At 72.7% G+C, this 56,813-nt stretch carries 52 protein-coding genes and 1 tRNA gene (2 of these 53 running past the window's edge); 27 read left to right on the top strand and 26 right to left on the bottom strand.

From position 1 onward, the window contains the following. The 4 genes from DEJ20_RS11165 to DEJ20_RS11150 form a co-directional block, all read right to left on the bottom strand. Positions 1-677, bottom strand: the 5' portion of a protein-coding gene (locus tag DEJ20_RS11165) for a sensor histidine kinase (protein WP_111024826.1). 481 nt of this gene lie to the left of the window's left edge; 677 of the gene's 1,158 nt are visible here — the first part of the coding sequence; its start codon is at positions 675-677; its stop codon lies off the left edge, out of view. Positions 678-810: 133 nt separating this feature from the next. Further along, positions 811-2,013, bottom strand: a complete 1,203-nt coding sequence (metX, locus tag DEJ20_RS11160) for a homoserine O-acetyltransferase MetX (protein ID WP_111236568.1) — start codon at positions 2,011-2,013, stop codon at positions 811-813. 294 nt (positions 2,014-2,307) lie between these two features. Next, entirely contained in the window at positions 2,308-3,639 is a 1,332-nt protein-coding gene (locus DEJ20_RS11155; RefSeq protein ID WP_111235114.1) for a bifunctional o-acetylhomoserine/o-acetylserine sulfhydrylase, read from the bottom strand. Positions 3,640-4,003: 364 nt separating this feature from the next. After that, complete coding sequence (locus DEJ20_RS11150) at positions 4,004-5,092, bottom strand: acyltransferase family protein (protein ID WP_111235113.1); 1,089 nt, start codon at positions 5,090-5,092, stop codon at positions 4,004-4,006. Between the two features lie 123 nt (positions 5,093-5,215). On the opposite strand from DEJ20_RS11150, the gene DEJ20_RS11145 reads away from it, so the two are divergent. From DEJ20_RS11145 to DEJ20_RS11125, 5 genes are all read left to right on the top strand, one after another. Continuing rightward, positions 5,216-5,989, top strand: coding sequence for an SDR family oxidoreductase (locus tag DEJ20_RS11145; RefSeq protein WP_111235112.1), 774 nt, complete (start codon positions 5,216-5,218; stop codon positions 5,987-5,989). Between the two features lie 104 nt (positions 5,990-6,093). Next, the gene (locus DEJ20_RS11140) at positions 6,094-6,621 is read left to right on the top strand and encodes a phosphoribosyltransferase (protein WP_051596753.1); all 528 of its coding nucleotides are present in this window, start codon (positions 6,094-6,096) and stop codon (positions 6,619-6,621) included. Then, on the top strand, positions 6,618-7,337 hold the full coding sequence (locus tag DEJ20_RS11135) for a Type 1 glutamine amidotransferase-like domain-containing protein (protein WP_111056349.1): 720 nt from the start codon (positions 6,618-6,620) through the stop codon (positions 7,335-7,337). Before DEJ20_RS11140 ends, DEJ20_RS11135 begins: the two co-directional genes overlap by 4 nt. Before the next feature lie 5 nt (positions 7,338-7,342). Next, the gene (locus DEJ20_RS11130) at positions 7,343-8,026 is read left to right on the top strand and encodes a uracil-DNA glycosylase (protein ID WP_111235111.1); all 684 of its coding nucleotides are present in this window, start codon (positions 7,343-7,345) and stop codon (positions 8,024-8,026) included. A gap of 9 nt (positions 8,027-8,035) precedes the next feature. Next, positions 8,036-8,641 (top strand): GNAT family N-acetyltransferase, encoded by a 606-nt coding sequence (locus tag DEJ20_RS11125; RefSeq protein WP_027465815.1) that lies wholly within the window; start codon positions 8,036-8,038, stop codon positions 8,639-8,641. A gap of 106 nt (positions 8,642-8,747) precedes the next feature. Here the strand turns inward: DEJ20_RS11125 and DEJ20_RS11120 are convergent, their stop codons facing one another. Then, positions 8,748-9,446: a FadR/GntR family transcriptional regulator gene (locus DEJ20_RS11120; protein WP_071404579.1), complete on the bottom strand. Its 699-nt coding sequence runs from the start codon at positions 9,444-9,446 to the stop codon at positions 8,748-8,750. A gap of 207 nt (positions 9,447-9,653) precedes the next feature. Between DEJ20_RS11120 and DEJ20_RS11115 the strand changes: the two genes are divergently transcribed. Genes DEJ20_RS11115 through DEJ20_RS11105 form a run of 3 tightly spaced genes read left to right on the top strand, consistent with a single transcriptional unit; the run spans position 9,654 to position 13,078 of the window. Then, positions 9,654-11,210 carry a GntP family permease gene (locus DEJ20_RS11115; RefSeq protein ID WP_071404580.1) on the top strand — a complete coding sequence of 519 codons (1,557 nt, stop codon included), beginning with the start codon at positions 9,654-9,656 and terminating at the stop codon, positions 11,208-11,210. Further along, entirely contained in the window at positions 11,207-11,770 is a 564-nt protein-coding gene (locus tag DEJ20_RS11110) for a gluconokinase (RefSeq protein WP_111235110.1), read from the top strand. Before DEJ20_RS11115 ends, DEJ20_RS11110 begins: the two co-directional genes overlap by 4 nt. A gap of 27 nt (positions 11,771-11,797) precedes the next feature. After that, positions 11,798-13,078 carry a cytochrome P450 gene (locus DEJ20_RS11105; protein WP_111235109.1) on the top strand — a complete coding sequence of 427 codons (1,281 nt, stop codon included), beginning with the start codon at positions 11,798-11,800 and terminating at the stop codon, positions 13,076-13,078. A gap of 51 nt (positions 13,079-13,129) precedes the next feature. On the opposite strand, the gene DEJ20_RS11100 is transcribed toward DEJ20_RS11105, so the two are convergent. Next, positions 13,130-14,047, bottom strand: a complete 918-nt coding sequence (locus DEJ20_RS11100) for a L,D-transpeptidase (protein WP_111235108.1) — start codon at positions 14,045-14,047, stop codon at positions 13,130-13,132. A 44-nt stretch (positions 14,048-14,091) separates the two neighbouring features. After that, on the bottom strand, positions 14,092-15,765 hold the full coding sequence (locus tag DEJ20_RS11095; RefSeq protein ID WP_111235107.1) for an ABC-F family ATP-binding cassette domain-containing protein: 1,674 nt from the start codon (positions 15,763-15,765) through the stop codon (positions 14,092-14,094). On the opposite strand from DEJ20_RS11095, the gene DEJ20_RS11090 reads away from it, so the two are divergent. Further along, positions 15,764-16,234: an HIT family protein gene (locus DEJ20_RS11090; RefSeq protein WP_284183327.1), complete on the top strand. Its 471-nt coding sequence runs from the start codon at positions 15,764-15,766 to the stop codon at positions 16,232-16,234. The genes DEJ20_RS11095 and DEJ20_RS11090 overlap by 2 nt on opposite strands. Before the next feature lie 26 nt (positions 16,235-16,260). Here DEJ20_RS11090 and DEJ20_RS11085 read toward each other — a convergent pair whose 3' ends face one another. Beyond that, on the bottom strand, positions 16,261-16,560 hold the full coding sequence (locus DEJ20_RS11085) for a hypothetical protein (RefSeq protein WP_258377142.1): 300 nt from the start codon (positions 16,558-16,560) through the stop codon (positions 16,261-16,263). Positions 16,561-16,600: 40 nt separating this feature from the next. Between DEJ20_RS11085 and DEJ20_RS11080 the strand changes: the two genes are divergently transcribed. Then, positions 16,601-18,046, top strand: coding sequence for an amidase (locus tag DEJ20_RS11080; protein WP_111235104.1), 1,446 nt, complete (start codon positions 16,601-16,603; stop codon positions 18,044-18,046). A gap of 187 nt (positions 18,047-18,233) precedes the next feature. Here the strand turns inward: DEJ20_RS11080 and DEJ20_RS11075 are convergent, their stop codons facing one another. The 6 genes from DEJ20_RS11075 to DEJ20_RS11050 are packed head-to-tail and all read right to left on the bottom strand — an operon-like array spanning position 18,234 to position 24,323. Next, complete coding sequence (locus tag DEJ20_RS11075; protein ID WP_502866597.1) at positions 18,234-19,022, bottom strand: ABC transporter ATP-binding protein; 789 nt, start codon at positions 19,020-19,022, stop codon at positions 18,234-18,236. Beyond that, positions 19,013-19,867: an ABC transporter ATP-binding protein gene (locus DEJ20_RS11070; RefSeq protein ID WP_258377141.1), complete on the bottom strand. Its 855-nt coding sequence runs from the start codon at positions 19,865-19,867 to the stop codon at positions 19,013-19,015. Before DEJ20_RS11070 ends, DEJ20_RS11075 begins: the two co-directional genes overlap by 10 nt. Further along, positions 19,864-20,775 (bottom strand): ABC transporter permease, encoded by a 912-nt coding sequence (locus DEJ20_RS11065; protein WP_111235102.1) that lies wholly within the window; start codon positions 20,773-20,775, stop codon positions 19,864-19,866. The genes DEJ20_RS11070 and DEJ20_RS11065 overlap by 4 nt, the downstream gene beginning before the upstream one ends. Further along, positions 20,772-21,725, bottom strand: a complete 954-nt coding sequence (locus tag DEJ20_RS11060; RefSeq protein ID WP_111101358.1) for an ABC transporter permease — start codon at positions 21,723-21,725, stop codon at positions 20,772-20,774. The genes DEJ20_RS11065 and DEJ20_RS11060 overlap by 4 nt, the downstream gene beginning before the upstream one ends. 46 nt (positions 21,726-21,771) lie before the next feature. After that, positions 21,772-23,316 (bottom strand): ABC transporter substrate-binding protein, encoded by a 1,545-nt coding sequence (locus DEJ20_RS11055; protein ID WP_111235101.1) that lies wholly within the window; start codon positions 23,314-23,316, stop codon positions 21,772-21,774. Beyond that, positions 23,313-24,323 carry an alpha/beta fold hydrolase gene (locus tag DEJ20_RS11050; protein WP_181431520.1) on the bottom strand — a complete coding sequence of 337 codons (1,011 nt, stop codon included), beginning with the start codon at positions 24,321-24,323 and terminating at the stop codon, positions 23,313-23,315. Before DEJ20_RS11050 ends, DEJ20_RS11055 begins: the two co-directional genes overlap by 4 nt. Positions 24,324-24,389: 66 nt before the next feature. Between DEJ20_RS11050 and DEJ20_RS11045 the strand changes: the two genes are divergently transcribed. Then, the gene (locus DEJ20_RS11045; RefSeq protein WP_258377140.1) at positions 24,390-25,289 is read left to right on the top strand and encodes a siderophore-interacting protein; all 900 of its coding nucleotides are present in this window, start codon (positions 24,390-24,392) and stop codon (positions 25,287-25,289) included. Then, a complete protein-coding gene (locus DEJ20_RS11040) occupies positions 25,289-26,107 on the top strand; it encodes an ABC transporter ATP-binding protein (RefSeq protein WP_111235098.1) in 819 nt (272 codons plus the stop codon). Before DEJ20_RS11045 ends, DEJ20_RS11040 begins: the two co-directional genes overlap by 1 nt. Positions 26,108-26,730: 623 nt before the next feature. Here DEJ20_RS11040 and DEJ20_RS11035 read toward each other — a convergent pair. The 5 genes from DEJ20_RS11035 to DEJ20_RS11015 form a co-directional block, all read right to left on the bottom strand. Continuing rightward, the gene (locus tag DEJ20_RS11035; RefSeq protein WP_175330772.1) at positions 26,731-27,087 is read right to left on the bottom strand and encodes a Fe-S oxidoreductase; all 357 of its coding nucleotides are present in this window, start codon (positions 27,085-27,087) and stop codon (positions 26,731-26,733) included. Positions 27,088-27,089: 2 nt separating this feature from the next. Then, positions 27,090-28,493, bottom strand: a complete 1,404-nt coding sequence (locus DEJ20_RS11030; RefSeq protein WP_027465800.1) for a dihydrolipoyl dehydrogenase family protein — start codon at positions 28,491-28,493, stop codon at positions 27,090-27,092. A gap of 55 nt (positions 28,494-28,548) precedes the next feature. Then, the gene (locus DEJ20_RS11025) at positions 28,549-29,370 is read right to left on the bottom strand and encodes an arginase family protein (protein WP_111235097.1); all 822 of its coding nucleotides are present in this window, start codon (positions 29,368-29,370) and stop codon (positions 28,549-28,551) included. 44 nt (positions 29,371-29,414) lie between these two features. Continuing rightward, positions 29,415-30,140 carry a PspA/IM30 family protein gene (locus DEJ20_RS11020; RefSeq protein ID WP_110859024.1) on the bottom strand — a complete coding sequence of 242 codons (726 nt, stop codon included), beginning with the start codon at positions 30,138-30,140 and terminating at the stop codon, positions 29,415-29,417. 107 nt (positions 30,141-30,247) lie between these two features. Then, positions 30,248-32,170, bottom strand: a complete 1,923-nt coding sequence (locus tag DEJ20_RS11015; protein WP_284183326.1) for a TPM domain-containing protein — start codon at positions 32,168-32,170, stop codon at positions 30,248-30,250. Between the two features lie 284 nt (positions 32,171-32,454). Between DEJ20_RS11015 and DEJ20_RS11010 the strand changes: the two genes are divergently transcribed. Further along, positions 32,455-32,658: a hypothetical protein gene (locus tag DEJ20_RS11010; RefSeq protein ID WP_110895554.1), complete on the top strand. Its 204-nt coding sequence runs from the start codon at positions 32,455-32,457 to the stop codon at positions 32,656-32,658. A gap of 51 nt (positions 32,659-32,709) precedes the next feature. Next, on the top strand, positions 32,710-33,285 hold the full coding sequence (locus DEJ20_RS11005; protein WP_181431518.1) for a 4'-phosphopantetheinyl transferase family protein: 576 nt from the start codon (positions 32,710-32,712) through the stop codon (positions 33,283-33,285). Here DEJ20_RS11005 and map read toward each other — a convergent pair. Beyond that, complete coding sequence (gene map / locus DEJ20_RS11000) at positions 33,269-34,036, bottom strand: type I methionyl aminopeptidase (protein ID WP_111235172.1); 768 nt, start codon at positions 34,034-34,036, stop codon at positions 33,269-33,271. The two genes, DEJ20_RS11005 and map, sit on opposite strands and share 17 nt — an antisense overlap. Positions 34,037-34,068: 32 nt before the next feature. Here map and DEJ20_RS10995 point away from each other — a divergent pair, with 32 nt between their 5' ends. Beyond that, positions 34,069-34,338 (top strand): helix-turn-helix domain-containing protein, encoded by a 270-nt coding sequence (locus DEJ20_RS10995; RefSeq protein ID WP_027465796.1) that lies wholly within the window; start codon positions 34,069-34,071, stop codon positions 34,336-34,338. Here DEJ20_RS10995 and DEJ20_RS10990 read toward each other — a convergent pair. The 5 genes from DEJ20_RS10990 to DEJ20_RS10970 all read right to left on the bottom strand — a co-directional run bounded on the left by DEJ20_RS10990 (position 34,335) and on the right by DEJ20_RS10970 (position 41,729). Continuing rightward, a complete protein-coding gene (locus DEJ20_RS10990; protein ID WP_258377139.1) occupies positions 34,335-35,663 on the bottom strand; it encodes a M1 family metallopeptidase in 1,329 nt (442 codons plus the stop codon). The genes DEJ20_RS10995 and DEJ20_RS10990 overlap by 4 nt on opposite strands. 14 nt (positions 35,664-35,677) lie before the next feature. Next, on the bottom strand, positions 35,678-39,574 hold the full coding sequence (locus tag DEJ20_RS10985; protein ID WP_111235094.1) for a Pls/PosA family non-ribosomal peptide synthetase: 3,897 nt from the start codon (positions 39,572-39,574) through the stop codon (positions 35,678-35,680). Between the two features lie 44 nt (positions 39,575-39,618). Next, positions 39,619-40,680 (bottom strand): Gfo/Idh/MocA family protein, encoded by a 1,062-nt coding sequence (locus tag DEJ20_RS10980; protein WP_258377138.1) that lies wholly within the window; start codon positions 40,678-40,680, stop codon positions 39,619-39,621. Positions 40,681-40,844: 164 nt separating this feature from the next. Continuing rightward, positions 40,845-40,916, bottom strand: a tRNA-Arg gene (locus DEJ20_RS10975). A 237-nt stretch (positions 40,917-41,153) separates the two neighbouring features. Further along, positions 41,154-41,729: a hypothetical protein gene (locus DEJ20_RS10970; protein WP_111235093.1), complete on the bottom strand. Its 576-nt coding sequence runs from the start codon at positions 41,727-41,729 to the stop codon at positions 41,154-41,156. Between the two features lie 59 nt (positions 41,730-41,788). Between DEJ20_RS10970 and argS the strand changes: the two genes are divergently transcribed. From argS to prmC, 9 genes are all read left to right on the top strand, one after another. After that, complete coding sequence (argS, locus tag DEJ20_RS10965; protein ID WP_056068838.1) at positions 41,789-43,459, top strand: arginine--tRNA ligase; 1,671 nt, start codon at positions 41,789-41,791, stop codon at positions 43,457-43,459. A gap of 154 nt (positions 43,460-43,613) precedes the next feature. Then, positions 43,614-44,369: an LmeA family phospholipid-binding protein gene (locus DEJ20_RS10960; protein WP_146245408.1), complete on the top strand. Its 756-nt coding sequence runs from the start codon at positions 43,614-43,616 to the stop codon at positions 44,367-44,369. Between the two features lie 58 nt (positions 44,370-44,427). Beyond that, complete coding sequence (lysA, locus tag DEJ20_RS10955; RefSeq protein WP_111235092.1) at positions 44,428-45,849, top strand: diaminopimelate decarboxylase; 1,422 nt, start codon at positions 44,428-44,430, stop codon at positions 45,847-45,849. 65 nt (positions 45,850-45,914) lie between these two features. Further along, positions 45,915-47,222 (top strand): homoserine dehydrogenase, encoded by a 1,308-nt coding sequence (locus DEJ20_RS10950; RefSeq protein WP_027465790.1) that lies wholly within the window; start codon positions 45,915-45,917, stop codon positions 47,220-47,222. Positions 47,223-47,309: 87 nt separating this feature from the next. Further along, positions 47,310-48,389 (top strand): threonine synthase, encoded by a 1,080-nt coding sequence (thrC, locus tag DEJ20_RS10945; protein WP_027465789.1) that lies wholly within the window; start codon positions 47,310-47,312, stop codon positions 48,387-48,389. Between the two features lie 32 nt (positions 48,390-48,421). Then, complete coding sequence (thrB, locus tag DEJ20_RS10940; RefSeq protein ID WP_181242960.1) at positions 48,422-49,405, top strand: homoserine kinase; 984 nt, start codon at positions 48,422-48,424, stop codon at positions 49,403-49,405. A gap of 181 nt (positions 49,406-49,586) precedes the next feature. After that, the gene (gene rho, locus DEJ20_RS10935) at positions 49,587-51,914 is read left to right on the top strand and encodes a transcription termination factor Rho (RefSeq protein ID WP_111235091.1); all 2,328 of its coding nucleotides are present in this window, start codon (positions 49,587-49,589) and stop codon (positions 51,912-51,914) included. A gap of 3 nt (positions 51,915-51,917) precedes the next feature. Continuing rightward, entirely contained in the window at positions 51,918-53,000 is a 1,083-nt protein-coding gene (prfA, locus tag DEJ20_RS10930) for a peptide chain release factor 1 (protein ID WP_017885756.1), read from the top strand. A 25-nt stretch (positions 53,001-53,025) separates the two neighbouring features. Beyond that, positions 53,026-53,901: a peptide chain release factor N(5)-glutamine methyltransferase gene (prmC, locus tag DEJ20_RS10925; RefSeq protein ID WP_111235169.1), complete on the top strand. Its 876-nt coding sequence runs from the start codon at positions 53,026-53,028 to the stop codon at positions 53,899-53,901. 313 nt (positions 53,902-54,214) lie between these two features. Here prmC and DEJ20_RS10920 read toward each other — a convergent pair whose 3' ends face one another. After that, positions 54,215-54,868: an HAD family hydrolase gene (locus DEJ20_RS10920; protein ID WP_181431517.1), complete on the bottom strand. Its 654-nt coding sequence runs from the start codon at positions 54,866-54,868 to the stop codon at positions 54,215-54,217. 37 nt (positions 54,869-54,905) lie between these two features. Here DEJ20_RS10920 and DEJ20_RS10915 point away from each other — a divergent pair, with 37 nt between their 5' ends. The 3 genes in view from DEJ20_RS10915 to DEJ20_RS10905 are tightly spaced (each overlapping or abutting the next) and all read left to right on the top strand, a layout consistent with a single transcriptional unit that may run on beyond the window. Further along, on the top strand, positions 54,906-55,580 hold the full coding sequence (locus DEJ20_RS10915; protein WP_027465784.1) for an L-threonylcarbamoyladenylate synthase: 675 nt from the start codon (positions 54,906-54,908) through the stop codon (positions 55,578-55,580). After that, a complete protein-coding gene (locus DEJ20_RS10910; RefSeq protein WP_027465783.1) occupies positions 55,577-56,803 on the top strand; it encodes an MraY family glycosyltransferase in 1,227 nt (408 codons plus the stop codon). The genes DEJ20_RS10915 and DEJ20_RS10910 overlap by 4 nt, the downstream gene beginning before the upstream one ends. After that, on the top strand, positions 56,800-56,813 hold the 5' end (the start) of the coding sequence (locus tag DEJ20_RS10905) for a Cg1360 family ATP-synthase-associated protein (RefSeq protein ID WP_258377137.1). It continues 478 nt past the right edge of the window; only the first 14 of its 492 coding nucleotides appear in the window; it begins with the start codon at positions 56,800-56,802; its stop codon lies beyond the right edge, outside the window. The genes DEJ20_RS10910 and DEJ20_RS10905 overlap by 4 nt, the downstream gene beginning before the upstream one ends.

Here is a 56,813-nt window from a genome sequence, read left to right as displayed (position 1 = left end):
TCGCGCATCGCCTGCTCGGAGACGCCGACGCCGGAGTGCGCCAGCAACGTCAGGGTCGCGAGCACGGTGTCGTGCAGCAGGCGGGCACCCTGGCGGCGCTGCGCCTCGGTCTCGCTGGCCTGCCGTTCGGCACGGTGGGCGGTGCCGATGCTGTAGATGCGGCGGGCGACGCGGGGGATGCTGCGCGAGATCCAGATCGCCACGACGGCCATCAGGATCCACCCGAGCAGTGCGCCGCTGACCGGGGTCGACAGGAGCGAGCCCGAGCCCCAGACCATGAGCACCACCACGGCGCCGCCCCCGGCGATGGTGATGCCGAGACCGACCGGGTGCCCGCGCTGTGCCATCAGCGGTGCCGAGAGCCCGCCGGCGGCCAGGGGCATGACGGCGCTGGCGACGAGGGGCCGCGCCGAGTCGTCGACGCCGGTGAAGAGCAGCACCATCGTGGCGAGGCCGGCGACGACGATGGCGGCGGTCCACCACACTTCACCGCCACGGCCGAAGCACACGAGCGCGGTGATCATCGCGGCGATGCAGAGGAGTGCGCCGATGAGGGGCAGCGTGGGCACGGCGGCGGCGGAGAGGATGCCCACGACGCTGACGAGCGCGCAGACGATGCCCACGACACGGGTCGCCGACCGCAGCAAGCGGTCGCGTTCCTGTGCGATGAAGTCCATCGATGTCCTGGTTGGTGACGATCTGGGTGGTGCGGGAAACCGAGCGTCGGTCAGTGCCGGGCTCCACGCCATCATTCCACGCGCGCCACCCGTTGGGGGGTCTTCGGCGCGCCGCGGTGGCGGCAGGCCCCTGTCAGGACTCGAGCAACCGCCGCAGGTGCGCCCCGACCTGCTCGTGCTCGATGAGGAACCCGTCGTGTCCGAACTCGCTCTCGATCACCGCTGCGGTGTCCCCGTCGAGCGCGTCCGGCACGCCCGCGGCGATCCGGTGCTGGTCCTCGACGGGGAACAGCCGGTCGCTCGAGATCCCCACCACCAGGGTCCGCGCGGTCACCAGCCCGAGGGCGGCCGACACCCCGCCGCGCCCGGCGCCGACGTCGTGCGAGTCCATCGCGTACGTCAGCGTGACGTAGCTCGAGGCGTCGAACCGCCGCGTGAACTTGTTGCCGTGGAAGTCGAGGTAGCTCTCCACCGAGAACCGGCCGTCGTCGCCGAGCGGGGAGACGTCGCTCTGCCAGGACCGCGCAAAGCGGCTGTTCAGCTCGTCCGACGCGCGGTACGTCATGAGCGCCATCCGCCGGGCCAGCGACAGTCCCCGGTGCGGTCCCTCGCCGACATCGGCCTCGAAGTAGTCGCCGCCGGCGAACGCCGGGTCCATCTGGATCGCCGCCCGCTGCAGCGAGTTCGCCGCGATCTGGTCGGCGGTGGTCTGCGCCGTCGACGCCAGGACCGCCAGCCGCTGCACGCGATCCGGGTGCGAGACCGCGAACTCGAGGGCGTGCATGCCGCCCATCGACCCGCCCACGACGGCCGCGAAGGTCTCGATGCCGAGCCGGTCGGCGAGCTGCGCCTGCACCTCGACCTGGTCGCGCACCGTCACGAACGGGAACCGCGAGCCCCACTCCGCGCCCGTCGGCGACACCGACGACGGCCCGGTGGTGCCCTGGCAGCCGCCGAGCATGTTCGGCGCGATCACGAACCACCGGTCGGTGTCGATCGCCCGCCCGGGCCCGACGACGTCACCCCACCAGCCGGCGGTGCGGTGGCCCGGGCCGGGGGCGCCCGCGACGTGCGAGTCCCCGGTCAGTGCGTGCAGGACGAGCACCGCGTTGTCGCGGGCGGCGTTGAGCGTGCCCCACGTCTCGTACGCCACGCGCACGGACGGCAGGCGGCCGCCGCGCACCCACTGCTCGCCGAGGGACTCGAAGTGGCGTGCACCCGGGTGGTCACCGGGACGCCAGGCACCGGTCACGGGCGGCTTGCCGAGGGTGCCGAGTTCGGTGCCGGGCACCAGGGTGGACGGCACGGAGTCCTCGGGGGTCGTCTGCCAGTCCATCGTGCGTCCAGTCTGCCGGGAGGCGCGGGTCGCCGCCGCCGTGTTACGTCACGCCGGTGCGTGGCCGGGTGTCCGGGCCGCGCTCGGGTCGGGCGCGTCGGGCCGGTTGGGCGGGTTGGGCGGGTTGGGCGGGTTGGGCGGGTTGGGCGGGTTGGGCGGGTTGGGCGGGTTGGGCGGGTTGGGCGGGTTGGGCGGGTTGGACCGACGCAGAACGACAGGGTCGATGTCGTACGACGTCGACCCTGTCGTTCTGCGTCGGCAGGCAGCCAGGGAGGCAGGCAGGCCGCGCGGGCCCTACGCGCGCTGGCTCTCCTGCGCGATCGCCCGGGCCGCGGCGAGGCCGGCCTCGAGGTCGGCCTTCAGGTCGGCGATGTTCTCGATGCCGACCGACAGGCGCACCAGGCCGGGCGTGACCCCGGTGGTGAGCTGCTGCTCGGGGGTGAGCTGCGAGTGCGTGGTCGACGCCGGGTGGATGACGAGCGAGCGGACGTCACCGATGTTCGCCAGGTGCGAGAACAGCTGCAGGTTGTCGACGAACGCCTTGCCCGCGGTCACCCCGCCCTTGAGCTCGAACGACAGCACGGCGCCGACGCCCTTCGGCGCGTACCGGTTCGCGGCGGCGTACCAGGGGGACGTCGGCAGCCCGGCGTAGGCGACGGTGGCGACGTCGGGGTGCTGGTCGAGCCACTCCGCGATATCCTGCGCGTTGGACACGTGCCGCTCGATGCGGAGCGACAGGGTCTCGATGCCCTGCAGCAGCGCGAAGGCCGTGTCCGCCGAGTTCGACGCACCGAGGTCGCGGAGCAGCTGCACCCGGGCCTTCACGATGTAGGCGAGCTCGTTGCCGACCGCCTCGGCGAAGACCGCGCCGTGGTACGACGGGTCGGGCGTGTTGAACTCCGGGAACCGGTCGGCGTGCTGCGACCAGGCGAACTTCCCGCCGTCGACGATGATCCCGCCGATGACCGTGCCGTGGCCACCGAGGAACTTCGTGGCCGAGTGCACCACGATGTCGGCACCGTGCTCGAACGGACGGATCAGGTACGGCGTCGCGATCGTGTTGTCGACGATCAGCGGGACGCCGGACTCGTGGGCGACGTCGCTGACGCCCGTGATGTCGAGGACGTTGATCTTCGGGTTGCCGATGGTCTCGGCGAAGAACAGCTTCGTGTTCGGGCGGACCGCGCGGCGCCACTCCTCGAGGTCGTCCTGGTCCTCGACGAACGTCGTCTCGATGCCGAGCTTCGCCAGCGTGTACTTGAACAGGTTGTACGTGCCGCCGTAGATCGACGACGACGACACGATGTGGTCACCCGCCCCCGCGATGTTCAGCACCGCGTAGGTCTCGGCAGCCTGGCCGGACGCGACGAGCAGGGCCCCGGAGCCGCCCTCGAGCGCGGCGATCCGCTGCTCGACGACGTCGTTCGTCGGGTTCATGATCCGGGAGTAGATGTTGCCCGGCTTGGCGAGCGCGAACAGGTCGCGCGCTTCGTCCGAGTTCGCGAAGACGTACGAGGTCGTCTTGTAGATCGGCGTCGCTCGGGCGCCCGTGGTCGGGTCCGGCTGCGCGCCGGCGTGGACCTGGGTGGTCTCGAACTGCCACTGCGCGGCGTCGTGCTCGGTCATCTTGGTGCTCCTGTCCGGTGCGGCTGGTCGTCGGGTCGCCTTGCGCTCGGCCTGGAGGCGCGGCGCGGCTGTGCGTCGGCTGTCACGGTACGCAGGTGGCCGGGCCCGCACCACCGCGCCGCCTCGGGACGTAACGCACCCGCCCGGCCCGCCCCGCGCCTCCCGTCCGGAGGCGCGACCCTGGGTCGCACTGTGCGAGGCCACCTGTGGTGCGAGGTTGCGGACTCGGTGCGAGCCTGCGCCCCCTGCACCACGGACGGAACCTCGCACCGTTCGTGGACGGCCCTCGCACGGTGCGGGGTGGCACCGCGACGTCGCGCGCTGCCGACTGAGCGCAGCGAAGACGACTGCTTGCGCGGAGATGTCACTTGTCGCGGCGGAACAGCCAGTCGACCTTCGGCTCGAGCAGCCACCGCATCCCGCGCCGCACGAAGGGCTGCGCCAGGAAGAGGCTGACGGCACACGCGATGACGACCATGAGGAGCACGAACGGCCAGGCCGAGTGCTCGCCGGCCAGGACACCGGACTCCCGGATCGGGTAGAGCACGAACGTGTGGAGGAGGTAGACGTACATCGTCGCGGCGCCGAACTGGGTGATCCAGATGTTCCGACGGGGGATGAGCACCAGGAACGACGCCGTCAGCAGGGTCGCGAGCAGCATCAGGCCGAAGCGCACCGCACCCGCCCACCAGGCGTCCTCACCGAGCCCCGAGTAGGAGTCGTCGTAGAAGAACCAGTGGTGCAGGTCGAACTCCTTGAACTGCGGGATCCAGACCGCGCAGGACACCGCCCACGCGGCGAACACCACGACGGCGGCGATCCGCACCCGGACGACGGTGCGGCGTGACGCCTCGTACCAGCGGTCGAAGACGCCCCACTGCTTGACCTGCCACCCGAGCAGGAAGAACGGCAGCAGGCTGATCGCGCGGGACAGCGAGAGCGTCGAGTCCACGTTGTCGAAGTAGCCGACGCCGATGCTGAACACGACAGCCCAGAACAGCGGCCACCGCAGCTGCGCCAGGTACGGCAGGATCAGCTTGAAGATGCCCAGGGCCAGCAGGAACCACAGGGTCCACGTCGGCTTCGTCGGGTTGAAGTCCTTGCCGCCCTCGACGATGCCCTGCACCACGGTCCAGATCGTCTGCATGATGATGTACGGCACCACGATGTCCGTGATCGTCCGGCGCATCCGCCTCGCCGTCGGGGTGTCCGCCGACGAGAAGTAGCCGCTGATCACGCCGAACGCCGGCATGTGGAACGCGTAGATGAACGTGTAGAGCGCCAGGGCGTGCTCGCTCGCCGGCGTCTGCCGCTGGATCGCGTGCCCGATGACCACGAGCGTGACCGCGACGAACCGCGCGGTGTCCCACATCGGGATCCGGCGCGGGGCTCGACCGGGCTCGAGCTGCGTCGCCGGGGCCGAGGGGGCGGGAGGGGCGGCATCCGTCGTCATCGCCGGTCACGTTACCGGATCGTGACCTGGACGGCCCGGTGCGGCGCCGGAAGCGTCCCGCTCGGTACGGTGGACGGACCGGGCCACCACGCACCCCGGTCACCGACGCAGGAGGCAGATCACATGGCAGCACGGCGCGCAGTCGTCACCGGAGCGAGCTCGGGCATCGGGGCGGCGACCGTCCGGCTGTTCCGGTCGCGGGGCTGGGACGTGCTCGCCGTGGCCCGCCGCGCCGCGAAGCTCGAGGCGCTCGCCGCGGAGACCGGGGCCGACACCCTGGTCGCCGACATCACGGACGCCGACGACGTGGCGGCGCTCGCCGTGCGGGTCGCGGACCTCGGCGGCGCGGACGTGCTCGTGAACAACGCCGGTGGGGCGTTCGGGTCGGCGAGCGTCGAGGAGTCCGACGTCGAGGACTGGCGCGCCATGTTCGAGGTCAACGTGATCGGCACGAAGCGGGTCGTCTCCGCGCTGCTGCCGTACCTGCGCGACCGGGCTCGCGCGTCCGGGGGAGCGGACATCGTCACGGTGACCAGCACCGCCGGGTTCGTCGCGTACGAGAACGGTGGCGGCTACAACGCCGCGAAGTTCGCCGAGCACGCCCTGGTCGGCGCGCTCCGGCTCGAACTGAACGGCGAGCCGATCCGGGTCGTCGAGATCGCGCCGGGCATGGTGAAGACCGACGAGTTCGCGCTCACCCGGTTCCGCGGGGACGAGCAGAAGGCCGCCGCGGTGTACGACGACGTGCCGGAGCCGCTCGTGGCCGACGACGTCGCCGAGGCGATCGTGCACGCGGTGGAGCTGCCGGCACACGTGAACCTCGACCTCGTGACGATCCGGCCGGTGGCGCAGTCGGCGCAGCACAAGCTGGCCCGCGGCCCGCTGACGCCCCGCTGAGCCGACCCGCGCCGGCCCCGACCCGAACCCGCGCCCGGCCCGCGCAGCGCCCGGGCGGCGGCGGCGGGTCGCGGGCGTGGGCTCCCTGCCGGTACCGTGGTCGGATGCCGATCAGCAGCGAACCCGAGCCCGCGGCTCCGTCCACCGTGACCGTGACGAGCGGGCCCGAGGTACTCGGCTGGCTCGAGTTCGGTGACGCCGCACGCCTGCTCGCCAAGGACGTCCTGTCCAGCGGCTTCGAGCCCGAGGTCGTCGTCGCCGTCGCCCGCGGCGGACTGATCATCGCCGGCGCCGTGGCGTACGCCCTCGGTACCAAGGAGTGCGGCTCGATCAACGTCGAGTTCTACACCGACGTCGAGCAGCGGCTGGAGGAGCCGGTCGTGCTCGCCCCCGCCCTCGACGCCCCGAGCCTGGCCGGCAAGCGGGTCCTCGTCGTCGACGACGTGTCGGACTCCGGCCGCACCCTGCGCCTGGTGGTCGACATCATCCGGAACGCCGGTGCCGACGTCCGGAGCGCCTGCCTGTACTCGAAGCCCGGCACCGTCCTCGAGCCCGACCACGTGTGGCGCCGGGTCGACGGCTGGATCACGTTCCCGTGGAGCGCCCTCGCCCCCGTGACGGCCGAGTCGTGAGCATCCACCTGGTCGGCGGCGGTCTCTTCGCCGCCTCGGACGCCGCAGCACCGTTCCTCGCCGAGGCGACCGCCCGTTCGGCAGCGGTCGGCCGGAGCGTCCCGCGCATCGCCCTGCTCTCCGTGGCGGGCCCGGACGGCGGCAGCCCGTCGTCGACCGCCGACATCGCCGAGGTCCTCGGCGGCCCGCGCACGGCCGAGGTGCTCGTCACCGAGGTCGCGGCCGGTCAGGTCTTCGACACCACCGTCCTGAGCGACGTCGATGCCCTGGTGGTCGGTGGCGGCGTCACCCCCGACTACCTGGCGGCGATCGCCCCGCTCGTCGACCAGCTCCGGCTGCTCGTCTCCGACGGCCTTCCTTACCTCGGCTACTCGGCCGGTGCGATGATCGCCGCCGACCGTGCCCTGGTGGGCGGCTGGCGCATCGGCGGCGTCGAGATCTGCCCCGAGGCGGCGTCCGAGGGGCTGGACGAGGTCGAGCTCCGCGAGGGCCTCGGCCTGGTCGACCTGACCATCGACGTGCACGCGGTGCAGGCCGGCACGCTCGCGCGGCTCATCGCCAGCGCCGAGGCCGAGTTCGTCACCGCCGGACTTGCGATCGACGAGGACACCACGCTCGTCGTCGGCGAGGGCGCGCTCGAGGTCCGCGGGACCGGCAGTGTCTGGCGTGTGATGGCCGGCGAGGAGTCGGTGGCCGTCGCCACCATGGGCGCGTAGCCGACGTGGAACCCCGGCCGCTCGCCGACCTGGTCGACCCCGGCTGGGCCGATGCCCTCGCGCCGGTCGAGCCCGACGTGCACCGGATCGGCGCGTGGCTGCGGGACGAGACCGCTGCGGGCCGTCACTACCTGCCCGCGGGCGGCGACGTGCTGCGCGCGTTCACGACCCCGTTCGACGCCGTCAAGGTGCTGGTCGTCGGGCAGGACCCGTACCCGACGCCGGGCCACCCGATCGGTCTGTCCTTCGCGGTCGACCCGGCCGTCCGTCCGGTGCCGCGGAGCCTGGCGAACATCTACCGCGAGCTCGCCGACGACCTCGGGGTGACGCCCCCGCAGCACGGTGACCTGCGGGCCTGGTCCGACCAGGGCGTCCTGCTGCTCAACCGGGTGCTCACCGTGCAGGCGGGCGAGGCCGGCAGTCACCGTGGCAAGGGCTGGGAATCGGTCACCGACCAGGCCGTCCGCGCCCTGGTCGCCCGTGGCACCCCGCTCGTCGCCGTGCTCTGGGGCGCCCAGGCCGGGTCCGTGCGACCGCTCCTCGGCGACACCCCGGTCGTCGCGTCGGCCCACCCGAGCCCGCTGAGCGCGTCGCGCGGGTTCTTCGGCAGCCGCCCGTTCTCGCAGGTGAACGCGCTGCTCGAGTCGCAGGGCGCACCGCCCGTCGACTGGACGCTGCCCGCTCAGTAGGCTCGGCACGTGCTCGAGGAGGAATACCAGCGACGGCGGGTCCTGCCGCGACACCTGCGTGCCCCGGCGGCGACCGAGACGGCCTTCGAGTACCGCATCCGTGCGGCCGAGGTGGGGGACCTGCCCCACGTGCGCGAGATCCACACGCACTACGTCCGCAACTCGTCGGTGACCTTCGACCCGGCGGCGTTCACGTACGCCGCGTGGAAGAAGCGCTACGACGACATCCGGAAGCGCCGCCTGCCGTTCCTGGTGGCGGAGAACCCCGCCGGGCAGATCCTCGGGTACGCGCTGGTCGACGCGTGGAACCCGCGGGACCGCTCGAACCACGTCGTCGAGGACTCGATCTACCTCGGCGCCGCGTCCGGTGGCAAGGGGCTCGGCCGCGCGCTGATGGAGGCGCTGCTCGACGAGTGCCGCTCGGCCGGCGTGCGCGAGGTCGTCGCCGTCATCGCGGACCGGCAGGCCGAGGCGTCGATCCGGCTGCACGAGCGTCTCGGCTTCGAGGAAGTGGGCCGGATGGGCAAGGTCGGCTACAAGTACGACCGCTGGCTCGGCACGGTGACGATGCGGCTGCGCCTGCGCGGCCCGCGGCTGTTCGCGCGACGACGCTGACGGAGCCGACGCGGTCGACGCGCGTCACGCAGGCGAACGTGGGCAGGGCGGACGGGAGGCCCGTGGCGGCCCCGGCGCGCGCCTCCAGGCCCGTCGCCCGGTCGCGTCAGCCTGCCGGCGCCTCGGTGATGAACTCGTCGCGCGTCACGCGGAGCAGCGCGGTTGCGGCCGCCGCAGCGGCGTCCGCGTCACCGTCGACCGCTGCGCGCCCGACTGCCTGGTGCCGGAGCGCCGCCTCGCGCGTCCAGCGCGTGATGGGATCGCGCGACTCCGAGGTGCGGGTGCGGAGCAGAGCCTCCACCGTGCCGGCGAAGTGCGCGAACACGGCGTTCCCCGACCCGGTGAGCAGTGCACGGTGGAAGCGGACGTCGGCCTCCAGGTAGGCGCGGCTGTCCTCGCGTCCGCAGGCGTCGAGCATGTCCTCGGCGGCGGCGAGCACGGCGTCCGCGCCCGCGGAGCCGGCGGTCAGGGACGCGGCGACCGGTTCGACGCCGAGCCGGAGCTCGACGAGCTCCCGCTGCTGCACGAAGTACGCCGGTGAGGTACCGCGCCACCGGATCACGGTGGGGGCGAGCAGCTCCCACGCGGTGATGTCGCGGACGAGCGTGCCGACGCGCTGCCGGGGCTCGACCAGGCCGAGGGACTGCAGGACGCGCAGGGCCTCGCGGACGACGGAGCGGGACACCCCGAACTCGTCGGCGACCAGTTCGGGTCGCACGACGGACCCCGTGGCCAGGTCGCCGTCGACGATCCGCTGGCCCAGGGTGTCGAGCACGTGGGCGTGCAGTCCGCGTGCGGTGGGCATCGTTTCCTCCGTGCAGTACGGGTCACGCGGTCGCCGTGACGCCGGTCCCATCGAAGCGGCAGACTCCGGGGACGGGCGGTTGGCGCGCGGGACGACGTCGTATAGTCTGATTAATCAGATTATTGAGGGTCGGCGTTCGTCGCGCCAGTCCACCCTCGACACGAAGGCGACGGAGCCGCGCAGCAGCGACTCCAGGAAGGGGCGCTGATGCCTCACGCTCTCCCGGACCACCTGCTCGCCGCGGGTGGCACCACCGAGACGGTCGACCCGTCCGGTTCGATCCCGCAGCTGATCATCGCGGCACTCGTCGGCATCGTGGTGATCATCGCGCTCATCACCTGGCTGAAGGTGCACCCGTTCATCGCGCTCACGATCGGCGCGCTCGGGGTCGGCATCGGCGCGGGTCTGGCGCCGGACAAGGCGGTCACGAGCTTCGGCGACGGTTTCGGCGCGACCATGACGAGCGTCGGCATCCTGGTCGGGCTCGGGGCGATGTTCGGCAAGATGCTCGTCGACTCGGGCGCAGCGGACCGCGTCGTGGACACCCTGGTGCGGAAGTCGTCGAAGGCGGCGCTGCCGTGGACGATGGCCCTGATCGGGGCGCTCATCGGGCTGCCGATGTTCTTCGAGGTCGGGCTCGTCCTGCTCATCCCGATCATCGTGCTGGTCGCCAAGCGGAGCGAGGTGCCGATCATGAAGATCGCCGTCCCCGCGCTGGTCGGCCTGTCGACGATGCACGCGTTCGTCCCGCCGCACCCCGGCCCGCTCGTCGCGATCTCCACCGTCGGCGCGAACCTCGGCACCACGCTCGCCTTCGGCATCGTGCTGGCGATCCCGGTGATCATCCTGGCCGGGCCGCTCTTCGCCCGGTTCGCGGCCCGGTGGGTCGACATCCCCGTCCCCGACATGTTCGGGTCGCGTGGGGCGGTCGCCACCGCCGGGCCGGGTTCGGGGTCGGGTTCCGGGTCCGCCGCCTTCGCCGACGACCCGGCACACCCCGGACGGGAGGCCCGGCGCGGCCCCGCCACGCAGGACACCGCATCCCTGCCCAACGGCAAGAGCGACTTCACGCGCGTCATCAGCGAGCCGCGCAGCCCGTCGTTCACCGTCGCCCTGATCGGCATCCTGCTGCCGGTCGTGCTCATGCTCGCCCAGGCGATCCGTGAGGCAACCGCCCCCGACGCCGCCGGCTCGTGGGTGAGCCTGCTCGACTTCCTCGGTTCACCGATGATCGCCATCGGCATCGCGGCCGTCTACGCGATGGTCTTCTTCGCGATCGGCGGTGGCATGGACCGCTCGGCAGTGTCGAAGTCGCTCGAGAGCGCGCTGCCCCCGATCGCCGGGGTGCTGCTCATCGTCGGTGCCGGCGGCGGGTTCAAGCAGGTGCTCATCGACACCGGCATCGGCGGCGTGATCGCCGACGCCGTCAAGGACTCCGGCGTCTCGGTGCTGCTCGTCGCCTGGGTCGTCTCGGCCCTGGTCCGCGTGGCGACCGGGTCGGCCACGGTCGCCACCGTGACCGCCGCCGGCATCATGGCGCCGATCGCCGCCGACCTGTCGACGCCGATGACGTCGCTGCTCGTGCTCGCGATCGGTGCCGGCTCGGTGTTCCTGTCGCACGTGAACGACGCCGGGTTCTGGCTGGTCAAGGGGTACCTCGGCACCACGGTGGGGCAGACGTTCAAGACGTGGACGGTGCTCGAGTGCCTCATCTCGGTGTTCGGTCTGCTCGGGGTCCTGCTGGCCGGGGTGTTCATCCGATGAGCGGCGCAGGAGGAGTTGCTGCTGCCGGTGCGGCCGACGCCGGGCTGGACGCCCGCGTCCTGGTCGTGATGGGGGTCTCCGGGTCCGGCAAGTCGACCGTCGCCGCCATGGTGGCGGAGCAGGTCGGGTGGGAGTTCGCCGAGGGCGACGCGATGCACCCGCCGGCGAACGTCGACAAGATGCACGCCGGCACCCCGCTCACCGACGAGGACCGCTGGCCGTGGCTCGACGTCGTCGCCGGCTGGATCCGCGGACACCTGGACGCCGGCACGAACGGCGTCGTGACCTGCTCGGCCCTGAAGCGCTCGTACCGCGACGTGCTGCGGGCCCCCGGGGTGGTGTTCGTGCACGTGGCTGGTGACGGTGCCCTCATCGAGGAACGGATGTCGCAGCGTTCCGGGCACTTCATGCCGACGTCGCTGCTGCAGTCGCAGCTCGCCACGCTCGAGCCGCCGCAGCCCGACGAGGCCCACGTGACGATCGCCGCCGACCGCACCCCCGAAGAGGAGAGTGCCGAGGTCGTGGCGCGGCTCGGACTGGTCCGGATCCCGAGAGCCTGATCGGGCGGCGATCGGCAGCATGGCCGCATGGCGATCGACGACTCCCTCTCGCTCCTGACCCGCGGCTACGGATTCGGTGCCCACCTGTGGCGCCGGACCCGGCCGGGGGCGCGGGCCGTGGGCTTCCGACTGCTCGGACGTCCGGCGCTGCTCGTGCGTGGTGCCGAGGGCGTCGGGCTGTTCTACGACGGCGACCGCACGGCACGCCACGGCGCGATGCCGGCGATCGTGCAGCGGACGCTGTTCGGCGTCGGGTCGGTGCACAGCCTCGACGGGGCGGAACACCACCACCGCAAGGCGACCTTCGTCGACGTCGCGTACGAGGACGAGCAGGTCCGGCGACTCGCACCCCTGCTGACCCACGAGTGGGCCACCGAACGCGACGCCTGGCTCGCCGGCGGCACCCGGTCGGCGTACGACGCTGCCGTCGGCGCGATCGGCCGCGCCGTCATGCGGTGGGCCGGGCTGCCGGGGACGCCGGCGGCGAAGACCCGCTGGGCGGCGCGGCTCGCCCAGGTCGTCGACGGCTTCGGGGTGCCCTACTCACCGGAGTACCTGCAGGCCGTCCTGAACCGGCACTGGTCGGACCGGCATGCCCGGCGGCTGGTTGAGGCCGTGCGCGGTGGCCGGTTGAACCCCGAGCCACACACCGCCCTGTACGAGTGGGCGTGGCACCGGGACCCCTCCGGGGCGCTGCTGCCGGCGCGGCTGGCCGGCATCGAACTGCAGAACAGCATCCGGCCGGCCATCGCGGTGGCCCGGTTCGTGGCGTTCGCGGCGAAGGAGCTGCACGACCGGCCGGAGTGGCGGGAACGGATCGCCGCCGAGAGCGCGGCGGCCGAGGTCGCTGACGGGCCGCGCGTCGACGGTCCGCTCGCCGTCGCCTTCGCGCAGGAGATCCGCCGGACGGCGCCGTTCGTGCCGATGCTGCCCGCCTGGGCCACCACGGATGTCGAGCTCGACGGCCAGCACCTGCCTGCCGGCGGGCGCGTGGTGCTCGACATCACCGGGACCGACACCGACGAGGGCTCGTGGGACCGCGCCGGCGAGTTCGACCCATCACGGTTCCTCGGTGTGGACGACTCCGAGTCGATCACGACGTTCGTCCCGCACGGCGGTGCCGACGTCGCCACGGGACACCGGTGCCCCGGCGAGAAGGTCGCCGTCGCCGCGCTCGCGGCCGCGGTCTCGGTGCTCAGCGACCCGCGGCTGACGATCCTCGACGACGGGCTGCAGGTGAACCGCCACCGGCTGCCGACGAAGCCGGCATCGGGCGGCGAGGTCCGGGGCCGCTGCCCCTTCCACTGACCCGGTCGGTTCCCGCCCCGGTTCCCGCCCCGGTGTCCGCCGGCCAGTCGCTCAGCTGAACCGGATCGGGGTGCCGACGGGCAGCGCCGCCAGGGTCCGGGTCATCTCCGCCGAGATCCGGACGCAGCCGTGCGAGCTGCCGGTCGGGTCCGGGTAGTAGTGCAACGCGGTCAGCGCAGCGTTGCCGCCGTACGACGGGATCCGGGACGAGTGTGCCCCGGTCAGGATGATCGGGTTGCCCTGCGTGTACGCCACGCGGGTGTCGACGTACGCTGCCTCGACGTAGGTGGCGGTGTCGGCCGGTGTGGGGTCCTCCGGTGTCCCGAGCCGGGCGGCCTCGGTCGCGGTGACCTTTCCCGACCGGGTGACAACGGACACCGTGCTGGCGGCGACGTCGACCGTGATCATCCGGTCGGTGCGGGTCACGGTGAAGTCGGCGGCCCGGGCCCAGGCGAACGTCGCGCTCGGGGCGTCCGGATCACCGCCGTCACCGGGGGTGCGGTTGCGGGACGGCGTCGACACCAGGAGCATCCCGCCGTCCTGGCCGGGGGAGCGACCCCACACCGCGGTGGCCGCGGGCCGGTTGATCGTCGACACCAGGTGGGACAGGGTCGCCACCGGCCGGGCGCGGCTCGACGGGCTCGCGTACAGGGCGACGAGCGGCGTGCGTGGGGTCGCGATCTGCCACGTGTCCTCGGGCTCCACGTCCCCGCCGTCGAGCAACTGCGGCACGACGGCGTCGTGGAACGCCAACGGCAGCGCGGCCAGGGTCGCGTCGGACGGTGCGGCGGGGACGGCCGCGAGCGTCGGCTTCGGTTTCGGCGTGGCGCTCGGGGTCGGTGTCGTCGTGGCCCGGGCCGCACGGGTCGGCTCCGGTGCCGGCGACCCGACGGTCACCCCCACCACGACGGCGGCGACGGCGAGCACGACCACCCCGGCGGTCGTCGCGATCCAGGTGTTGCGTCGCATGGTGCGTCCCCCTTCGGTCGATCCGTCAGCTCTCGGTCGATCCGTCAGCGTTCGGTGACGGTGCCGCCCTCGACCCGCCACTGCCGGTCGAGTCGGACGGTCTCCAGCATGCGCCGGTCGTGTGTGACGAGCAGCAGGGTCCCGTCGTAGGACTCCAGCGCCTGCTCGAGCTGTTCGATCGCAGTGAGGTCCAGGTGGTTGGTCGGTTCGTCGAGCACGAGCACGTTCACCCCGCGGGCCTGCAGCAGCGCGAGTCCGGCCCGGGTGCGCTCGCCGGGGGAGAGCGCCGAGGCCGGTCGGCCGACGTGGTCCGCCTTCAGCCCGAACTTCGCGAGCAGCGTCCGGACGTCGGCGGTGGTGTACGCGGGCACGATCGCCTCGAACGCCGCTGCCAGGGGCTGGTCCCCGGTGAACGCGGCACGCGCCTGGTCGACCTCGCCGACCGCGACGCTGGACCCGAGCGAGGCCGTGCCCGTCGTCGGCGCCTGCTTGCCGAGGAGCGCCCGCAGCAGGGTGGACTTGCCCGCGCCGTTCGGACCGGTGATGCCGATCCGGTCACCGCCGTCGACCTGCAGCGAGACCGGGCCGAGGGTGAAGTCGCCCTGGGTGAACGTGGCGTTCGACAGCGTCGCGACGACGGCCGAGGACCGGGGTGCGCTGCCGATCGTGAACTCGAGCTGCCACTCCTTGCGTGGCTCCTCGACCTCGTCGAGCCGGGCGATGCGGGACTCCATCTGCCGGACCTTCTGCGCCTGCTTCTCGCTCGACTCCGAGGCGGCACGGCGGCGGATCTTGTCGTTGTCCGGGCTCTTCTTCATGGCGTTCCGGACACCCTGGCTCGACCACTCGCGCTGCGTCCGTGCCCGTGAGACCAGGTCGGCCTTCGTCGACGCGAACTCGTCGTACGCGTCACGCTTGTGCTGCCGGGCGATCTCGCGCTCCTCGAGGAACGAGTCGTACCCGCCGCCGAACAGCCGGTTCGACGACTGCGCCAGGTCGAGCTCGAGCACCGAGGTCACCGAGCGCGCCAGGAACTCACGGTCGTGGCTGACGAGCACCACCCCGCCGCGCAGCCCGCGCACGAACGCCTCGAGCCGGTCGAGGCCGTCCAGGTCGAGGTCGTTGGTGGGTTCGTCGAGCAGGACGATGTCGAACCGCGACAGCAGCAGCGCGGCGAGCCCGACGCGGGCGACCTGGCCACCGGACAGTGCGGTCATCAGGGAGTCCGGGCCGACGCCGTCGGCACCGGAGTCGCCGGTTCCGGGTTCGAGCCCGAGGTCGGCGAGCACCGCCGGGATCCGGTCCTCCAGGTCGGCGGCTCCCGCGGCGAGCCAGCGGTCCAGCGCCACCGAGTACCGGTCGGCCGCGGCATCGCCGGCATCGGGGTCCCCGAGCGCCGCCGCCGCTGCGTCCATCGTCACGGTCGCCTCGGTGCAGCCGGTCCGCCGCCCGAGGTACGCCGCGACGGTCTCGCCAACGATGCGCTCGTGCTCCTGGGGGAGCCACCCCACGAACGCGTCCGTCGGCGCCAGGGACACCGTGCCGGCCAGCGGCTCGTCGACCCCGGCCAGCAGCCGGAGCAGCGTGGACTTGCCGGCACCGTTCACGCCGACGACCCCGATCACCTCGCCCGGCGCCACCGTCAGGTCGAGGGAGTCGAACAGCGTGCGAGCGGCGTACCCGCCGGACAGGCCCTTGGCGACGAGCGTGGCGGTCATGCGCCCATCGTCCCACGCGGGAGCGGCACCCCACGTGCAGCAGACTGGGCCGATGGGCTCCTGCGTCTTCTGTGCCGTGATCGCCGGTGACGAACCCGCGACGTGGGTCGAACGCGAGGAGCACGCCGTCGCCTTCGCACCCCTGCCCGACTCGGCGCTCGCTCCCGGCCACACCCTGGTCGTGCCGGTCGAGCACACCGCCGACCTGCTCACCGCCGGGCCCACGGTGCTCGCCGCCACCACGGCACTGGCGCAACGTGTCGCCCGTGCGATGAAGGGTGCGCTCGGCGCGACCGGGACCGTCGTGCTGCAGGCATCGGGCGCGGACGCCGGTCAGAGCGTGCCGCACCTGCACCTCCACGTCGTGCCGTGCTGGCCGGACGACGCCACGACGCACTGGCCGGAGCGACGATCGGCGCACGTCGTCGACGGTGACCCGCACGCGCTCCTCGCCGAGATGTTCGAGTAGCCGCCCGAGCGGGCCCGGCCCGGCCCTCAGCCCCGCGGCGTCAACCGACCCGCACCCACCGGCAGCAGCCCGCCCCGGTAGTCCAGCGCCGTCGCGCCGCCGACCGGCACCGACGCCGCCCCGAACCGCCACGCGCGGTTGAACAGGTACACGCCGATCACCGTGTCGCCGTCGTCCGGCACCGCCCACGTGCCCGTGCCCCACTGGGCCGGGTGCCCCACCCCGTCGACGGTGACGGTCGGCCGGGCGAACCAGGCGAACAGGGGCCGGACGAGCCGGAGTTCGATCCGGCGCTTCGTCGTGCCGGAGGGGGGAGTGGTGTCCACCATCGAAGGATACGGGCCACCGCCGCCTAGGCTCGGAGCCGTGTTCGAACTCCACCACCTCTCCGCACAGGAACTCTGGGACTGGATCCGCCGGGGCGATGCGACCGCCCTCGAGGTCACCGAGCACTACCTGTCCCGCGTGGAACGCCTGGACGCCGGACTCGGCGCCTTCGTGACGGTCACCGCGGACGCGGCCCGGGCCCGAGCCGATCGCCTCGGCCACCTGGTGCCGACGTCGAGACCGTTGTGGGGCCTCCCGTCCGCCGACAAGGACCTGTACGACCGCGCCGGGGTCCCCACGCGGAACGGCACCACGAGCCTGCCGGAGCGGCCCGCGTCGGCCGACCACCCGCTCGTCGCCGCGCTCGACGCGGCCGGCACCGTCAGCCTCGGCAAGACGGCGTCACCGGAGTTCGGCATGTCCTCGTCGTCCGAGACCCGGCTCGGCGTGACGCGGAACCCCTACGACACCACGCGCGCGCCGGGCGGGTCGTCGAGCGGTGCGGCCGTCGCCGTCGCCGCCGGACTCGTGCCGGCCGCGGTCGGGTCGGACGGCGGCGGATCGGTGCGGATCCCCGCCGCGGCGACCGGACTCGTCGGGCTGAAGCCGAGCCGCGGCCGCGTGCCGTCGATGCCCGGCCGCTCCGGCGTCGGCGGCTTGTCCGTCGCCGGGCCGCTCACCCGGTCCGTCGCCGATGCGGGCATGCTCCTCGACGCGCTGGTCGCGCCGACCGGGCTGCCCGAGCCGTCGCCCTACGCGCTCGTCACCCCCGACGTCGGCGAGGGGCCGTTCACCGCGGCAGCCGTCCGCGGCGAGGGCCGGTTCGTCGTCGGGGTGCTCGACGGCTCGCCGTGGGACGACACCGTCGACGTGGTCGTCGACCCCGCGGCCCGGGCCGCCGTGGAGACCGCCGTGCGGGTGCTCGGCGAGGTCGGGCACGGCGTCGAGGACGTCCGGATGCCCCGCGTGCCGTACGCCGACGCGTTCCGGGTGGCGTGGGAGAGCTCCGCTGCCCGACTGCCGCAGGTGCCCGGGATCGACCTGTCGGCGCTGACCCCGCTCGTTGCGTGGCTCGTGGCCCGGGGGCAGGCGCTCTCCGGCACGCAGGTCCTCGACGCGATGACGACGCTCGACACCTTCTCGACGACGCTCATCGGTGCGTTCGACCGGTTCGACGCGGTGCTCACGCCGACCCTCGCGATGACGCCGCGGCCCCTCGGCTGGTACGGCGACGACCCGGACGAGGACTTCCGCCGCCAGTGCGCGTACTCGCCGTGGACGTCGATGGCGAACGTGTCCGGGCTCCCCGCGATCACCCTGCCGGTCAGCGTGACCGACGACGACCACCCCGACGGCGGCGGGCTGCCGATGGGCGTGCAGCTGATCGGGCGCCCCGGCGGCGAGCGCGTCCTGCTCGCGATCGGCGCGCAGCTCGAGCGCCGGTTGCGCTGGCAGCGGCGGCACCCGGCTGCCTGGACCGCCTGACGGGAGGCCCGGGGACGCTCCGGTGCGCGGGGTGCGGGGGCGCGGCGCACCGTGCGGTGTTGTCCGGCTGGTGCGGCGTTGCTTGTCCGGTGCGGCCTTGTAGGCCGGCTCCGTGCGGGCAAGCTCGCACGGAGTGGCGGGGTGCGCACGGTGCGCCGCCCCGCCCCGCGCCGCCACCCCCGCCGCGCTACGGCAGCGTCGGCGCCGCCGCCACCAACGCCCGCGTCACCGGGTGCTGCGGCGCGTCGAGGAGCGACACCGGCCCGTGCTCGACGATCCGGCCGTCGGACATCACGGCGACCGTGTCGCACAGCCGCTGCACGACGCCGATGTCGTGCGACACCAGCACGAGCGTCAGCCCGAGGTCGTCGGCGAGCGACCGGAACAGCTCGATCACCCGAGCGCGGACCACGACGTCGAGGGCGCTCATCGGCTCGTCGCCGAACAGGATCCGGGGCGAGTGCACCACGGCCCGGGCGATCGCGATCCGCTGCCGCTGCCCGCCGGAGAACTCGTGCGGGTACCGGTCGACCGTGTCGGCGGGCAGGTCGACGCGCTCCAGCACGGCACGGACCAGGTCGTCGTGCGAGCCCGGGACCTGCAGGGCCCGGAGCGGCTCGGCGACGATCGCGCCGACGCGCATCCGCGGGTCGAGCGACGCGTACGGGTCCTGGAACACCACCCCGGTCTCGCGACGGAACCAGCGCAACGCACGCGCGGACCGGGACGCGACCACCGGACGGCCGGAGGCGGCGACGGTGCCGGCGGAAGGGGCCTCCAGGCCGGCGAGCAACCGGACCAGCGTGGACTTGCCGGATCCCGATTCGCCGACGATGCCGAGCCGCGCGCCGGGGGCGACGGTCAGGTCGACGCCGTCGACGGCGGTGCGGACCGGACCGGGCTCGAACGGGCCGCGGCGGGGGAGTCGGTAGGTGCGGTGGAGGCCGGTGGCGTGCAGGACGTGGGTCACGCGGATCCTCCAGGGCGACGGGCGGTGGCGCGGGCGGCGTCGACCAGTGCGACGGTGGCGGGGTGCTGCGGTGCGGCGAGCAGGTCGGCGACGCGACCCTCCTCGACCACCCGGCCGGCGTCGAGCACCACGGCGGTGTCGGCGATGCGCGCGAGCACGGCGAGGTCGTGGGTGACGAACACCATGCCCGCCGGCAGGTGCTCGAACAGGTCGAGGATGCGGGCCTCGGTCGTGACGTCGAGCGCCGTGGTCGGCTCGTCGGCGACCAGGTACGACGGCTCGCCCGCCATCGCCATCGCGATGCAGATCCGCTGCCGCTGCCCGCCGGACAGCTGGTGCGGGTACTGCCGCAGCAGCGACTCCGGATCGGGCAGGCCCACGGACCCCGCCAGGTCGACGGCTGCCGCGCGGGCCGCACGCCGGTCGAGCCCGCGGTGCAGCCGGAGCGGCTCCGCGATCTGCGCGCCGACCCGGCGCAGCGGGTCGAGCGCCGTCCCCGGCTCCTGGAACACCATCGCGATGCCCGATCCGCGGTGGCGCGCGCGCTCGCGGTCGGGCAGGCCGACGAGTTCGGTGCCGTCCAGGCGGACGCTGCCGGTCACGACGGCGCCGGCGGGCTCCAGGCCCATCAGGGCGAGCGAGGTCATCGACTTGCCGGATCCGCTCGCGCCGATCACGCCGACGCGCTGGCCGGGAGGCACGGTGAAGCTGACGTCGTCGAGGATCGTCCGCCCCGTGATGCGGACCGACAACCCGCGCACCTCGAGCCCGGAGGCTGCGGTGGCGTGGGCGGTGCCGGTGGCGTCGGCGGTGCCGGCTGCGCTGGTGGGGCCGGCTGTGTGGTCGGTCATGCGGTCACCCCCGGCGTGGTCGTCGCCGAGTCGGCGCTCCGGTCGCTCGCGGTGCCGTCGGTCGTCGCCGGGTCGGCGCTCCGGTCGCTCGTCGTCAGCCGCGGGTCCGAGGCGTCACGCACCGCGTCGCCGAGCAAGGACAGTGCCGCGACGACGAGGGCGATTGCGGCTCCCGGCCAGGTCGCACTCCACGGGTGGACCCCGATGTAGGTCTGCAGGTCGGACAGCAGGCTGCCCCAGGACGCGGTGTCCGATCCGGCGCCGTAGCCCAGGTAGGACAGCCCGGCCTCGGCGAGCACGGCCGTGGCCATCGCGAGCGACAGCTGCACGGTGAACAGCGGCGCCGCGTTCGGCACCAGGTGACGGAAGAGCACCCCGGCACCGCCGACGCCGGAGGCCCGCGCCGCGGTCACGTAGTCGCTGCGGGCGATCCGCCGGATCTCGCCGCGGGCCACGCGGGCGATCGTCACGCCGAAGGACAGCCCGACGCTGACGATCACGACGCCGAGCGACCCGCCGAACACCGCGGTCAGGAGCATCGCGGTGAGCAGGGTCGGGAACGCCACCAGGATGTCGAGCAGGACCGCGGTGCCCTCGCGCACCCAGCGGGCGGTGAGCGAACCGATCGCGGTGAGGACGATGCCGACGACGCTCGCGATCACCCCGGAGCCGACGGCGACGAGCACGGTGGTGCGGGTGCCGGCGAGCAGGTAGCTCGCGATGTCGCGGCCGGCGGCGTCGGTGCCGAACCAGTGCGCGGCGCTCGGGCCCTCCCACTGGTGGAACGGGTCGGCGCGGAACGGGTTCTGCGGCGTCCAGACGAGCGACACGGCGGCGAGCACGAGCAGCAGGCCGAGCACGACGACGGCGAAGACCCCGGTCGGCCGGGACACCAGGCGGCGGATCATCCCTGCACCTCGCGCTGTCGGGGGTCGAGGGTGCGGTGCACGACGTCGACGGCGAACCCGACGAGCAGCACGAGTCCGGTGAGCACGAGCAGTTCCGACTGCACCTTCGTGATGTCGCGGCGGCCGACGTCGGTCACGAGCATCCGGCCCACCCCGGGCAGCGAGAACAGCTGCTCGACGACGACTGCGCCGACGAGCAGCCCGGCGATCTGGACCCCGAGCACGGCGAGCACCGTGAGGGCGACGCTCGGCAGGCCGTGGCGGAGCAGCGCCTGCGTGCGGGTGAGCCCGACGGCGGCGGCGGTGCGCAGGTGGTCGGCGTCGAGGACGGAGAGCGTGGCGGACCGGGTGAACCGGAGGATCACGGCGCCCTCGACGGCACCGATCGTCAGCGCGGGCAGCACGAGCGACGCGAACGCCCGCCCGGGTTCGGACCAGCCGTCGAGCGGGAAGCCCTGCGTCGGCAGCCAGTGCAGCGTCACCGCGAACAGGGCGATCAGGAGCATGCCTGCCCACACGACGGGCACGGCGGCGACCGCCTGCGCCGCGAACCCGATCACCGCACCACCCGGGCGGCGACGGAGCACCGCGGCGACCACCCCGAGCGGGACGCCGATCACCAGCGCGGTCGCCAGGGACATCGCGGCGAGCGGCAGGGTGATCGCGAGCTTCTGCGCGATCTCCGGTGCGACGGCACCGTTCGTCACCAGCGAGCGGCCGAGGTCACCGCGGAACACCCCGCCGATCCAGTCGAGGTACTGCACCACGACGGGCCGGTCGAGTCCGAGCTGCTGCCGGAGCTGCTCAACCTGCGCGGGGGTCGACTGCGTGCCGGCGACGACCTGGGCGACGTCACCGGGCAGCACGCGGAGCGTGGCGAAGATGATGACGCTCGCCACGAGCAGGCCGACGACGAGCAGGAGCACCCGCCCGATGAGGAACCGGGTCACGACACCGATGCTACGGGGACGGACACCCCGCCGCGGCCGCTCCGGGTCACTTGACCGCGAGCTTCGCCAGGTCGAGGCGCGAGTTGCCGCCGTCGACCGGGAAGCCCGTCACGCCGGAGCGCACCGCGGTGATCTCGGTCGCCGTGTAGAGCCACTCGCCGGCCGCGTCCTCGCTGACGATGCGTGCAGCCTTGCGGAGTGCCTCGGTCTTCGTGGCCTCGTCGGTCGCCGCGATCGACTGGGCGTAGAGGGCCTGCACCTTCGGGTTGTCGTAGCCGAAGTAGTAGTCCGGGTTCGCCCAGTTGCCGAAGTCACGGGCCTCGACGTGGTCGACCATCGACAGGTCGAAGTCCCGCTCGCCGGACTTCGGTGCCTGGAACACGGAGGACAGCCAGGTGGCGAAGTCGACGCGCTTGACCGTCAGGGTGATCCCGACGTCGGCGAGCTGCGACTTCAGCACGTCGCCGATCGTGGTCGGGTAGATGTTCGCGTAGGTGAGCGTCAGCTTCAGGTCCTGCTGGCCGGCGGCGGCCAGGAGCTTCTTGGCGTTCGCGGGGTCGTACGCGTCGATGTCGGTCAGGTCCTCGTAGCCGGGGTCGAGCTCCGGGATCGGGCCGCCCTGCTCCACGCCGGTGCCGCCGATCGCCTTGATGAGCGCCTTCGCGTCGATCGCCTGCCTGATGGCCCGGCGCACGCGCTCGTCCGTGAACGGTTCCTTGCGGTTGTTGAACGCCAGCGTGTACTTGTCGGTCGTCTTGCCGCTGTGCAGCGCGATGTCGGCGTTGCCCTGCAGCTGGCTCTTGAGCGTGCCGTCGACCGGGTTCAGGACGTCGAGGTCACCGTTCGCCATCGCGTTGACGGCGGTCGACGGGTCCGTGATGTACCGGAAGACGATCTTCGCGACCTTCGCCTTCGTGCCCCAGTAGTCCTCGTTGCGGTCGAAGGTGAGCGAGTCGCCCTGCTTCCAGCTCGCGACCTCGAACGGGCCGGTGCCGTTCGCGCTGTCGGACAGGTCGTTGTCCGCGGCCTTCTCGAGCACCAGGCCGGAGCGGCCGGTCAGGTTCCAGAGCAGGTCGGAGTCCGGCTTCGCGAGTTGCAGCACGACGGAGTCGTCCGACGGCGAGGTGATCGACGTGACGCCCGCGAGCTTGGCCGAGTCGACGTACGAGTCGTTCGACTTGACCTGCTCGAGCGACCACACGACGTCGGCCGCGGTGACCGGCTCGCCGTCCTGGAACGTCGTGCCGTCCCGCAGCGTGAACGTGTAGGTCAGGCCGTCCTTCGAGACCTCGTGCGACGAGGCCAGCACGTCACGGATCTCGCCGTCGGCGGTCCGGCCGACGAGCCCCTGGTACACGTTGTCGATGAGCACCTGGTCGAGCGCCGCCCCGGACTGGGTGCGGATGTCGAGACTCGTCGGCTCGAGCACCAGCCCGACGCGCACCGTGGCGTCCTTGCCGCGGGTGGTGTCGGACGAGCCGGAGCAGCCGGCCAGCGCCAGGGCGGAGACGACGGCGACGGCCGTGGCGGCGAGGGCAGCGCGCCCGATGCGCGAGGTGCGCGCGGTGCGACGGGGCAGGAGCGGACTCATGGGGTGGTGGGTTCCTTCCGGGCACGAGGGCTGGGATCGGGCCTCGCGCTCGCACGAGGGTACCGGCGGCTGGTGCCGTCCGGCGACGGTTCTTCGATCGGGTGCAACAATTCGTGCCGCTCCGCCCATGCCCGGATCGCCGAAGCCAGTTCGAGGGGTGCCTGGTTCTGCACCGCGTGCCGCGAGGTCACCGTCACGATCTCGGCATCCGGCAGGCGTTCGGCGAACCCGGCGTGCAGCTTCGGGGAGACGTACCCGCGGTCACCCCGGACGAGCAGGATCGGCACGCGCAGTGCTTCGAGGTCCGGCCACGCGTCGGCGAAGCGCCCCACCGACGATGTCCGCCCGGCGGGCAGGTGCGGGAAGTGGTGGCGGCGCACGAGTCGTCCGTCCGCACCGAGGGCTGTGGTGTGCCGGGCCTCGCGCAGCAGCACCTGCCGGTCGTCGCCGACTCGCGCCTCGATCGCCCGGTCGACGACCTGCTCGAGGGACTCGAACGGCTCCTCGGCCTCCAGCGCGCGGGCGATCCGGTCGACCGCACGCTGCGCGAGGTCCGGCGACATGTCGACGAGCACGAGCCCGGTGACCCGCTCCGGCGCCGTGGCTGCGAGTCGAGCGGACAGGATGGCGCCCAGCGAGTGGCCGACGACGATCCCCGGCGGCACCGCGAGCGCGTCGAGCGCGGCGAGCACGCTCGGCGCCGTCGCGGCCGCCGCGTAGTCCGCGTCCTCCCGCCACGACGACCGGCCGTGGCCGGGCAGGTCGAGGGCGACCGCCGGCTCGCCCACGGCGAGTGCCGTGGTGTCGAAGCTGTGGGCGTCGATGCCGAGCCCGTGCAGGTAGGTGATCCGTGCCTCCTGGCCGTCGTCGCCCCACCGGATCGCGGAGGTCTCCTGCCCGTCCGCGGTGCGGACCACCTGCCTGGAGGCGCGGAGCGGCGCGTGCACGCCGCTCGCGCTGGCGAGGGCGGGCAGGTCGGCGAATTCGTCGTCGGGGGCTTCGGGCACGGGGACGATCCTCGCACCGTTCCGGGGGCCTGGAGACGTTAGGTAAGGCATGCCATACTCGATTCCGTGGCAACCCGGTATCGCGTCTTCTCCGTCCGCGTGGCCGCCGTCACGTCACTCACCCCGAACTTCGTCCGGGTCACGCTGACGGGCGACGCGCTCGCCGACTTCTCCTCGGTCGGTCTCGACCAGCGGATCAAGATCGTGCTGCCCCTGCCCGGCATCGGCTTCTCCGAACTGCCGGAGGACGAGGACTGGTACGCCGCCTGGCGCGCGCTGCCGGACGACGCCCGCAACCCGCTCCGCACCTACACGGTCCGCTCGTTCCGGCCGGACGCCCGCGAACTCGACATCGACTTCGTCGCGCACGGCGACACCGGTCCGGCGTCGCGCTGGGTGTCGGCCTGCCGCGTCGGTGACGAGCTGCGCATCGTCGGGCCGCGGGTCCCCGAGTCGCCGGAGGACCTGCCGACCGGGGCCGCCGAGTTCGCTCCCGGGCACGCGAACCGGATCCTGCTCGCCGGGGACGAGACCGCCGCACCGGCGATCTGCGCCATCCTCGAAGCCCTCGACGTCTCGACCGTCGGTCACGTCTTCATCGAGGTGCCCACCGACGCCGACCGGTTGCCGGTCGCCGCGCCCGCCGGGGTCGAGGTCCGCTGGATCGCCCGCAACGGCGCCACCCACGGTGTCCGGATGACCGACCAGGTGCACGCCTGGGCGTCCACCGTCGCGCCGTCCGCCGCCGCGTGCGAGCCGGCCGCCGAGCTCACCGACGTCGACGTCGACGAACAGGTGCTGTGGGACGTCCCCGCGCCCGTCGACGAGCGCCCCGTCTACGCGTGGATCGCTGGCGAGGCCGGCTGCGTCAAGGAACTCCGCCGCCACCTGGTGCGCGGCGTCGGCATCGACCGCAAGCAGGTCGCGTTCATGGGCTACTGGCGGCACGGCAAGGCCGAGCACTGATGCCCACCTCGGGCACCGCGCTCGGTCCGGTCCCGACCACCGCGCTGGGGGCCCGTGGGCTGACCCTGGCCTACGACGACCGGGTCGTGGTGGACACGCTCGACGTCGACATCCCCGACGGCGAACTGACGGTCATCGTCGGGCCGAACGCCTGCGGCAAGTCGACGCTGCTGAAGTCCTTCGCCCGCACCCTGAAGCCGCGAGCCGGCACGGTCTTCCTCGACGGGGCACCGATCGACTCGTACCGCCCGAAGGCCGTCGCCCGGCGGGTCGGCATGCTGCCGCAGACCCCGATCGCCCCCGACGGCATCACCGTGCGTGACCTGGTGTCCCGGGGCCGGTTCCCGCACCAGGACCTGCTGCACCCCTCGTCCGGGTCCGACCGGCAGGCCGTGCAGGCCGCGCTCGAGCAGACGTCGACGGTGGAACTGGCGGACCGGAGCGTCGACGAGCTCTCCGGCGGGCAGCGGCAGCGGGTGTGGATCGCGATGGTGCTCGCGCAGCAGACCGACATCGTGCTGCTCGACGAGCCGACGACGTTCCTCGACATCGCGCACCAGTACGACGTGCTCGAACTCGCCTCCACGCTGCACGCCGCCGGTCGCACGGTCGTCGCGGTGCTGCACGACCTGAACCAGGCCGCGCGCTACGCCACCCACGTCATCGCGATGCGCGACGGGGCGATCGTCTCGGCGGGGACGCCGTCGTCGGTGCTCACCGCGGACCTCGTCGAGGACGTCTTCGGCCTGCCGTGCGTCGTCGTCCCCGACCCCGAGACCGGCACGCCGCTCGTGGTGCCGCGGCGGCGCGCGGCCTGACGCGGGCGGCGCGTCACCGGGCCGTGCCGAGGTCGCACGATTTGCCGCCCGCCCGGCGTCGGGACGACGGTTCGCGCGACCACGACGATGCGCACGCGGCGTGTCGCGCGACTTCGGTCACGTGCCGCCGCCGAGCGGCCACGACTCGTCGTGGGCCGGGCGCCGAGTGGTCACGAACCGTCGGCTGACGGCGCCGCAGGCGACGGTCTGTGACCGCTCGCCGCGGGGTAGGCGGGGTGTTGTGACCGGCGGGCGGGCGGGGTGGGCGTGGGGCCCGGCGGCCTGGAGGCCCGTGGCGGGCGCCGGCACGCGCCTCCAGGCTGTCGACTGGTCGCGTCTCGTCGCCTGGCCGGCCCGCCGCCGAGTGGTCACGAAAGGCCGTGGGCCAGGCGCCGAGCGGTCACGAACCGTCCGCTGGCGGCGCCGCAGGCGACGGTCTGCGACCGTTCGCCGCTCACCCGGCGGGGTGTTGCGACCGGCCGGCCCCGGCCGGCACGCCCGCCGAGGTCGCACGATCTGCCGCCCGACCGGCGTCGGGACGACGGTTCGCGCGACCACGACGATGCGCAGCGGCGTGTCGTGCGACCGCAGCACACCCGCACCCGCACCCGCACCCGCACCCGTCAGCGGTAGCCGCCGTCCTCCAGGCCGGCCTCGACCTCGAACCGGTTCCGCAGGGGATCCCGCCCGGCCACGGCGTAGAGCAGCGGCATGAGCATGCCGTACCGCCGCCACTGCTCGACGTGCACCCGCTCGTGCCGGAGCACCCGCGGGCCGTCGTTGTCGCGGGTCAGGTACACCGACCCGACGCAGGTGCCGCCGCGTCGGAACACCCAGCGTGGCAGCCCCGTGCAGACCACGAGCCCGTCCTCCACCCGGATCCGCCCGGTCGACAGGGGGACGCCCACGGCGAGCCCGACGGCGGTCGCGAACACCCACCCCGCGCGGGACACGGGGGAGTCGAGCAGCGGGTTGCGCACGCTCAGGCCGGGCGACCGTACGTCTCGAGCAGGCGGAGCCAGATCTCGTTCATCGTCGGGTAGGCCGGCACGGCGTGCCACAGGCGGTCGATCGGGACCTCGCCCACGACGGCGACGGTGGCGCCGTGCAGCATCTCGGCGACGTCCTGGCCGACGAACGTGACGCCCACGACGACCCCGCGGTCCTCGTCGACGACCATCTTCGCGCGGCCCGTGTAGCCGTCTGCCTGCAGCGAGGACCCGGCGATCGCACCGAGGTCGTACTCGACCGCGCGGACGTTCAGCCCCTGTTCGCGGGCCTTCGCCTCGGTCAGGCCGACGCTGGCGACCTCGGGGTCGGTGAAGGTGACCTGCGGCGAGGCGGCGTGGTCGGCGGTGGCCACGTGGGCACCCCACGGCTCGGTGTGCAGCGGCGTGCCCTGGTACCGGGCCGCGATCGCCTCGCCGGCGGCACGCGCCTGGTACTTGCCCTGGTGGGTCAGCAGGACGCGGTGGTTGACGTCACCCACGGCGTACAGCCAGTCGGTGCCGTGCACGAGCATGGTGTCGTCGACGTCGAGCCAGTCGCCCGCGGTCAAGCCGACGGTCTCGAGCCCGAGGTCACGCGTGTGGGCGGCGCGGCCGGTGGCGGCGAGCACCTCGCTCGTGATGACCGTGGTGCCGTCGTCGAGCTCCGTGGTGACGAGACCGTGCTCGTCGCGGTCGACCCGGACCGGGTTGACGCCGGTGCGGACGTCGACACCGAGTTCGCGCAGGGAGTCGGCGACGAGTTCCCCGGCGAAGGGCTCCATGCCGCCGAGCAGACCGTGCCGGGCGACGAGGGTGACCTTCGCACCGAGGGACGCCCACGCGGTCGCGAGCTCCGAGCCGGAGACGCCGCCGCCGATGACGAGCAGGCTCTCGGGGACCTGCTGGGCGCTCGTGCCCTCGCGGGTGCCCCACGGCTTCGCCTCGGCGAGACCGGGCACCGGGGGCAGCGTGTGCAGGGAACCGGTGACGACCGCGACGGCGGCGCGCGCGGTGTGCGTCTCGCCGTCGACGTCGATGGTCTTCGGTCCGGTGATGCGGGCGTGCCCGCGGATCAGGTCGATGCCGGCGGACTCGAGCCACGAGACCTGGCTGTCGTCCTTCCAGTCCGAGGTGAACGAGTTGCGGCGGGCGAGCACGTGGGCGGCGTCGAGCGTGCCGGTCACGGCCTGCTTCGCACCGTCGAGCCGCTTGGCGGCGGCGAGGGCGTGTCCGCTGCGCAGGAGCGCCTTCGAGGGCATGCACGCCCAGTAGGAGCACTCGCCGCCGACGAGCTCGGCCTCCACGATCGCGACCGACAGGTCGCGCTTCCTGGCGTAGTCCGCCACGTTCTCGCCGACAGCGCCGGCTCCGATCACGATGAGGTCGTAGTCCGTCATGCTGCCGAGCGTACGCGGACCGGCAGGGGGTCCGCCGGTCGCGTCGTGCGCGTGGTCAACCCACCCGGGAGGCGCTGGTCACCGCTCCGACGACGCGCAGGATCACGCCGAGGTCGTCCACCGCCCGGTCCGGGTCGACGGGGGCGAATCCGGTGAGCGCAGCGCCGACGAGGCGCCGGCCGCGGGTCGCGGCCTGGATGCGCTCGACGAGCGCCGCGCCGTCGAGGCCGAACGGGACGGGTTCGAGGAGTCCGTCGACCTCGGACGGGTCGAGGACGTCGAGGTCGACGTGCACGAAGACCGATGCGGCACCGGTCCGCTCGACGGCTGCGGCGAGGGCGTCCGGGGTGGCGGCGTCGACGTCGAGGTGCACGATCCCGGCCTTGTCGAGGGCGGCCCGTTCGGCGTCCTCCACCCCGCGGACCCCGGCGACGACGACCGAGGACGCCGGCACCACCGGCAGGACGGGGAACAGGTCGTCGGGGCGGTCGACCAGCAGGCGCAGGGCGGCGTTCTCGGCGGCGACGGGCTGGGCCCGGTTGAGCGCGCGGTACCCGCTGGACCCGGAGATGCGGACGAACGCGGTGTCCGGTGCGAGTGCGGCGGTCGCGCCGAGGACACTGGCGCCGTCACCGCCGACGACGAGCACCGGTTCGGTGGCGACGGCGGTCTCTTCCGCGACGCGTTCGGCGACGGCGAGCACCGAGGTGTAGCGGGCGACGGCGGTCTCGAGGCGGTCACCCGCTCCGGCCGGGACGTCGACCACGGTGGTGGACGCCCGGGGGAGGTCGGCCGCGATCGCCGACGCGCCGTCCCCGAGTCGCATCGCGCGCGACGACGCCGAACCCTGCCACTGACCGACCACGAGGAAGTGCATCGTCTCAGTCTGTCAGCTGGGGTCCGGCGTCGTCAGGGCGTTCGTCAGATGCTCGAGGATCCGCCGGACTTCAGCGCGGCGAGCCGTGCCTCGACCTCGGCGTCCTTGCCGACGTCCTCGAGGCTCTCGAACTGGGCGTCGAGGCTGGACGACTGCAGCTCCTGCTGGCCGAGCACCTTCGCCTCTTCGCGGCGGACCTTCTCCTCGAAGCGGCCGAGGTCGCTCGTCGGGTCGAGCACGTCGATGTTGCCGAGGGCGTCGTTGACGCGGGACTGCGCCTCGGCGGTCTTCGAGCGGGCGACGAGGTTGTCCCGCTTCGCGCGGAGCTGCTCGAGCTTCTGCTCCATGCCGGCGAGACCGGTCTTGAGCTTCTCGACGGCCTCGTTCTGCGACGCCAGGTTCGGCTCCGCGTCCTTGACCTCCTGCTCGGCGGCGATCTGCTTTCCGATCGCGATCTTGGCGAGGTTGTCGAACTTGTCCGCCTCGGCCGACTTGCCCTCGGAGCGGTACTTGTCGGCGGCGGCTGAGGCGTTGGCGGCCTTCTGGCCCCACTCGACCGCGGCCTTCTTGTCCTCTTCGTGGTCCTGCTCGAGCAGGCGCACGTTGCCGATGGTCTGCGCGATCGCGGTCTTCGCGTCGGCGATGTTGTTCGTGTAGTCGCGGACGAGCTGGTCCAGCATCTTCTGCGGGTCCTCGGCGTCGTCGATGATCTGGTTGATGTTCGCGCGCACGAGGGTGGAGATGCGTCCGAAGATGGTCTGCTTGGCCATTGCTGTTCCCTTTCGTGGAAGTCCTGTGGACGGTGTTGTCGGGTCGTGTCTGGTTCTGGGTGCCGGAGGTCAGGTCCGGTCGTGTCGGGAGCGGGGGAGCGTGCCCGTCAGAAGCGGCCGCCGCCGGAGAAGCCGCCGCCCCCACCGCCGCCTCCGCCGAAGCCGCCACCGCCGCTGAAGCCCCCGCCGCCGCCGAAGCCGCCGCCCCCGAAGGAACCGCCGCCGTAGCTGCCGCCGCGACCGCCGAGCAGGCCGCCGAGGACGAGGCCGGTGACGAGGCCGCCGAGCTGGGCACCGCCGCCGCCACCGCCCTGGCCGCCACCCCAGCCGCCAAGGTCGTCGTTGGCGGCGTCCATCGCTGCGGCCGCGTACTGCTCGGCCGCGCGGGCGGCGTTGAGCGCCTGGCCGGGGTTGCTCGGGGCGAGCTCGACGGCGTCGTCGTAGGCGCGCTGGGCCTCGGACAGCCGGGTCCGGGCGGTCGGGCCGATGCCGCCGCGGTGCAGGGAGACGTAGTCGCGGGCCTGGCTGATCCGGTTGCGGGCGTCGCGCAGGGCCGCGTCGAGCGCCTGGGTGGCCCGCTGGCGCTGTTCCTCGGCACCCCGCGCCGCGGCGATGGCCTGGTCGATCTCGGTGTTCGCCCGGGTCAGCGCGTCGACGGCCGCCACCGGGTCCTTCGGGTCGAGCCCCTGGCGGAGCACGGCCTCGGCACGGGTGACCGCGGCGGCGAGGTCCGGCCCGCCCGAGCGCAGGCTGCGGGCGGCGGCGACGTCCCCCTGGACGTCGATGCGCATCGCCTCGGCGCGGGCGGTGGCCTCGTCGAAGGACTGCTCGGCGGCGAGTGCGCCGTCGGTGAGCTGCTGCACCTGGGCGAGCGCGTGCTGGGCATCGCGGACGGCGACGACCGCCTCGCCCTTGTCACCGGCCGCGATGGACGCGGTGGCGGCGTTCGAGCGTTCGGTGGCGAAGGCGAGCACCTGGTGGGCCTGGTCGACGTTGTTCGCGACGGTGGCGAGGGTGCGGCCGGTGTAGCGTGCGCGGACGCGGTCGAGTGCTGCGGCTGCGGCTCCGACCGAGGCCGGTGCGGCGGCCACGGCCTGGGCGAGCGACGCGGCTGCGTCCTCGATGCCGTCCTCGAGGGAGCGGAGCTGGTCGAACGCCTCGGTCTGCTCCTCGATCGCGGCGTGCGCGCGTTCGCAGATGACGATGATCTGGTTCGCCCACTCGGCGCGCTGCTGCGGGGTGTCCGGGATCTCGTCGTCGAGCTGCTGCCGGATCGTGAAGGCCTTGCGGACCTCGCGCTGGGCGGCCTGCACGGCGTCGGCGAAGGGCTTCGCGGCGTCCGGGCCGAACTGGGCGCTCGCGAACCCGACCTCTTGCTCGGCGGTGCGGAGTTCGTCGTCGATGGTGACCAGGGCGCCGCCGGCGGTGCGTTCGAGGTCGGCGAGCGAGGCTTCCTGCGCCTTCGTGGCCGCGGCGGTGCGGCGCTTGTTGCGTGTCCGGATGACCAGGACCACGACGATGAGCCCGACGACCACGACGAGCAGCAGGATCCACAGCCAGGTGAGGTCGACCGGGGCCTGCGACTGGGTCAGCCCGTCGGCGAAGGCCACGGCGGCGCCGGACCAGTCGCCCTGCTTGAGCCCGGGGAGCAGCGAGTCGTTGACGGCGTTCTCCACGTCGGACGAGGAGATCGCGGTCTCGTTCGTCTGCTGCACGTCGTAGTTGCGCTCGTCGACCGCGACCGAGAGCAGGATGCCGTCGGTGTCGATCTGGTTCTGCTCGAGCACGGCCCGACCCCACTCGGTGTGGTCGGTGGGGTCGGTGAAGGACGGCACGAACACGACGAACAGCTGCGTCTGGGTCTCGGAGTACAGGTCCTGCACGGCCTGCTCGACCTTCGACTGCTGGGATGCGGTCAGCGCGTCGGCCTCGTCGAGCACGTACGCGCCGCCGAGGTCGACGGGCGCCGTGGCGTGGGCGGTCGCTGCCGGAGCCAGGACGATGAGCATCGCGACCAGGGCCGCCGTCACGCGGCTCCACAGCCGCGTTGTCCCCCTGTGCCCGCTCGATCCGTCCGTGCCCGATCCGTGCTGGACCGCTCGCATCCGTCCTCCGTCCGTCGCCGGTCGGTACCCCGTGGCACCGCACCGGACCGCGCCACGAGTGCGCTGTCGCCCGGAGTCTATCCAGGCCACGCAGGGGCACGGACAGACTCTGGGGGAACGCTCCGGACCGTGCTTCCTGTGGACGTCTTGTCCCCCGTACCGGGGTATGCTGGCGCCACTGTTCGACGATGAACGGAAGGGGAAGAACGATGGAACGCACCATGAGTACCGAGGTCGTCCCGCTCGAGGACGGCTACCACCGGGTGTCGACTCCGGCGACGGGCGTGATCGGTTTCGTGCGCGAGCACGACGGCCGCTACGAGGTCCTGCGCGGACGTGTTCGCCAGGCGACCCGTTCCGAGGGCCTGTACAGCACCATGAACGTCGCGCTCATCGCGTTGACGCACGCCTGATCCGCCCTGGGCGCGGCCACACGACCGACGGGCGCTGCCCCGGTCGGTGGGTTGCGCCTCCAGACCGTCACGGTGACGCTCCGGACGCCGGCTGCTGACCGCGCGGACGACCGGGAGGCCCTGGTCGCCGCCGTCGCGTCGGCGACCGGCGTCGAGCCGGTCGCGGTGCGCGCGGGGCGCGTCTGCCCGCACTGTGCAGGAACCGACCACGGTCGTCCGTGGGCGACCGTCGCGGGCGTCTCGGTCGGCGTGAGCCTGTCGCGCGCACCGGGCGTCGTCGCCCTCGCCGTCGGACCGTCGGCACTCGGTGTCGACGTCGAACGGGTGTCGCGAGTCGCAGCCGCGCCGCTCGACGCCTTCACCCCGGACGAACTCCGTCGCGCCGACGAGGACCCGGCGCTCCTCGCAGCGAGCTGGGCGGCCAAGGAGGCCGTGCTGAAACGCGACGGACGCGGGCTGCGCGTCGACCCGCTCGCGGTGGAGGTCGACGTGGTCGCCGGCACCGCCCGCTTCGAGGGTGTCGAACTACCGCTCACCGTGCTGTACCCCGCGCCGGACATCGTGCTCGTCGTCGCGGCGGGTGGCCTGCCCGTCGAGGTCGTCGGGACGGTCAGCGGGGGAGCGTGAGCACCTCGGCGCCGTCCTCGGTGATCGCGACGGTGTGCTCCGTGTGGGCGGTCCGCGCTCCCGTGGCACTCCGCAGGGTCCACCCGTCGGCGTCGGTGACCAGGACATTGGTGTCCGCCATCACCCACGGTTCGAGCGCGAGCAGGAGCCCGGGCCGGAGCGTGTAGCCGCGACCGGCGCGCCCGGTGTTCGACACGTGCGGGTCCTGGTGCATGGTCGAGCCGATGCCGTGCCCGCCGAACTCGACGTTCACCGGGTAGCCCGCGGCCTCGAGCACGGTGCCGATCGCGTGGGACAGGTCACCGATGCGGGCGCCCGGCCCGGCGGCGGCGATGCCCGCGGCCAGCGCGCGTTCGGTGGCGTCGATGAGTGCAAGGTCCTCGGGACGTGCGGTGCCGACGACGAAGCTGATCGCGGCGTCGGCGGCGATGCCGTCCAGGGACACCGCGAGGTCGAGGGTCAGCAGGTCGCCGTCCTGCAGCGCCTGGTCGTGCGGCAGTCCATGCAGGACGGCGTCGTTCACGGCCGTGCAGATGTGGTGGCCGAACGGGCCGCGGCCGAACGAGGGTGCGTAGTCGACGTAGCAGGAGTCGGCACCGGCGGCCTCGATCATCTGCTTCGCCCACCGGTCGATCTCGAGCAGGTTCGTGCCGACGCGGGTGCGTTCGCGCAGGGTCTGCAGGATCGTGCCGACGAGGGCTCCGGTGGCGCGGCCCTTGTCGACCTCGGCGGGGGTCAGGATCTCGATCACGCCGATGATCATACCGGTATTACTATGTGGTCATGGTCCGTCTCCCACTCCGCCCCGACGAGGTCGCGCGCGGTCGTCGCCTCGGTGCGCTGCTCCGTCGTGCCCGTGGTCCGCGATCGATCGTGGACACCGCCCTGGCCGCGGGGATCTCGCCGGAGACGCTCCGGAAGATCGAGACCGGTCGCATCGCGACGCCGGCGTTCTCGACCATCGCGTCGGTCGCGGGCGTGGTCGGGCTGTCGCTCGACGCGGTGTGGTCCGAGGTCAGCTGCGACCCGGCCGACGGCGAGCTGGCCGGCTAACCGACGCGCGGCGCGGGCAGTGCCGGCACCGAGGCCTCGTCGATCCAGGGCCCGGTCACCGCACGGACGTCCGCGACGGAACGGCCGGCGGCGTCCGCGAACGCACTGAGCACGTCGGGCACGGTGACGGATCCGTGCCGGTGCCGCTCGGTGATGCTCCGCAGCCCGGTGAAGAAGGCGTCGTCGCCGAACGTGCGGCGGACGGCGTGCAGGGCGAGGGCACCGCGCTTGTAGACGCGGTCGTCGAACATGTCCTTCGCGCCCGGGTCACCGACCACCAGGTCCTCCGGCTGCTCGAGCAGTCCCTGCCGGTACCGCTCGGCCAGCTGGTCAACGGTGTCGTCGCCGCGGTCCTCGGACCACAGCCACTCGGCGTAGCAGGCGAACCCCTCGTGCAGCCAGATGTCCTGCCACCGGGTGACCGTGACGGAGTTGCCGAACCACTGGTGGGCGAGCTCGTGGGCGATGAGGCGGTCGGTGCCGTGTTCGCCGTCGACGTGGTTCCGGCCGAACACCGCCAGGCCGTGGGCCTCGAGCGGGATCTCGAGGTCGTCGTCGGTCACCACGACGCCGTACGCCGCGAACGGGTACGGGCCGAACAGGTCACCGAACAGCGCGAGCATCTCCGGCACCTGGCCGAAGTCGGTCTTCGCGGCGGCGGCGAGGTCGGCGGGGTGGTGCAGCGTGACGGGGACCCCGCTCGTGCGCAGCTTCGTGGTGCGGTACCGGCCGATCTGCACGGTCGCCAGGTAGGTCGCCATCGGCTCGGTGGTGGCGTAGGTCCAGCGGGTGCCGACGCGGTCGCGCTCCTTGGCGAGCAGCTCCCCGTTCGCCAGGACGTCGTACGCCGCCTCGGCCGCGATCTCGATCCGGTAGGTCGCCTTGTCGTCGGGGCGGTCGTTGCACGGGAACCACGACGGCGCTCCCGTTGGCTGCGCGGCGACGATGACGCCGTCGGACAGTTCTTCCCAGCCGAGCTGCCCCCACGCGCTCCGGACGGGGTGCGGGGTGCCGCGGTACCGCAGGTGCACGGTGAACACGGTGCCGGCGGCGATGGGGTCGGCCGGGGTGACCGTCACCTTGTGCGTCGCGGTCGAGACCTTCTTCGCCCGGCGTCCGTCGACGTCGACCCGGTCGATCGTGAGCCCGTGCAGGTCGATCACGACCTTCTCGAGCGGCTCGAGGGCACGCGCGGTGATCGTGGCGGTGCCGTCCAGGCGGTTCGTGGCGACGCGGTAGTCGAGACGGAGCTCGTAGTGCTCGGCGCTCCACCGTCGGTCGCCGTTGTGCGGGGTGTACGGGTCTGCGGCGGGATCGGAGGGCACGGGGACAGTCAACCTCATGGCGCCGGTGGGGCGGTCACCGACGGTGCTGCCGATGTCCACGGAGCGATCGGGTTGCCGGACCAGCGGGAGCCCGTCGGCACCTGCTCACCGCGCATGACGAGCGAGGACGGCCCGACGGTCGCCCCGGCACCGATGCCGGCCGCCGGCAGGACCACGCTGTGCGGCCCGAGCGTCGCACCCACGTCGAGCCGGACGGTGTCGAGCTGCATCACGCGGTCGTGGAACAGGTGCGTCTGCACGACCGTGCCCCGCGCCACCGACGCCCCGGAGCCGATGGTGACCAGGTCGGCCTCGGGCAGCCAGTACGTCTCGAGCCAGGTGCCGCGGCCGATCGTCGCACCGAGGCTCCGCAGCCAGACGGCCAGCGCGGGGGTGCCGGTGGCCTGCTCGGCGAACCAGGGGCGCGCGACGGTCTCGACGAAGGTGTCCTGCACCTCGTTGCGCCACACGAACGACGACCACAGCGGGTGCTCCCGGGCGGTGATCCGGCCGACGAACGCCCACTTCGCGATCGTCGACACCACGGCGGCGACGGCACCGGCGGCGATGAGCACCGGCCCGGCGAGCAGCACCGTCCACCCGATCCCGACGGCCGACCACAGCGCCAGCAGGGCTCCGGCCACGCCGAGCGCGATGGCGGCGGAGACCATCGGGGCCACCAGGCGCAGGAGCTCCCAGCAGCCGCGGGCGACCTTGAGCCGCCAGGACGGACGGAACGTGCGCGCCTCGTCGAACTCCGTCGCCGCACGCCGCAGCCGCACCGGGGGCGATCCGAGCCACGACGACCCGCGCTTGGCCTTCTTCGGCACCGCGGACAGCACCGCCACCAGGGCCTCGCGCGGCACCGAACGTCCGGCACCCGTCATACCGCTGTTGCCGAGGAACGCCCGACGGCCGACCTTCGAGCGACCGATCCGCACCCGACCGCCGCCGAGCTCGTACGTCGCCACCATCGTGTCGTCGGCCAGGAACGCCCCCGACGCGATCTGCGTCAGCGCGGGGATGAGCAGCACCGTCGAGATCTCGGTGTCCCGCCCGACGCGGGCGCCGAGCAGCCGCAGCCACACCGGCGTCACGAGTGAGGCGTACAGCGGGAACAGCAGGGTGCGCGCCGCGTCGAGCACCCGCTCGGTCGACCACACCTGCCAGCCGATCCGGGAGCGCACCGGGTGCCGCCCCTCGTGCAGGCCGATGCCGAGCAGCCGCACCGCGACCACCACCAGCAGCGCGTACACCGCACCGGCGACGACCGTCGCCAGGGGGACCGTCAGCAGCGCACGGAGCACCGCGTCGCCCAGGGTCGACGCCCGCCCGACCAGGGCGAGGGCGACCAGCAGTCCGACCGCGACACCGACCACCGGCAACCCGGCTACGGCCAGGGACCCGGCCCCGTACGCGAGCAGCCAGCGTCGTCGGGTCGCGGGGCGGGCCTCCCGGTCGTCACGAGCCGACCCGGTGCGCTCCGCAGGTGCCCCTGCCCAGCGTTCGCCGGCCGGCACGGGGCCGCCGACGGCGGAACCCGCCGTGATCTCGGCACCCGCGCCGACGTGCGCCCCGGGCAGCAGCGTCGTCCGGCTGCGAACCACGGCGTCCTCGTCGATGCGGACGTGCCCCAGGTGGAACACGTCGCCGTCGAGCCAGTGCCCGGCCAGGTCGACCTCGGGCTCGATCGACGCACGCTTGCCGATCGTGAGCATCCCCGTCACCGGCGGCAGCGTGTGCAGGTCGACGTCCCTGCCGATCCGCGCACCGAGTGCCCGGGCGTAGTAGCTGATCCACGGGGCACCCGCGGTCGACGGGCCGTCGACCGCCTCGGCGATGCGCTCGGCCAACCACACCCGCAGGTGCACGGGACCACCGCGGGGGTACGACCCCGGCCGGACCCCGGCGAGCAGCAGCCGCGCCAGCACCACCGTCAGCGCCATCTTGCCGATCGGCGTCACGAACACCAGGAGCGCCAGCACCAGCACCGGCCAGGGCAGCACCGGCAGGAACGGCAGCGTCGTCGCGTGCAGCACCGCAGCCACCAGGGCCGTCCACGTCAGCACCCGCAACCCCCGGAGCACCTGCACCGGCAGCCCGAGCAGCGTCATCAGCAGTCCGGTCGCCGGGGGGACAGGAGTCACGTCGCGCGACGATGCCGCCACCGGGCCGGACTCGTCCAGCGCCGCCGCCAACGCCCCGATCCGCGGGTGGTCGTACACGTCCGCCACCGTCGTCGTCGGGAACCGCTCGCGGATGGCCGACACCAGCTGCGCCGCCGTCAACGACCCACCGCCGTGCGCGAAGAAGTCGTCGTCGACGCTCGCCACCGGCACCCCCAGGATCGCCGACCACCGCTCGGCGATCCACGCCACCGTGTCCGGCAGCATCGCCGCGTCCGAGGCACCCGGCAACGGCCACGGCAGCGCCGCACGGTCGACCTTGCCCGACGTCCGCGTCGGCAGCGACTCCACCACGGCCACCAACGGCACCAGCGCCGCCGGCAGCTCCTGCCGCAACCGGGCGTTCGCCGCAGCCACGTCCACCGTCGCCCCGGCCACCGGAGCCACGTACCCGACCAGCACCTGGTTGCCCGCCGGGGTCCGCTGCACCACCGCCGCACCACCCGCCACGTCGTCCAGGGCCTGCAGCGCCGCATCGATCTCCCCGAGCTCGATCCGCCGGCCGCCGAGCTTCACCTGGTCGTCCGCCCGCCCCTGGAACACCAGCCCCTCGGGCTCGTACCGCACCAGGTCCCCGCTCCGGTACGCCCGCTCCCACCCGAGCTCCGGGAACGGCGCGTACTTCTCCGCGTCCTTCGCCGGGTCCAGGTACCGCCCCAGCCCGACCCCGCCGATCACGAGCTCCCCGACGCCGCCCGGCTCCACCCGCTGCCCGGCACCGTCCACCACCGCCAGGTCCCACCCGTCCAGCGGCAACCCGATCCGGATCGGCTGGCTCCCGTCGAGCAGGGACCCGCACGCCACCACCGTCGCCTCGGTCGGCCCGTACGTGTTCCACACCTCACGGTCACGACTCGCGATGCGCGCCGCGAGCTCCGGCGGGCACGCCTCACCACCGAAGATCACCAGCCGCACCTGCTCCAGCGCATCGTCCGGCCACAACGCCGCCAGCGTCGGCACCGTCGAAACCACCGTGATCGTGTGCGCGATGAGCCACGGCCCCAGGTCCACCCCCGTCCGCACCAACGACCGGGGTGCCGGCACCAACGCGGCACCGTGCCCCCACGCCAACCACATCTCCTCGCACGACGCGTCGAACGCCACGCTCAGCCCCGCCAGCACCCGGTCACCCGGACCGATCGGCGCCGCCTGCAGGAACATCCGCGCCTCGGCGTCCACGAACGCCGCTGCACTGCGGTGGGTGACCGCCACACCCTTCGGCACCCCGGTCGACCCGGACGTGAAGATGATCCACGCGTCGTCGGTCTCACGGGGGAGCTCGGCGCTCGCCGCAGGGGCGGTCACCGGGAGCTCGGTGCCGTCGCGGTCGCGCAGGACACCGCCCGCGCCGATCACCCCGACGACACCGGCCTCACCGAACACCAGGGTGGCGCGTTCCTCGGGGTCGTCGGCGTCGACCGGCACGTAGGCCGCTCCGGCGGCGAGCACGGCGAGGATCGACAGGTACAGGTCACGCCCGCCGGAGGGGATCCGCACACCGACCCGGTCACCCCGTCGGACACCGCGGCGGGCCAGGTCGTCGGCCTGCGCGCGCACGAGGTCGAGCAGGGCTGCGTAGTCGACGCTGCCGGCCGGGTCCTCGAGGGCGGTCGCGTCCGGGTGGGTCGCCGCGGTCGCCGCCAGGACGTCGAACAGGGTCCGTGGGGCGGGTGCGTCGCCGCCGCGGGCGAGTTCGAGCTGCGCGTTCCCGGTGCCGATGGTCATCGAGGCCTCTTCCCGGTCGCGTGCGGGACGACCGGCCCGTGATCCTAGAGGGTCGAGGTGTCCTGCTCGGGAACGGACGGTGCCGCACCGGTCGGGCCGAGTGCCGCACGGGCCGCGTCGAGCGCCGTCGCGATCCCGATCGAGTCGTCCAGCGAGTGCACCGGGGACTCCGTGCGACCGTCCGCCACGTACTGCACGAGCGCCGCCGCCTGCCACACGAGTCCCTGACGACCCCGCAGCCCCGTCGGCTCCGCCCAGTGGTCCTCTCCACCCCGGTGGTGCACCGCGAACGACGCCGGGAACACGAAGTGGTCGGTGTACCGGACCGTGGCCCGGCTCCCGGCGATCACCGCCAGCCCCGGCGTCCACGCCGTCATCGACGTGGCCACCACCGACTGCGCGCCACCCTCCGCCGTCGACACCGTGACGGACTGGAGGTCCACCCCGCGATCCGAGACCGCCCCCGTCGTGCTGCTGGTCACCGGGGCGCCGGTGGCGAACCGTGCGAACCAGTGCCCGTACACGCCGGCGTCGAGGAGGGCACCCCCACCGGCGGCGGGGTCGAACATCCGGTCGGCCGGGTCCGGGTCGTGCGGCCACCCGACGTCGACCGTCGCGAGCCGGACGTCGCCGAGCACCCCCTCCGCGAGCAGACGCGCCACGACGGTCGTGCCCGGCAGGTACCGGGTCCACATCGCCTCCATCGCGAGGACGCCAGCGGCCCGTGCGGCGTCGGCGAGGGTGCGCGTGTCCGCCGCCGAGGTCGTCATCGGCTTCTCGACGAGCACGTGCTTGCCGGCGGCGATCGCGAGCAGTGCATGCCCGAGGTGCTGCGGGTGCGGCGAGGCGACGTAGACCACGTCGACGGACGGGTCCGCCACGAGGGCCTCGTACGACCCGTGCACACCGGGCACACCGTGGCGGGTGGCGAAGGCCGCGGCACGCTCGGGGGAGCGGGACCCCACGGCGACCACGCGCTGGTCGGAGTTCGCGTGCAGCGTCGCGGTGAAGTCGTTCGCGATCTCCCCGGGGCCGATCACACCCCACCGGAGCACGGGGCCGCCCCGCAGTGCGTGGACTCCGGGCACCGGGAACGTCATCGTCATGCCGGAACGCTACCGGGCGGTCCTGCTGCTCGCCGTCGAGGCACCCAGCCACGAGACCGGCGACGAACGCGGAGGAGTCTCAACGGGGAAAGGTCCCCGCAGGCGACATCGCGCGCAGCTGACTGAGTGAAGCGAAGACAACTGCTTGCGCGGAAATGTGACTGTGCCCCCAGGAGGATTCGAACCTCCGCCCCTGCCTCCGGAGGGCAGTGCTCTATCCCCTGAGCTATGGGGGCCAAGGGGTGCAACAACCGTAGCAGGTCCGGCGGGTGGCCCTGGACAGTGCGTGTCGCGCCGTGGACGTGACGACGGGCGGCCTGGAGGCGCGGTGCGGGCCCGCCACTGGCCTCCAGGCCGCACCGTGCGTCCGTCACGATCCCGTGCGAGGTTCCGTGTTCCGTGCGGCGCGGCAGGCGCGCACCGCGCACGGGAGCTCGCACCAGATGGCGGAGCCCGCACCGTGCCAGCGCCCGTCAGCCCGCGGGCGTCGCCGACGCGGACGCGGACGGCTGCAACGCGGCGCGCACCGCGTCGACGACGGGCTGCGCCCCACCCGGCTCGGTGAACAGCGTCGACTGCGCGGTGATCCAGTACGGGTCGGCGAAGGCGTCCGCGCGGCCGACGTCGCCGCTCAGGGCGAAGTAGCCCTCCACGCGGTAGGTGGGGACGGACCCACCCCGCTCGTACAGGGCGTCCTTCAGGTTGGTGAGCGACTTCTCAGGCAGGTCGGCGACCGCGAGCGTGATCGCCGTGGCGTCCGCGTCGGTGCTGACGAACCGGCACACGCGACCCTGCTGCTTCGCGATGGTCGCGGCGGGGGAGCCCTTCGCCGGGGTGAAGGAATCGTCGAGCTCGAAGGTCTGCCCGTACACCGACAGTGCGCTGGTCGGCAGGAGCTCCGCGCAGGTCTGCGACACCGGCTTGCCCGCCGGGGTCGCGCTGGCCGACGGGGTGCTGTCCCCGCCGCCCGAGCACCCGGCGAGCACGACGGCTGCTGCGGTGGTGAGGGTGGCGACGGTGAGCGCCCGGGCGCGGCTGCGGGGGGTCATCCCGACATGATGCTGCATCGACCGGTGCGGACCTGGGCGTCCCGGTAGGATCGGTCCTCGTGACTCCTGCCGAACTCTCCGCCGCGTACCTGTCGATCCTGACCGGGATCGTCGAGCGCCGAGGCGCGTCCGAGACCGTGACGATCGAGGAGTCCCACGTGGTGCTCGAGCGTCCGAAGAACCGCGCCCACGGCGACTGGGCCTCGAACGCAGCCATGCAGCTCGCGAAGCGGCTCGGCACGAACCCGCGCGAGCTCGCGACCGAGATCGCCGGCGAGCTGACCGAGCTCGACGGTGTGGACTCGGTCGACGTCGCCGGCCCCGGCTTCATCAACATCACGCTCGAGGCGGCCGCCGCTGGCGAGATCGCGCGCACCATCGTGGACGGCGGCGAGTCCTTCGGCACCGGCGACCTGTACGACGGCGTCCGGATCAACCTGGAGTTCGTCTCCGCCAACCCCACCGGCCCGATCCACATGGGCGGCGTCCGCTGGGCCGCAGTGGGCGACAGCCTGGCCCGCGTGTTCCAGGCGCAGGGCGGACTCGTCACCCGCGAGTACTACTTCAACGACCACGGCGCGCAGATCGACCGGTTCGCCCGCTCCCTCGTCGCCAGCGCACTCGGTGAGCCCACGCCCGAGGACGGCTACGGCGGCGCCTACATCGCCGAGATCGCCGCACGGGTCATCGCGACCCTCGAGCCGGGCATCGACGTCCGCGACCTGCCGCGCGACGAGGCGCAGGAGCTCTTCCGTCGCGAGGGCGTCGACTTCATGTTCGCGGACATCAAGTCGTCGCTGCACGACTTCGGCGTCGACTTCGACGTCTACTTCCACGAGAACGCCCTGCACGAGTCGAAGGCCGTCGAGCGTGCCATCGCCCGACTGCGGTCGGCCGGCGTGATGTACGAGGCCGAGGGCGCCGAGTGGCTCCGCACGACCGACTTCGGCGACGACCGCGACCGCGTCGTCATCAAGTCGGACGGCGAGCCCGCGTACATCGCCGGCGACCTGGCGTACTACCTCGACAAGCGCGAGCGCGGGTTCGAGCGGAACCTGATCATGCTCGGCGCCGACCACCACGGCTACGTCGGCCGGATGATGGCGATGTGCGCCGCGTTCGGGGACGAGCCGGGCAAGAACCTCGAGATCCTGATCGGGCAGATGGTCAACCTGCTCAAGGACGGCGAACCGATGCGCATGTCGAAGCGCAACGGCACCATCGTCACGATGGAGGACCTCGTCGACGCCGTCGGTGTCGACGCCGGCCGCTACGCCCTGGTCCGGTTCGCCAGCGACACCGCGATCGACATCGACCTCGACCTGCTCACCAAGCGCACGAACGACAACCCCGTCTTCTACGTGCAGTACGCCCACGCCCGCACCCAGTCGGTGGCCCGGAACGCCGCGGCGGCCGGGGTCGACCGGTCGGTGTTCGACGCCTCGCTGCTGACCCACGAGTCCGAGAGCGCGCTCCTCGGAGCCCTCGCCGAGTACCCGCGGGTCGTCCGGCACGCCGCCGAGCTGCGCGAGCCGCACCGCATCGCGCGGTACATCGAGCAGCTGGCCGGCCTGTACCACCGCTGGTACGACTCCTGCCGTGTCACGCCCCTCGGCGACGAGCCCGTGACCGACCTGCACCGCACGCGCCTGTGGCTGAACGACGCCACCGGCCAGGTCGTCCGCAACGGCCTCGGCCTGCTCGGCGTGTCGGCTCCGTCCCGCATGTAGCGGTCGCCCCGTCGCCCCGGAACCAGGTTCCGGACACAGCACCGCGGAGATCCGCGGTGCTGTGTCCGTTCCACGGTGTCACAGCAAGCCGCTGCGCCGGACGCGCACCGGGCCTCCAGGCGGGCTGCCGGGACGGGCTGGCAGGGTAGGACGCATGCCCGCAGCCACCGAACGCCCCACCACGCGCCGCCGCTGGCCCGTCGTCCTGCTCGTGGTCGTCGTCGTGCTCGCCGCCCTCGTCGTCGTCGCCGAGCTCGTGCTGCGCGGCGTCGTCGACCGGATCATCGCCCAGCAGGTCGAGCAGTCGCTACCGGACGGCACGACCGGCGAGGTCGACGCCCACGCCGAGGGCATCGTCATCCCGCAGCTCATCAGCGGCACGCTCGACCGCGTCGAGATCTCCTCGGCGAAGCTCACGGTCGACGGCATCCCGCTCGCCGCCGACGTCACCGCGCAGGACGTCCCGGTGGACGGCAAGGGCGACGTCCGCGACGTCGACGGCACGGTCACCCTGGCGTCGTCGAGCGTCAAGGACCTGGCGAAGTACAGCCCGCTGTTCGACCGGCTGAACCTGGTCGACGGCGGTGTCGAACTGACGGGGTCGTCGTCGGTGCTCGGCTACGACATCACCTACGCCGCCAAGGGGGCCGTCGTCGCGCAGGACGACGGCCGCGGCATCTCGATCACCCCGGAGAGCGTCCGGATCACGAACTCCGACCTCGGCCTCAAGGTCGACTCGATCCCGGGCGTCACCGGCGTCCCGGTGCAGGTCTGCACCGCGCAGTTCCTGCCCGAGGCGCTGCGGGTGCGCTCGCTCGACGTGTCGAAGTCGGACGCGACGGTCCGGATCACCGCGGACGCGCTGCCGCTCAACGAGGACGGCCTGCGGACCGTGGGCAGCTGCGGCTGAGCGGACGGGTGCGTAACGCGGCCTGGAGGAACGGCTCGCGTCGGTAGGATCGGGTCCCGTGAGCGAGAACCCCCTTGCACCGCCGCGGCTGCGGTTCCCGACGGACGCCTCCGAACTGGTGGACCGCATCTGGCCCGCGTCCGCGACGCGGACCGACGACGGCACCCTGGCGATCGGCGGCATCAGCGCGACGGACCTGGTCGCGCAGTTCGGCACGCCCCTGTACGTCGTCGACGAGCGTGACGTCCAGTCCCGCGCCGTCCGCGTGCGGAACGCGTTCGCCGAGGCGTTCGAGCGCATCGGCAGCCACGCGCACGTCTACTACGCCGGCAAGGCCTTCCTGACGACGCAGGTCGTCGCGTGGATGGCCGAGGCCGACCTGCGCGTGGACGTCTGCACCGCCGGTGAGCTCGCGGTCGCCCTGGCCGGCGGCATCGACCCCGGCCGGCTCGGCTTCCACGGCAACGACAAGTCCGACGCCGAGATCACCCGCGCGGTCGAGGTCGGCATCGGCACGATCGTGCTCGACAGCCACGAAGAGGTGCAGCGCGTCGCCCGTGCCGCCGCCGACGCCGGCGTCGTGCAGCGTGTGCGCATCCGGATCAACACCGGTGTGCACGCGTCCACCCACGAGTACCTGGCGACCGCCCGCGAGGACCAGAAGTTCGGCATCCCGCTGTCCGAGGCCGTCGAGGCCGCAGCAGCCGTCCGCGCCGAGCCCTCGCTCGCCTTCGTCGGGCTGCACTCGCACATCGGCTCGCAGATCTTCGACGACGCCGGCTTCCGCGAGGCCGCACGTCGACTCATGGACGTGCACGCGACGCTCGTGGCCTCGGGGCCGGTGCCCGAGCTGAACCTCGGCGGCGGCTGGGGCATCGACTACACCGAGGCCGATTCGGCCTTCGCCCCCGAGGACGTCGCCGAGGCACTGGCCACGATCATCGGCGAGGCCTGCGCCGAGCGCGGCATCCCGGTGCCGGACATCGCCGTCGAGCCGGGCCGCTACATCATCGGCCCGCCCGGGGTGACGCTCTACCGCGTCGGCACGATCAAGCCCGTCACGCTCGAGATCGAGGACGGCGGCAGCGCGACCCGCACGTACGTCTCGGTCGACGGCGGGATGAGCGACAACATCCGTCCCGCCCTGTACGGCGCCGACTACACGGCCCGGCTCGCCCGCAGCTCGGACGCCCCCGCGGTGCTGAGCCGCGTCGTCGGCAAGCACTGCGAGAGCGGCGACGTCGTGGTGAACGACGAGTACCTGCCCGGCGACGTGCAGCGCGGTGACCTGCTCGCCGTCGCGGCCACCGGTGCCTACTGCTGGGCGCTGTCGAGCAACTACAACCACGTGGGCCGCCCGCCGGTCGTCGCCGTCGCGGACGGCGCAGCCCGTATCCTCGTGCGGGGCGAGACGATCGACGACCTCCTCGCCCGTGACACCGGGGTCGCCGCTGTGCCCGCCGACGGCACCGGCCGCTGACCCCCGACCCGACCGGGTCCGCCCACCCCGCAGGGCGCACCCCCACCGACAGGAACCGCTCCCAGATGATCGAATACCGCAACGTCCGTGTCGCGCTGCTCGGGGCCGGCTCGGTCGGTTCCCAGGTCGCGCGACTGCTCCTCGAGCACGGCGACGAGCTGGCCTCGCGCGCCGGTGCCGGGCTGGAGCTGGTCGGGATCGCCGTGCGCGACGTGGACGCCCAGCGCGACGTCGACCTGCCGGCGGAGCTCTTCACCACGGACGCGGCATCGCTCATCCTCGGCGCGGACATCGTCGTCGAGCTCATCGGCGGCATCGAGCCGGCGCGCACCCTCGTGCTCCAGGCCCTGCAGTCGGGCGCGGACGTCGTCACCGGCAACAAGGCGCTGCTCGCGACCCACGGCCCGGAGCTCTTCGCCGCGGCCGAGCAGGTCGGCGCGCAGCTCTACTACGAGGCCGCCGTGGCCGGGGCGATCCCGATCATCCGCCCGCTGCACGACTCGCTCGCCGGTGACCGCATCGTCCGGATCATGGGCATCGTCAACGGCACCACGAACTTCATCCTCGACCTGATGGACCGCAAGGGCTCCACGTTCGAGGACGCCCTGGCCACCGCGACGGAGCTCGGGTACGCCGAGGCCGACCCGACCGCCGACGTCGAGGGCTACGACGCCGCGCAGAAGGCCGCGATCCTGGCTTCGCTGGCGTTCCACACCTCGGTGCCGCTCGCCGCCGTGCACCGCGAGGGCATCACCCACGTCACGATCGACCAGGTCCGCGCCGCCCGCAAGGCCGGCTACGTCGTGAAGATCCTGGCGACCGCCGAGCGTCTGACCGACGAGGACGGCCGCGAGGGCGTCAGCGCCCGCGTCTACCCGGCCCTCGTGCCCGAGTCGCACCCGCTCGCGAGCGTGCACGGTGCGAAGAACGCCGTGTTCGTCGAGGCCGAGGCTGCCGGCGACCTGATGTTCTACGGCGCGGGTGCCGGTGGCGTCGAGACGGCCTCGGCGGTCCTCGGCGACCTGGTCTCCGCGGCCCGCCGGCACGTCATCGGCGGCCCGGGTGTCGCCGAGTCGACGCAGTCCGAGCTGCCGGTGTTCCCGATCGGTACGGTCCGCACGAGCTACCAGATCACCCTGCACGTCACGGACGCCCCCGGCGTGCTGTCGACGGTCGCTGGCGTGCTCGCGAAGCACGGCGTCAGCGTCGAGACGGTCGAACAGACCACCACCGGCGCAGCCGAGGGGACCGCGACGCTCGTCATCGGCACCCACCTGGCGCGCGAGGCCGACCTGGCCGACACCGTCGTCGCCCTCCGCGGCGAGGACGTCGTCCTGGACGTCACCAGCGTCCTGCGCGTCGTCGGTCGCTGACGCGACCACGGGCCTCCAGGCCGACCTGCAGGCCCACCGAGCCGCACCACCACCAGATCCACCCCACCGGACAGAGAGAGAAGCCTGATGGCCCACCAGTGGCAGGGAGTCCTGCGCGAGTACGCCGACCGACTCGACGTGACCGAGGCGACGCCCATCGTCACGCTCGGTGAGGGCGGCACGCCGCTCATCCCGGCTCGTCGGCTCTCCGAGCGCACCGGCGCCGAGGTCTACGTGAAGTTCGAGGGCATGAACCCGACGGGTTCGTTCAAGGACCGCGGCATGACGATGGCGATCTCGAAGGCCGTCGAGCACGGTGCGAAGGCCGTCATCTGCGCCTCGACCGGCAACACCAGCGCCTCGGCCGCCGCGTACGCCACGCACGCCGGCATCACCGCCGCGGTGCTCGTGCCCGAGGGCAAGATCGCCATGGGCAAGCTCAGTCAGGCCGTCGCCCACGACGCCCAGCTGCTGCAGGTGCAGGGCAATTTCGACGACTGCCTCGACATCGCCCGCGACCTGGCGGCGAACTACCCGGTGCACCTCGTCAACTCCGTCAACAACGACCGCATCGAGGGGCAGAAGACCGCCGCGTTCGAGGTCGTCGACGTCCTCGGTGACGCACCGGACTTCCACTTCCTGCCCGTCGGCAACGCGGGCAACTACACCGCGTACTCGCGCGGCTACCGCGAGGACGTCGCCGCCGGCCGCAGCACCAAGCTGCCCCGCATGTTCGGGTTCCAGGCCGCCGGTTCCGCCCCGATCGTGCACGGCGAGGTCGTCCGGCACCCCGACACCATCGCGTCGGCGATCCGGATCGGCAACCCGGCCTCGTGGCAGTTCGCGCTCGAGGCGCAGCAGGAGACCGACGGCTACTTCGGTGCCATCACCGACGAGGCCATCCTCGCGGCGCACCGCATCCTGTCGGCCGAGGTCGGCGTGTTCGTCGAGCCCGCATCGGCCATCGGTGTCGCCGGGCTGCTCGAGCGTGCCGACGCCGGTGTCGTGCCGAAGGGCGCGAAGGTCGTCATCACGGTCACGGGCCACGGCCTGAAGGACCCGCAGTGGGCCCTCCGCACGCCGGACGGCGGCGAGGTCACCCCGACGAGCGTGCCGGTCGACACGAAGTCGATCGCCGACGTGCTCGGTCTGGTCAGCGAGCAGTGATCTCCGACCGCTCGTCCGGACCGGGTGAGGGCATGACCGCCCGCAGTGCTGTACCGGCCGGACGGGCGGTCCGTGCGCTGCCGACCGGATCGGCGGTCCGCGTCCGGGTACCGGCCACGTCGGCGAACCTCGGCCCCGGCTTCGACTCGCTCGGCCTCGCGCTCTCGCTCTACGACGAGGTCGTGGTGCGCGTGCGCCCCGAACCCGGCGCGACCGTCACGGTCGAGGGCGTCGGTGCCGGTGAGGTCGCCACGGACGACACGAACCTCGTCGTCCGTGCGGTCCGCCGTGGCCTCGAGCACGCCGGTGTCGACCAGCCCGGTCTCGAGCTGCACGCCACGAACGCGATCCCGCACGGCCGCGGTCTCGGTTCCTCCGCCGCGGCGATCGTCGCCGGGCTGATGGCGGCCCGCGGGCTGCTCGAGGGCATCGTCGACCTGGACGCCTCGACGCTCCTGACCCTGGCCACCGAGATGGAGGGCCACCCGGACAACGTCGCGCCGGCGCTCTTCGGCGGCCTGACGATCGCGTGGATGACCGCCGAGGGCCCGGCGTACAAGCGGCTCCTGGTGCACCGCGGTGTCGCCCCGGTGGTGTTCGTGCCGACCTCGACGCTCTCGACCAAGCTCGCGCGCTCCCTGCAGCCCGAGCAGGTCCCGCACGCCGACGCCGCGTTCAACGTCTCCCGCTCGGCGCTGCTCGTCGCGGCGCTCATCCAGAGCCCCGAGCTGCTGCTCGCCGCGACCGAGGACCGTCTGCACCAGGCGTACCGCGCCAGCGCCATGCCCGAGACCGACGCCCTGATCCGGTTGCTCCGGCAGCACGGCCTCGCCGCGGTGGTCTCCGGTGCCGGGCCGAGCCTGCTCGTCCTCGGCAGCGACCCGGCACAGCGCCTGACCGCCGCCGAACTGGTGCAGCGACACGCCGAATCCGACTGGCGGCCGCTCATGCTGGCCGTCGATCTCGGTGGTGCTACAGTGGCAGCGCACTCGGCGCTCGAAGCCGAACCCGCGTAACCGTACGGATCGCTCGTCCTCAGGACAGCTCCTGCGACGTCGCAGGGTCCGGTGCGCGAGTGTGCATCTCTTTCTGATCACCGAATCCCGATCCGTCGTCTGAACGGCGGTCGATGCTCACCTGCGCATCCGGGACGGTGGAAACTCTCCGCGTTCTGCGGTTCGAAAGGAAACACCGACCTTGACCGACAACAACTCCGCCCAGGTGGAGATCCCCAGCGACCTGCGTGCCCTCCGTCTCCCGGAGCTCCAGCGCATCGCCTCCTCGCTCGGCATCACCGGGCTCTCCAAGCTCCGCAAGGGCGACCTGATCGCCTCCATCGAGGACAAGCGTCCCGTCGACGAGACGCCGGCAGCCCCTGCCGCCGCCGTCGTCGCCGAGACCCCCGCCGAGCCGGCCGCCACCGAGCAGCCGACCCTGCCGGAGCCCGCCGAGACCCCCGCGCAGCCCGCTGCCGAGGCACCCGTCGCCGACCCCGAGGCACCCGCCGAGTCGGCAGCCCCGAGCCGTGCCCGTCGTTCGCGCCGCGCATCGTCCGGTGGCACCGTGAACGCCGCGCCGACCTCGGCCGCCGAGCACACCAACCACGGCCAGACCGGCACCGAGGACCTCCTCGCCGGGCTCGACCAGGTCCGCGCCGAGAAGGACGCCCAGGAAGCCGCGCAGTCCGGCTCGCAGCGCCGTGGCCGTGGCCAGCGGAACGCCGAGCAGCGTGGCACCGAGCAGCGTGGCGCCGAGCAGCGCGCCGCCGACCAGGGCCAGCAGGCGTCGACCCCCGCCGAGGCCGAGCAGCCGAGCCCGTCAGGCCAGCAGGGCCAGCAGGCCCCGACGTCCGCCGTCCAGGCCGACCAGGACCAGAACGAGTCCGGCGACCAGAATGACCAGGGCGACCAGAACTCCGAGCAGGGCGAGGGCGGCTCGCGTCGCGGTCGTCGCAGCCGTGGTCGCGGTCGTGGCCGTGGGCAGAACGCCGAGAACGGCGAGCAGCAGAACGGCGCCGACCAGCAGAACGGCGGCCAGAACGCTGGCCAGCAGAAGCAGAACGGCGCCGACCAGCCGAAGCAGAACGGCGGCGAGCAGCAGAACGGCCAGCAGAACGGCCAGCAGAACGGCGGTCAGAAGCAGAACGACCAGCCGAAGCAGGCCGAGGCCAAGCAGGACGACAAGGCCGACCAGAAGCAGCAGCAGAACGCCGGTCAGCAGAAGCAGCAGACCAGCGGCCAGCAGAAGCAGCAGCAGCAACAGCACGCCGACGAGGCCGAGAGCGGCCGCAGCCGTCGCCAGCGCGACCGCAAGCGCGGCCGTGGCGGCCAGAACGACGACTTCGAGCCCGAGGTCACCGAGGACGACGTCCTGATCCCGATCGCGGGCATCCTCGACGTCCTCGACAACTACGCGTTCGTCCGCACCACCGGGTACCTGCCGGGCCCGAGCGACGTCTACGTCTCCCTCGGCCAGGTGAAGAAGTACCACCTGCGCAAGGGTGACGCCGTCGTCGGTTCGATCAAGCAGCCGCGTGACGGCGAGCAGCAGAGCCGCCAGAAGTACAACGCGCTCGTCGCCGTCGAGTCGATCAACGGCCAGTCCGCCGACGAGGCCGCGGCCCGTGTCGACTTCAACGACCTCACCCCGCTGTACCCGAACGAGCGCCTGCGCCTCGAGACGGAGCCGGGCAAGCTGTCGACCCGCATCATCGACCTCGTGTCGCCGATCGGCAAGGGCCAGCGCGGTCTCATCGTGTCCCCGCCGAAGGCCGGCAAGACCGTCGTGCTGCAGGCCATCGCGAACGCCGTCGCCAAGAACAACCCCGAGGCGCACCTGATGGTCGTCCTCGTCGACGAGCGGCCCGAAGAGGTCACCGACATGCAGCGCACGGTGAAGGGCGAGGTCATCGCCTCGACCTTCGACCGTCCCGCCGAGGACCACACCACCGTCGCCGAGCTCGCCATCGAGCGTGCGAAGCGCCTGGTGGAGCTGGGCCACGACGTCGTGCTGCTGCTCGACTCGATCACCCGCCTGGGCCGTGCGTACAACCTGTCGACCCCGCCGTCGGGCCGCGTGCTCTCCGGTGGCGTCGACTCGGCGGCGCTCTACCCGCCGAAGCGCTTCTTCGGTGCCGCGCGCAACATCGAGGACGGCGGCTCGCTGACCATCCTCGCGACCGCGCTCGTCGAGACCGGCTCCAAGATGGACGAGGTCATCTTCGAGGAGTTCAAGGGCACCGGCAACATGGAGCTCCGCCTGAACCGTCACCTCGCCGACAAGCGGATCTTCCCCGCCGTCGACGTGAACGCCTCGGGCACCCGTCGCGAGGAGCAGCTGCTCTCCGCCGACGAGGTCAAGATCACCTGGCGTCTGCGCCGGGCCCTCGCCGGGCTCGACCCGCAGCAGGCCCTCGAGATCGTGCTGCGGAACCTCAAGGAGACGCAGTCGAACGTCGAGTTCCTGGTGCAGGTGCAGAAGTCGGTCCCCACGACCGGCGCCCACCACAACGGCCACCAGGAGTAACGCGTGTTCGAGTCGGTAGCGGGGCTGCTGGCGGAACACGAGGACCTGACACAGCAGCTGTCGGACCCCGCGCTCCACGCCGATGCGGCCCGGGCGAAGAAGGTGAACCGGCGGTACGCCGAGCTCAACCAGATCAAGTCCGCGTACGAGGCCTGGCAGGCGGCGGGGGACGACCTCGCCGCCGCCCAGGAACTCGCGCGTGAGGACGCAGCGTTCGCGGACGAGGTCCCCGGGCTCGAGGAGCAGCTGTCGGAGCGCCAGGAGCGTCTCCGCCGGCTGCTCATCCCGCGCGACCCCGACGACGGCCGTGACGTCATCATGGAGATCAAGGGCGGCGAGGGCGGCGAGGAATCGGCGCTGTTCGCGGCCGACCTCCTGCGCATGTACTCGCACTACGCCGAGACCAAGGGCTGGAAGGTCGAGCTCCTCGAGCGCACCGAGTCCGACCTGGGTGGCTACAAGGACGTCCAGGTCGCGATCAAGTCGAACACGACCGATCCGTCCCAGGGCGTCTGGGCGCACCTGAAGTACGAGGGCGGTGTGCACCGCGTCCAGCGTGTGCCGCAGACCGAGTCGCAGGGGCGCATCCACACCTCGACCACCGGCGTGCTGGTGTTCCCCGAGGTGGACGAGCCCGAAGAGGTCCAGATCAACCAGAACGACCTCAAGATCGACGTCTACCGGTCCTCCGGCCCCGGCGGGCAGTCCGTCAACACGACGGACTCCGCGGTCCGCATCACCCACCTGCCCACGGGCATCACGGTGGCGATGCAGAACGAGAAGTCGCAGCTGCAGAACCGCGAGGCCGGCATGCGCGTGCTCCGCGCACGCATCCTCGCGCGCCAGCAGGAGGAGCTCGACGCGATCGCCTCGGACGCGCGCAAGTCGCAGATCCGCGGGATGGACCGTTCGGAGCGCATCCGCACGTACAACTTCCCGGAGAACCGGATCGCGGACCACCGCACCGGCTACAAGGCGTACGACCTCGACCGTGTGATGAACGGTGCCCTCGAGCCCGTCATCCAGTCCGCCATCCAGGCGGACGAAGAGGCACGTCTGGCCGCCATCGGCGACCAGGACGCGTAAGCGCACACCCAGCCTGGAGGCCCGGATCACCGCCGACACGCCCCTCACGTACGCCGCGGATCGCCTGCTCGAGCAGGCGACCGCGGCGCTCGTCGCCGTCGGTGTCCCGACGCCCCGGGTCGACGCCGAGCTGCTGCTCGCGTGGGCGACCGACACCTCGCGCGGAGCTGTCCAGGCCCGTGCGCTGATCGGCGGCGGCATCGCACCGGAGCACGTCGAGCGCTTCCGGCACGCGGTCGCCCGCCGCGCCACCCGTGAGCCGCTGCAGCACATCACCGGGCAGGCGTACTTCCGGGCGCTCACCCTGGCCGTCGGACCGGGCGTGTTCGTGCCCCGTCCGGAGACCGAGGGCGTCGTGCAGTTCGGCATCGACGCGCTCCGGGCGACCGCGGTCCCCGAGCCGATCGCCGTCGACCTGGGTTCCGGCAGTGGTGCGATCGCGATAGCGATGGACACCGAGGTGCCGAACGCCGTGGTCTACGCCGTCGAACGCTCGCCCGAGGCCCTGCCCTGGACCCGGCGCAACGTCGATGCCCACGGCGGCACGGTGCGACTCGTCGAGGGCGACCTTGCCGACGCGCTGCCGGAACTCGACGGCACCGTGTCCGTCGTGGTGTCGAACCCGCCGTACGTGCCGGACGACGCGATCCCCATCGACCCCGAGGTCCGTGACCACGACCCGGCGATGGCGCTCTACGGCGGACCGGACGGCCTCGACGCCGTCCGGGCACTCGCCGAGACGGCCTGGCGGTTGCTCGTGCCCGGGGGAGTCCTGGTCATCGAGCACGCCGAGCCGCAGGGCGCCGGAGTCCGGGAGGTCCTGGCGCGCCGGGGGTTCCGCACCCCGGAGACGCACGTCGACCTGACGGGGCGCGACCGCACGACCACCGCGACGCGCTAGACGGGGGGCGAGCCGCGCCTCCCGTCGCTCACCCGCGCGTGCGTGTGCCTGGTGGATCCGGGCGTCCCTGGTGGGATCGGGCGTACCGGGTCGTTCGGAATGACCAGGTATGCCCGTTCTTGCTTTCCAGCGCGACCGCGATGGGAAGGAACGGGCGTGGGTCGGGCCTCCCGTCGCTCACCCGCGCGTGCGTGTGCCTGGTGGATCCGGGCGTACCTGGTGGGATCGGGCGTACCGGGTCGTTCGGAATGACCAGGTATGCCCGTTCCTGCTTTCCAGCGCGACCGCGATGGGAAGGAGCGGGCGTGGCGGGCTACGCGACGGGGGAAGCCTCGCGCTGCTGTGCCGCGACGAAGGCGCGGACGTGCTCGCGCAGGTCGGTGTCGTGCTCGACCAGGACCGCGTGGATGCCGATGCTCCGCGCTCCCGCGACGTTCTCGGGCATGTCGTCGGCGAAGAAGGTGCGCTCCGCGGGGAACCCGTGGTGGGCGATCGCGCGCTGGAAGACCTCGGGCTCGGGCTTCCGGGCACCGAAGTTGCTCGACGTGTCCAGGTGCTCGCCGAAGACCTCGGGCAGGGACGGCGCCCACTCGTGGATCCACCGGCCGGCGAGCGGACCGTTGTTGGTGAGCAGCCCGACACGCCCGTGCTCGCTCGCGATCCGGACCGCCTCGATGCGTTCTGGCAGCTCGGTCATGGCGGATCCGCGGATCCGGGCCCAGTCGGCCTCGGGGACGTCGCACTCCATCGCGCGCTCGAACGCGGCCAGGTACTCGTCGCCGTCGGTGAACCCACCGGCCTCGGCACGCACCTCGTGACCGCAGTCCCACCAGCGGCGACGGAGCTCCTGGAACTCGTGTCCGGTGAACTCGGAGAGTGCGGCCATCCGCACCTGCCAGTCGTACCGGACCAGGACGTCGTCCATGTCGAAGAGGAACAGGAGCGGGGGTGCGGGCGTCTCGTTCACGATGTCCACCATTGTGTCGCACTATCATCGTCGAGTCATGGCATCCCGATACGACTGCACCGACTCCGACGGGCTCCTGACCGGGATGCGGCTCGCACGTGCCGCCCTCGGACGCGGAGAGCTCGTCGTGGTCCCCACCGACACCGTCTACGGCCTGGCCGCGGACGCCTTCAGCGCGACGGCCGTGCAGCGGCTCCTCGACGCGAAGGGCCGCACGCGGCAGTCGCCGCCGCCCGTGCTCATCCCCGGTCCGCCCACGCTCGACGCCCTCGCCAGCGAGGTCCCGCAGCCGGTGCGCGACCTGGTGGCCGAGTTCTGGCCGGGCGGGCTGACCGTCATCCTGCACGCACAGCCGTCGCTCGACTGGGACCTCGGCGAGACGCGCGGCACGGTCGCGCTGCGGATGCCGGACTCGCGGATCGCCCTCGAGCTCCTGCAGGAGGTCGGGCCCCTCGCGGTCTCGTCCGCGAACTCCACGGGCGACCCGGCCGCGATGGACGTCGACGCCGCCGAGCGGATGCTCGGTGACAGCGTCGCGATCTACCTGGACGGCGGACCCGTCGAGGTGCACGACGGCTTCGAGGCCAGCACCGGGTCGACGATCGTCGATGCCACCGGGCTGTCGGACGGCGGGAAGCTCCGCATCGTCCGGCACGGGGTGATCCCCGACGAGGAGATCATCCGGGTCGTCGGAGCCGACCTCGTCACATGAAGTACTACCTGCTCGCCGGGGCCATCGCCGCGGTCGTGAGCTTCGTGATGAGCCTGATCGTCTGGAAGCTCGGGCTGAAGTACAAGTGGTACCCGCAGGTCCGCGAGCGGGACGTGCACCGCACCCCGACGCCACGGCTCGGTGGCATCGCGATGTACATCGGCGTCATCGTCTCGTTGCTCGCGGCCTGGTTCCTGTTCCCGTCGATCGCGGGGACCGACTACTTCCGGCTCGTGTTCTCCGAACCGGGTCGCGTGCTCGCGGTGCTCGGGGGAGCGACCATCATCGTGGTCCTCGGTGTCGCGGACGACATCTGGGACCTCGACTGGATGACGAAGCTCGCCGGGCAGATCATCGCGGCGGGCATCCTCGCCTGGCAGGGCGTCGCGATCGTCTCGCTGCCCATCGGCAACACGCTGGGTGTCGGCTCGTCGTACATGAGCCTGATCTTCACCGTGCTGGCGGTGGTGCTCGTGATGAACGCGGTGAACTTCATCGACGGGCTCGACGGCCTGGTGGCCGGCGTCGCGATCATCGCCGGCGGGGTCTTCTTCCTCTACACGTTCTTCATCAACCGCGTGGTCGTGCAGACCGAGTTCTTCTTCAACCTGCCCTCGCTGCTCACCGCGGTCCTCGTCGGGGCCTGCTTCGGCTTCCTCATCCTGAACTGGCACCCCGCCAAGCTCTTCATGGGTGACGCCGGCGCGCTGCTCGTCGGGTTCCTGATGGCCACGAGCGCTGTCTCGGTCACGGGCAACATCGACCCGGCGGCGGTGCAGACGCGCCAGGCGCTGCTGCCGGCGTTCATCCCGATCCTGCTGCCGTTCGCGATCCTGATCGTGCCGATCCTGGACTTCGGTCTCGCGGTCACCCGACGGCTCAGCGCGGGCAAGTCGCCGTTCTCGGCCGACCGGAAGCACCTGCACCACCGCCTGCTCGACATGGGGCACTCGCACTTCCACGCGGTGCTGATCTTCTACGCCTGGACCGCGACCGTCGCCTTCGGCTGCCTGCTGTTCCTGTTCGTGGACTGGTACTGGGTCGTCGTCTTCGTGTCCGTCGGCTTCACCGTCTGCGCCGTCGCGACGTTCGCGCCGCTCGGCCGGAAACGCACGGAGATCGCCGCCCAGACCGCCAACCGGTCCGCCGCCGTGGTGGACGCCAGCCTCGACCCGCTCGACCGGGCCGCCAACGACCGCACGATCCCTGGAGACATCACGTGACCGCACCGAA

The sequence above is a fragment of the Curtobacterium sp. MCSS17_005 genome (assembly GCF_003234225.2).
In the GTDB taxonomy this organism is placed as follows: Bacteria; Actinomycetota; Actinomycetes; order Actinomycetales; family Microbacteriaceae; genus Curtobacterium; species Curtobacterium flaccumfaciens.
The sequence above is the reverse complement of the archived record's forward strand: the minus strand, read 5'-3'. Positions and strand labels throughout refer to the sequence as shown.

Coding starts and splice junctions, on each gene's coding strand:
- DEJ20_RS11140 (WP_051596753.1), top strand. CDS start 6,094: ATGCCGATCAGCAGCGAACCCGAGCCCGCGGCTCCGTCCACCGTGACC.
- DEJ20_RS11115 (WP_071404580.1), top strand. CDS start 9,654: ATGCCTCACGCTCTCCCGGACCACCTGCTCGCCGCGGGTGGCACCACC.
- DEJ20_RS10980 (WP_258377138.1), bottom strand. CDS start 40,680: ATGACGATGACGTTCCCGGTGCCCGGAGTCCACGCACTGCGGGGCGGC.
- DEJ20_RS10950 (WP_027465790.1), top strand. CDS start 45,915: ATGATCGAATACCGCAACGTCCGTGTCGCGCTGCTCGGGGCCGGCTCG.
- thrC (WP_027465789.1), top strand. CDS start 47,310: ATGGCCCACCAGTGGCAGGGAGTCCTGCGCGAGTACGCCGACCGACTC.
- DEJ20_RS11070 (WP_258377141.1), bottom strand. CDS start 19,867: ATGACCGACCACACAGCCGGCCCCACCAGCGCAGCCGGCACCGCCGAC.
- DEJ20_RS10985 (WP_111235094.1), bottom strand. CDS start 39,574: ATGACCATCGGCACCGGGAACGCGCAGCTCGAACTCGCCCGCGGCGGC.
- DEJ20_RS10995 (WP_027465796.1), top strand. CDS start 34,069: ATGGTCCGTCTCCCACTCCGCCCCGACGAGGTCGCGCGCGGTCGTCGC.
- DEJ20_RS11010 (WP_110895554.1), top strand. CDS start 32,455: ATGGAACGCACCATGAGTACCGAGGTCGTCCCGCTCGAGGACGGCTAC.
- DEJ20_RS11105 (WP_111235109.1), top strand. CDS start 11,798: ATGGCGATCGACGACTCCCTCTCGCTCCTGACCCGCGGCTACGGATTC.
- DEJ20_RS11065 (WP_111235102.1), bottom strand. CDS start 20,775: ATGATCCGCCGCCTGGTGTCCCGGCCGACCGGGGTCTTCGCCGTCGTC.
- DEJ20_RS11020 (WP_110859024.1), bottom strand. CDS start 30,140: ATGGCCAAGCAGACCATCTTCGGACGCATCTCCACCCTCGTGCGCGCG.
- DEJ20_RS11120 (WP_071404579.1), bottom strand. CDS start 9,446: ATGCCCACCGCACGCGGACTGCACGCCCACGTGCTCGACACCCTGGGC.
- thrB (WP_181242960.1), top strand. CDS start 48,422: ATGACCGCCCGCAGTGCTGTACCGGCCGGACGGGCGGTCCGTGCGCTG.
- DEJ20_RS11110 (WP_111235110.1), top strand. CDS start 11,207: ATGAGCGGCGCAGGAGGAGTTGCTGCTGCCGGTGCGGCCGACGCCGGG.
- DEJ20_RS10910 (WP_027465783.1), top strand. CDS start 55,577: ATGAAGTACTACCTGCTCGCCGGGGCCATCGCCGCGGTCGTGAGCTTC.
- DEJ20_RS11095 (WP_111235107.1), bottom strand. CDS start 15,765: ATGACCGCCACGCTCGTCGCCAAGGGCCTGTCCGGCGGGTACGCCGCT.
- DEJ20_RS11030 (WP_027465800.1), bottom strand. CDS start 28,493: ATGACGGACTACGACCTCATCGTGATCGGAGCCGGCGCTGTCGGCGAG.
- DEJ20_RS10970 (WP_111235093.1), bottom strand. CDS start 41,729: ATGACCCCCCGCAGCCGCGCCCGGGCGCTCACCGTCGCCACCCTCACC.
- DEJ20_RS11090 (WP_284183327.1), top strand. CDS start 15,764: ATGCGCCCATCGTCCCACGCGGGAGCGGCACCCCACGTGCAGCAGACT.
- DEJ20_RS11025 (WP_111235097.1), bottom strand. CDS start 29,370: ATGCACTTCCTCGTGGTCGGTCAGTGGCAGGGTTCGGCGTCGTCGCGC.
- DEJ20_RS11055 (WP_111235101.1), bottom strand. CDS start 23,316: ATGAGTCCGCTCCTGCCCCGTCGCACCGCGCGCACCTCGCGCATCGGG.
- DEJ20_RS11150 (WP_111235113.1), bottom strand. CDS start 5,092: ATGACGACGGATGCCGCCCCTCCCGCCCCCTCGGCCCCGGCGACGCAG.
- DEJ20_RS10915 (WP_027465784.1), top strand. CDS start 54,906: ATGGCATCCCGATACGACTGCACCGACTCCGACGGGCTCCTGACCGGG.
- metX (WP_111236568.1), bottom strand. CDS start 2,013: ATGGACTGGCAGACGACCCCCGAGGACTCCGTGCCGTCCACCCTGGTG.
- DEJ20_RS11155 (WP_111235114.1), bottom strand. CDS start 3,639: ATGACCGAGCACGACGCCGCGCAGTGGCAGTTCGAGACCACCCAGGTC.
- DEJ20_RS11145 (WP_111235112.1), top strand. CDS start 5,216: ATGGCAGCACGGCGCGCAGTCGTCACCGGAGCGAGCTCGGGCATCGGG.
- DEJ20_RS11100 (WP_111235108.1), bottom strand. CDS start 14,047: ATGCGACGCAACACCTGGATCGCGACGACCGCCGGGGTGGTCGTGCTC.
- DEJ20_RS11040 (WP_111235098.1), top strand. CDS start 25,289: ATGCCCACCTCGGGCACCGCGCTCGGTCCGGTCCCGACCACCGCGCTG.
- DEJ20_RS10960 (WP_146245408.1), top strand. CDS start 43,614: ATGCCCGCAGCCACCGAACGCCCCACCACGCGCCGCCGCTGGCCCGTC.